A 57,671-nucleotide genomic window follows, 5' to 3' on the forward strand; every position below is an offset into this window, starting at 1 on the left:
CTGGCCGAGGCGACCCTCAACGGGGAACCTTTCGTTTCGAGCGACGGCATATTCTACCGCACCTCCATGACGCAAAACGCCGACATCGTATTCCGTTTCGAGGAGGAGACCCCGGCTCCCGACGACACGACCGTGGTCGAACCGGAATTCCATGCTTTATGGATAGCTTATGACCGTGACCTCGGCATCATACATGTCAACGACACGCTTCCCGCACCTTTTGCCGGGAATGTATCGAGCGATGAGACGGTCAAGATAAGTGTCCGTCCCAACGAAGGATACCAAGTAAAACAAGTCATCTGCAACGAAGAAGTCATCAGCGACCAAAACGACACGGCTTACTATGTGAGTCTGAAAGAAGACGCTTTGATACAAGTGCTCTTTGACGAGAGACAAGAAGGGTCCACAGAATATACGACGTTGACCATACAGGGTATAAACGGCGGAACGATGGAACAAGAAGTTGCCGTCGGCTCGACGCTGAATTTCAGAATCGTTCCCGACACGGGTTGGTCTTTGCACAGCGTGATGTTCAACGACGTCGACATGACCCAGCTCATCGACAGCAGCTACCTGTTCACAACCCCGGTACTGACAGAGCCGTCGACACTCTCGATCGTCTTCAAGGAACTCACATCGTTGCTCCAACAAAGCCATGCAAGTGCGGTGAAAGTTTACGGACAAAACGGACAAATCATCATAGAGAACATGCCCGCGAACGAAACCGCACGGATATATAACGAACTGGGTATCTTGATAAAAACCATCGATGGCAAAAGTCAACCCGATGCCCGCATCACAATCGAGCTGACCACCCAAGAAAGTTATATCGTCAAAATCGGCTCCGAGACATACAAATTACTGCTTTAATAGAAAAATAGTCTTTTCTTCAAACGGGTTGGCGGACTCTTCCGCTAACCCGTTTTTCATTTTAATGAAACAGAAATGTCATCGACTCGTCATCACCTTGAAATGCCAACCTTCGTTCTTTGCAGCAAAAATCATCACGATGAAAAAGCTACTGCTGGCCACCGCCATCGGACTGCTTCCGATATTGGCTCCGGCCCAAGAAACAGAGACCTATGACAAAGACGGCACAAGTGTTCCGGCACGGGTCTATTTCAAAGACGGGAAGCTGCATTTTGCGTCGAAGAACGAAAAGTTCCATCTTTGGTTCGACAACCGCATATACATCGATGGCTCTTACTACGCTCCCACGAGCGACATCACAGGTTTGTCGTCCAAGCCCAACAAAGACTTGGAAGAAGACGATGGCATCTTCCGTTTCAACAACGGCGTGAGTATTCGCCGGGCTCGCTTTGCCCTGAAAGCCGAACTGTATAACTGGTTTGCCGAGTTTGACCTCGACTTTGCCTACAACGAAGTCGAAATCAAGGACATGTTCCTGGGATACCGGTTCAACGACCACATCTCGATACAGGCAGGGCACTTCAAGGAACCCATGAGCATGGAACGTCTCACCAGTTCGAAATACCTCTCGTCGAACGAACGGCCCATGCCGGTAGAGATGTTTGCCGGAGGTCGACGCCTGGGTATCGCCGCCACGGCGTGGAACAAACACTGGTGGGTGAGCGGTGGTGTCTTCGGGCAACAGGTCGACATCATTCAGAAAGAGAAAAACCGTGGCAGCGACGGTTACGGATTTACCGGCCGCGTAGCGGTATCGCCCGTTGTCAATGACGTGCTGACACTGCACCTCGGCGGATATGCGACCTACCGTACCCCCGATGCCGCCGGCGAGGAAGACCGGTTCGTGGAGTTCCGCACCTTTCCCGAAAGCCGCACCGACCGTCGTCGCTTCGTCCGTGCAGAGATACCCAACGTAAACCACTACGCCACCTATGGCATCGAAGCAGCTGTCCGTTGGGACAAACTGCTCGTCTACGGAGAATATATCTTCACCGACCTCTCCCGATATAAACGAGGAACCGACGGCATGAAGCAACCGTTGAAAAACGCCACGTTCAACGGCTGGTATGCCACCGCTTCATACATGATACTGGGGAAACAACGCCGCTACTCTCCCGAAGATGCCGAATTCGGCCCGATGGAAGTGCGCCGCAAAGGGGGTAATCTTGAAATATCAGCCCGGGCCAGCCATGTCAATCTCAACGATTTCCATGATGCTTCATCGGTCATCACGGGAGGAAAAGCCTACGCCTACAATGCCACCCTCAACTGGTATCCCATACGCAACGTCCTGCTGGGACTGAACTATACGTTTGTCGACAACGACAAATACGCCGACGACAAAGGTCATATCACCCAAAACGGGTTGTCACTCAGCCAAGTGCGTCCAGAAGGCATAGATTTCAACATCATACAATTACGACTACTTGTATCTTTCTAAAAACCAAAAACTTATGAAGAAAAGACATCTCATCGGGATTCTCGCCGTCCTGACCGCCGTTTCAACCGCCTGCAAAGACGACAGTGAAACCGACCTCATAACCGGATCTTCCGATATAAAAGGTTTATATATCAACGAAGTATGTACCAGTGGCACCGATTGGATCGAGCTCTACAACGGCTCCGATTCGGAAATCAGCCTTGGCGGTTTTCTTTTGCAAGACAGCAAGGGAGCCGACGAAGAATACACGTTCCCGTCAGGAGCCAAAATAGGGTCCAAATCATACCTGGTCCTCTACAAGGAGAGCGACTTCTCCTTCGGGCTCAGCGGTAGCGGCGATGCCGTCACCCTCATCGACAACCAGGGACACATCATCGACAACATACTGGTACCCGCCTTGGACGACGGACAGACCTACGCCCGGGAAAGCGACGGCTCGTCCACCTGGGTGGTACTTTCCAGCGGGACGCCGGGACGCGACAACACCTCGGAGGGCGACGACAACACCCCCGGGACCAGTTCGCTCAAACTGTATATCAACGAAGTACTCTCCTCTCCTGCCGGCGACGACACCGACTTCATCGAGATTTACAACGGTGAGGAACAAGCCGTAAACATCGGCGGTTTCATACTGCAAGACGACAAAAAGGAGGCCGAGGAGTTCATCATTCCCGAAGGTACCGTCATTGCCGCCAAAGGGTTCGTCGTTTACAGCCAGGTATCGCCGGGCGAGGGCGACTCCTTCACGTTCGGCCTCAGTTCGGGTGGCGACAAGGTCATCTTCCTCGACAAGGAACGCAAACTCATCGACGAGGTAGAGACCCCCGACTTCAAAAGTGCCGGACAGGAAGGATTCTCCTATGGCCGCACCACCGACGGCGGCAACCAGTGGAGCATCATCGAGAGTCCTACCAAAGGAACGTCGAACGGAGCCTCGACGGGGAACGGACTCGCAGGCCAACTGCTCATCAACGAGGTCTACACGTTCAGCGACCAGTCGAGCATCGACGACCTCGACTTCATCGAGCTCTACAACGCCGGCAGCAACACCATCGACCTCTCGGGTCTGAAAATGTGGGAAAGCGGAGGCCAGGAAGAGGCTTGGACTTTCCCCGAAGGGAAAAAGATAGCCGCCGGTGAACGGCTCGTCATCGAATGCGACAAAGAGGAGTACTACAACGACCCGACCAACTATCCTTCCTGGGGACTGAGCAAAGGTCCCGATGAATACATCGTCCTGGCCGATGCCGACCTGAACATCATCGACGAGGTACACTGTCCCAGCCTGAAACAACACGAAAGCTACGGACGCCTGAGCGACGGCAGCGACCAGTGGGTCATCTTTGCCCAATATTCACGGGGAACCGCCAACGGCGGTGAGCAGCGCCAGCCGGTAACCAACACGCTGGGCCTCTGCATCAACGAAGTCTTCACCAACAACCAAGACGTGCAGACCCAACCGTGGAACGACACCAAAGACTTTATCGAGCTCTATAACAGCAGCGACAACGCCATCGACCTGAGCGGGTTCAGTCTGATGGACGATGCTCTCGACCCTGAGAAACAATATTTCTTCCCCGACGGGACAGTCATCGCCGCCAAAAGTTTCCTCACCCTCGACGTCGACAAGAAAAACACCAACGGCCCCGTGTTCGGCCTTGGCAAGGGGGGCGACTGGGTATTCCTCTACGACGCGTCGGGCCGGCTCATCGCCGAAATCGAGGCACCGGCTTTCGAAGACACCGAGGTTTACAGCGTAGGACGCCGCACCGATGGCGGCGACGAGATTGTCGTCTTTACCGAAGTTTCCAAGAACAACAGCAACAACGGTAAAGACATCAAATAACACGCACCATGAGAATATCCATTTTACATTATACTCTCCTGTTTTCCATTTTTCCACTCTTGATTTCCTGTCAAGAATCCAAGACCGTTGCGGGATTCCCCGCAACGGTTTCCGTCCCGTCGGAACGGGTAGATATAGAAGGATACCCCCCTATATACATCGGCGGGTACGGCTCGGACATGGCTTACAACCGGACAGACTCGAGCTTCTGGCTACTGACCGACCGCGGGCCCAATGTCGACGGAGCCACGGTCCACAGCAAGGTATTCCCACTGGCCGACTATACGCCGCACATCGGCGTGTTTAAATGGAAGGGCGACTCCTTGTGCCTCATTCGCAAAATCATGCTCCGTGAAAATGACAGTACATTCTTCTGCGGCCTGCCCCGCACCACCGGAGAGGGCATCACCGGAGAGAAAGCCTATGCGCCGGGCGGCAGCGAAATCATCACGGCCGAACGCAAAGGCATCGATACCGAAGGGCTTGCAGTGTCGCCCGACGGCACCTTTTGGGTGAGCGACGAGTACGGCCCCTATCTCCTGCACTTCAATGCCGACGGGATACTCATCGAGGAATATTCGCCGTTCAACGGAAAACTTCCTGCCCATTACGCCCTGCGGCAACCCAACCGCGGCATGGAGGGACTCTGCATCGGTAACGACGGAAAGACGCTCTATGGCATCATGCAGTCGCCTCTCGACGGCGGCTGTCCGGAGATATTCAGGACGAATATTCCCCTCCTGGTCATCGACACGGAAAACGGCACTTGCCGCGAATATGCCTACACACCCGACAGCCGGGAGTGCGGCGTAAGCGCCCTGGTATGCCTCGACGACACAACGCTGCTCGTTCTCGAACGCGACGGAAAATTCCCCGGCGATGGCGAAGTGTGCAAACGCATATACCGCATCACTCTGCCCGCAACCGACAGCTTGTGCCTGCTCTCCAAGACACTGGCTGCCGACCTGTTGCAGGTGTGTCCCGAATATGACCACGACAAGCCCGAAGGCATGGCCCTCATCAACGACTCGACACTCGGCGTTGTCAACGACGACGACTTCGGCATCGAGGCCACTGTCCCGGCCGGCTGCCGTTACCGGCAGAAACTGAAAAACAACGGTCGCACCGACCGCAACGAAATCTTCTTCTTCGGCTTTTAAGCACATCTATTTCATAAGACGGGAAACGGGTCCTATCCCCACGGGGAGACCCGTTTGATTTTTTTCACCATTTGGGGACAAAAACAACGCAGGGCACCTTCCCGAGGAAGGTGCCCTGCGCGTAAAGAGTAAGAAAAACTTACTTTCTGAGGCCCAGTTCTTTTACGATGGCACGGTAGCGCTCGATGTCGATTTTCTGGAGATAATCGAGCAGGCGGCGACGTTTACCTACCAGCATTTTCAGGGCTCTTTCGGTCGTATAATCTTTGTGATTTGACTTGAGGTGCTCAGTCAAATGAGAGATACGATAGGAAAATAATGCAATCTGGGACTCGGGAGAACCAGTATCAGTATTGTTCTTTCCGTACTTCTCAAAGATTTCCTTTTTTTTCTCTGACGTTAAATACATCTTTTTAACAGTTTTATATATGAATGAAATGTTTTGAGACCGCAAAGGTAGACAAATATTTCCGACCGACAAATGTTTTGGACGGTATTTTTCCTCATTTCTCCCCTGAAAATGAAAAAATTTACCTCTTTCGGCTTTGAAAAAGAGCAATTAACCGTCACGTCCATATCAATTATCGCATTTTTTATCGTACCTTTGCGCCGGAAAATTTTTTAAGGTATGCAAAAACAAAACATTCGGAATATCGCCATCATCGCCCACGTCGACCACGGAAAAACCACCCTCGTCGACAAGATGCTGATGGCCGGCCGCCTCTTCCGTGACAACCAGAACACGGGCGAGCTCATGCTCGACAACAACGACCTCGAACGGGAACGCGGCATAACGATTCTGTCGAAAAACGTATCGATACGGTACAAAGACTGCAAGATAAACATCATCGACACCCCGGGGCACGCCGACTTCGGTGGCGAGGTGGAACGCGTACTCAACATGGCCGACGGCTGCCTGCTGCTGGTCGACGCCTTCGAAGGTCCCATGCCCCAAACCCGCTTTGTGTTGCAAAAGGCCATTCAGATGGGGCTGAAACCCATCGTCGTCATCAACAAGGTCGACAAGCAGAACTGCCGTCCCGACGAGGTGCAGGAAATGGTATTCGAACTGATGTTCAACCTCAATGCCACCGAGGAACAACTCGACTTCCCCACCATCTACGGTTCGGCCAAACAAAACTGGATGTCGACCGACTGGCGCAAACCCACCGACAACATCTCGGTATTGCTCGATACCATCATCGAACACATTCCCGCCCCGGAATATATCGAAGGCCCCTCGCAAATGCTCATCACCTCGCTCGACTTCTCGTCGTATGTGGGCCGTATCGCCATAGGCCGCATACACCGCGGTGAATTGCGCGAAGGCCAAGACATCGTGTTGTGCAAGCGCGACGGCTCGACCGTGAAACAACGCATCAAGGAACTGCACATCTTCGAAGGCATGGGCCGCACCCGCGTCGAAAGCGCTGCTTCGGGTGAGATATGCGCCCTGGTAGGCATAGAGGGCTTCGAAATCGGCGATACCATTGCCGATGTCAATACCCCCGAAGCACTGCCCCGTATCGCCATCGACGAGCCCACCATGTCGATGACCTTCACCAACAACGATTCGCCCTTCTTCGGCCGCGACGGAAAGTATGTCACCTCGCGCCACATCGCCGAACGCCTCGAAAAAGAGTTGGAACGCAACCTCGCCCTGCGCGTCGAGAAAGCACCCGAAGACGGCGTGTGGACAGTCTATGGCCGCGGTGTGCTGCACCTCTCGATTCTCATCGAGACGATGCGCCGCGAAGGCTATGAACTGCAAGTGGGACAACCCCAGGTCATCGTCAAGGAAATCGACGGTGTAAAATGCGAACCCGTGGAACAGCTCACCATCAACGTTCCCGAAGAGTACGCCAGCAAAATGATCGACATGGTAACCCGCCGCAAAGGCGACCTGCTCTCGATGGACACGCAAGGCGACCGCATACACCTCGAATTCTCGATTCCCTCGCGCGGCATCATCGGCCTGCGCAACAACGTGCTCACCGCTTCGGCCGGCGAAGCCATCATGGCCCACCGATTCCTCGAATACCAGCCGTGGAAAGGCGACATCGAACGCCGCACCAACGGTTCGCTCATCGCCATGGAGGCCGGTACCGCATACGCCTATGCACTCGACAAGCTGCAAGACCGCGGCCGCTTCTTCATCTTCCCGCAGGAAGAGGTCTATGCGGGACAGGTCGTGGGCGAGAACGCCAAGGAGGGCGACATCGTGGTCAACGTCACCAAGTCAAAAAAGCTCACCAACATGCGTGCATCGGGTGCCGACGAAAAGGCGCGCATCATTCCGCCCATCGTGATGAGCCTCGAAGAGTCGCTCGAATACATCAAGGAAGACGAGTACCTCGAAGTGACCCCCCATCACCTGCGCATACGCAAAATCATTCTCGACGAACTCGAACGCAAACGTGCCAACCGATAATGGAAGGGAGGGCTCCTCAACGCCCTCCCTTCCAGAAACAATGAGCCGCAGGTCGAATGACCTGCGGCTCGTTTTCCTTATTGACCGGGAGGAGTGATTGCCACCCGACAAGCCCCCTCACTTCACCGTCGGAGCCTGCAACTTGAAACGAAGGCGCAGACGGCCGGGCTCATAGTCGTGGCTGATGATTTTGAAAACACCTATCTCCGACGTATTGGCCACATGCGCGCCGATGCAGGCACACACATCGTAGTCGCCCACCCGCACCAGACGCAACGTCTCGCTCACGTCGTCGGGCAACTTCGAGACATCGACCTCGGCGGGAACTTCGGCTCGCGCGACAAACTCCTCGGTAACCGGCAGGGCACTGGCTATGACCTCGTTGACTTTCGCCTCGACGGCGGCCAACTGCCCGGCCGTAGGCTCCTCGGGCAATTCATAGTCGCACTTGCTCTTCTTGCGCTCGATGTGTGCGTTGCGTGAACGCGGACAACCGAACATCTCGACCATCGTGCGGTTCAAGATATGCTCGGCCGTGTGCATGGGGGGATATTCCTGCTTGTTGTGTTCGTTGAGTTGGGGTTGTTCCATAACAATGACAAATTATTTTTTCCTCTGCAAATAGGCATTATTTTTAATTTCGATGGAGAGCGGCTCTATATCGCTCAAAACCTTTATTCCGCAATCGGGATAATCCTTCCCGGCAAAAAGCTTTATTCCTATCGGATAAGACAACCGTCCGATTTGCGGATCGACCGGAATCCAGCCGGCACCATTCACATAACATTCAGCCCAAGCATGGGCACCGCCAACGATCTGCGGTGGATAATAAACATACCCGGTAATAAAGCGACATGGAATAGACCTCGAACGCATCAAGGCAATAAACAGATTGGTATGCTCGCTACAAGTGCCTTTCCTGCGTCGGAGTATGGTCGCAATATCTTCCGTGATACTATTGCCCTTGTCTATTTCCACAGCCAGGGAATCATCGAAGGTCTCAATATAAGTCGATGCAAATTTCAAACCCTTGCTTATAATCGACCACACATTTTTTTCATTTCCAAACAACGTATCTGCAATCACTTGTAACTCGGGCAGGCGATAATCGATAAGAGTTGTCGGTTCCAAAAACGGCAACACGTCAGAAGGATAAGGCAAACTCGGATCAACGACGGCCTGCTTCACTATTTTAAGAAGAGACGTATCGGCCTTTACGGCTGAATTCCGTATCGTAACATGACAGATACTATCAACTTGCCGGAAAGATACGACCTCCTGCGGATAGGAATCGAGTGCGGCACGGTTAAAATACCGTAATTGCATTTTATAGATAATCTGCGCATATCCACCTGCGCTACCACATACCAATAAGAATATTACAAAGATTTTTTTCATTACAAAGATTTTATACCCATCTCGCCTTATTTATGCAATACTACGAAGCCTCATTCATTCTCTCCATTCCCACGACAGCCGCACGATGTCTTCCTCGACAAGTTCGCTGCCCATCTGCACCTCGATGATCTGCAAGTCGGTGACAGCCCGCACGGCGTGCTTCTGTCCCACCTTGATGTGTATGACATCGCCCCGGCCCACTTCGACGACACGACCGTCGAGCGCCAGCTGTCCCCGACCGTCGATAAAGGTCCACACCTCCTCGCGACGGTTGTGATACTGGTAGCTGATGTTGCAACCGGCCTTGATGCAGAGGAGCTTGGTCAGGGCTCGATAGCCGTCGGGCAATACGTTGTAGCCCATCACCTTGTAGGTACCCCAGCGCCGCTCCTCATACATGGGTCGCTTGGCAAAACGGGTGGCATAGGATTTGAGGCGGGTGCAAGAGTCCTTATCGCCCACCAGGATTCCGTCGGGACTGGCTGCCACGATGGCGTTTTTCATGCCGAGGCACACAATCGGTATCTCCAACTCATTCACCACATGGGTACCGTCGGAGCCTTCGCCCATGACGGCATTGCCGATGGTGCGGTCGGGCATTTCCTCGGTGAGGCTGTTCCAGGTTCCGAGGTCTTTCCAATTTCCGTTGAAAGGTACCACACCCACCGACGAGGTTTTCTCCACCACCTCGAAATCGAAACTGATTTTGGGCAGTTCGAGATAACGCAACCGCATCTCGTCGAAGGTGTCGGCCTTGACATAACGGGCAATGTAATCGTCGAGGAAACCCAGTTTGAAGGCAAAGACGCCCCCATTCCAAAGAGCCCCTTCGCGTATCAACTTCTCGGCATACTGAATCTCGGGCTTTTCGACGAAACGGACTACCGGATAAACGTCGGCATCGGCATGTGCCATGTCGGGAATGATATAACCGAATGTCGCCGAAGGTCTCTTCGGGCGGATTCCCATCAACATCACATCGGCGGCACCCCGCTCGGCGGCCGCGGCCATCTGCACGATGACGGCAAAATAACTTTCATCGGTATAGGGGTCGATGGGCATCACCACGACAACCTCGTCGCGACCGCATTGCTTGTCTTTGAGCAGATGGGTCGTCGCCAAAGCTATCGCGGGGAAGGTGTTGCGACGTTCGGGCTCGGTAACCACGTCGACAGCATTACCGAGCTGGGTGGTTATGGCATCTTTCTGCGACACGCTGGTAGCGACCGTGATGGGGGCGTCGAGCCCCGACTCCTTGATTTGCCGCACAATGCGTTGCAGCATCGACTCCCGCGTACCGTCGGGAGCTTCGAGCAATTTGAGGAACTGTTTGGAGCGGGCGTCGTTCGACAACGGCCAAAGGCGTTTTCCCGAGCCGCCCGATAATAATATGATTCTCATATCGATGGGTTAATACTTTGACAATACCAGTGATAAAGGCGCTTGACACCTTCTTCGATTTCTATCTTGTGGCACCACCCAAGGCTATGCAGGCGGGTCACGTCGCAGAGTTTGCGGGGCGTACCGTCGGGCTTGGTGGCGTCGAATTGCAACCGGCCCCGATAGCCGATTGTGGCGACAATGAGCCGGGCCAAGTCGCCGATGGAGATTTCTTTTCCCGTACCGATATTGATATGGCAGTTGCGCACCTCCTTCGAGGTTCCCGCCAAGTCCTTGAAATCGACCTGCTCCATCACGAAGACGCTGGCATCGGCCATCTCTTCGGACCACAGAAACTCTCTCAACGGACGGCCGGTTCCCCACAGGGTGACCGCCTCGGCCGCAATGCCGTAACGGAGAAGGGTGGCCACGATGGTCTCCTTGTCGGCCGCACCGGTCACCCCTTCGACGGGGCGACAATCCAAGTCGGCCCGCACACTCTTCCAGTCGCCCTCGTGCAGACTGTGCGCCAGGAATATCTTGCGCATCATGGCCGGTATGACATGGGAATTTTCGAGATGGAAGTTGTCGTTGGGGCCGTACAGGTTGGTCGGCATCACGGCCAGGTAATTGGTACCGTATTGCAGGTTGAAGCTCTCGCACATCTTCAAGCCGACGATTTTCGACAGGGCATACGGTTCATTGGTATATTCGAGCGGCCCCGTCAACAGATATTCTTCCTTGATGGGCTGCGGACAATCGCGGGGATAGATGCATGTCGAGCCCAAGACCAGCATTTTCTTCACCCCGTGGCGGAAAGCCTCGCCGATAACATTCTGCTGTATCTGCAAATTTTCGTATATAAAATCGGCGCGATAGGTGTTGTTGGCCATAATCCCGCCCACATGAGCGGCGGCCAAGATGACATAATCGGGGCGTTCTTCGTCGAAAAAGCGTTTCACGGCGACCCCGTCGAGCAAGTCGAGCTCGGCATGCGTGCGCCCCACCAAAGAGGTGTAGCCTTTGACCCGCAGGTTGTTCCAAATGGCCGAGCCTACCAGCCCCCGATGGCCGGCGACATAGATTTTCGCATTCTTTTCCATACTCACTGCCCGATTTGTGAACGAAGATAGAGTTTTTTCACAAATTTCATATCATGCTCCACCATAATTCTCACCAATTCGGGGAAAGTCGTCTTGCGCGGATTCCACCCCAACAGGGTCCTGGCCTTGGTGGGGTCACCCAACAACTGCTCCACCTCAGCGGGACGGAAGAAGCGCGGGTCGACCGCCACAAGCACACGCCCCGTAGCCTTGTCGATGCCCACTTCGTCGACGCCCTCGCCTTCCCAGCGGAGTTCGATGCCCACCTCCTTGAAGGCCAGTGCCGTAAATTCCCGCACGGTATGGTATTCGCCGGTAGCGATGACAAAGTCCTCGGGCGTGTCGTGTTGAAGCATCAGCCACATGCACTCGACATAATCCTTGGCATACCCCCAGTCGCGCAAGGCATTGAGGTTGCCCAGGTAGAGCTTGTCCTGATAGCCCTGCGCTATGCGGGCGGCGGCCAGGGTAATCTTGCGCGTGACGAAATTCTCGCCGCGCCGCTCCGATTCATGGTTGAAAAGGATACCGTTCACGGCAAACATGCCGTATGCCTCGCGGTAGTTCTTGGTAATCCAGAAACCGTATTGCTTGGCCACGCCATAGGGCGAACGGGGATAGAACGGGGTGGTCTCCCGCTGGGGGACTTCCTGCACCAACCCGAAGAGTTCCGAGGTCGATGCCTGATAGATGCGACACCGCTTTTCGAGGCCGAGAATGCGCACGGCTTCGAGCAAACGCAGGGTGCCCAAAGCATCGGCCTCGGCCGTATATTCGGGCACGTCGAACGAGACTTTGACGTGTGACTGTGCGGCAAGGTTATAAATTTCACCGGGCTGCACGGCCTGAATGATGCGCACCAGCGACGACGAGTCAGTCATGTCGCCATAATGCAGATTTATCAACCGCTTTTGGTGCATGTCGCGCACCCATTCATCGAGATAGAGATGCTCTATGCGTCCGGTATTGAACGACGACGAGCGGCGAAGGATTCCATGTACTTCATACCCTTTTTCCAAAAGAAACTCGGCCAAGAACGAACCGTCCTGACCGGTAATGCCTGTAATCAATGCTTTTTTCATCTGTATCGTTTTTTATCGGTTTCGATCCCCTCCGCGATTGACAAGAAGCCGACGGGTCAATTGCAAATATACGAAAAGAAGGGTGCAAAAAGTCATGTTGATTGAACGTTTTGCTCAATCGCCCCTCATTTTACAAATATACGAAAAGAAGAAACAGACTGTTTCTCAAACAAAAAATGGGAGCAGACATCTGCTCCCTTCCAATACCCTATAAACAAACATTCGAATTGAGGAATTACACTTCGAGCAACTTTTTGGCGTCGACATACTGGGCAATACCCACAGCCACCCGCTTGGCCTCTTTCATGGCCAACACGACGGTCTGCGGCGTGTGCACCACATCGCCGCCGGCGAATACCCCTTTGCGCGTAGTCATGCCATAGGGCCGCTCACGCGTGATGACATATCCCGACTCGTCGACATCGATACCCGTCGTCGTCGAGACGATGCGATTGGCCGGCCGCGAGCCGATGGCCAGCAAGATACGATTGAAGGCTAATGTTTTTTCTCCTTCGGGCGTATCGGCTTTCAGCCCGGTAATCCAGCCTGAATTGTTGTCACAAACAAACTCTTTGGTCGCCGTACACCACAAGAATTTCACGCCTTCGGCCACGGCATCTTCATATTCCGACCGCAACGCCGACATCTCCGCCTCGGTCTTATGGTAAATCACATACACCTCCTTGGCTCCCATGCGCAGGGCGGTGCGGGCAGCGTCCATACCCACATTGCCGCAACCTATCACGCCCACGACCTCGCCTTCGTGCACAGGCACTTCACGGCGGTCGATGTCGCCGAAATTGTAAAGGCTCACCATGCGCAGGAAGTACGACGACTGCACGATGCCCTTCAACTCACAGCCGGGCAGATTGAGCGACTTGGGCAAGGCGGTTCCCGAACCGATGAAGACGGCATCGTATTCCTGCTCGAAGATGCGGTCGACGTCGATGTCCTTGCCCACGACACAGTTGGTAATGAAGGTCACGCCGAGTGCCTCGATTTTCTTTATCTCCTTGCGCACCACCTCTTTGGGCAGGCGATATTCGGGAATGCCGAACATGAGCACGCCACCCGGCTCGGGCTGGCTCTCGAAGATGGTCACATTGAATCCCTGACGGGCCAAATCGCCGGCCACCGTCAGTCCCGCCGGACCCGAACCGATAATGGCCACCTTTCCGCGGGTCTTTTGCGGCAGACGTTCCCTGATAAGGCTCATCTCCACGTCGAAGTCGGCAATGAAACGTTCGAGCATGCCGATGCGTATGCCTTTTCCCTTGGGGTAGAGTATGCAATGCCCCTCGCACTGCTTCTCGTGCGGGCATACCCGCCCGCAAATGGCCGGCAGGTTGCTGCGCTCGTTGATGACCGCCATGGCATCACCCATGTTTCCCATCGACAACTGATGGATAAACGAGGGTATGTCGTTCTCGATGGGACACCCCTTGCGACAGGAAGGATTCTTGCAGTTCAAGCAACGCTTGGCCTCGTCGATGGCCTCCTTGATGGTGTATCCGCTCACTTCATAAAATTTCAGGCTCTTGTTTATTTCCATGCACTCTATCTTGTTTATAGCCTATTTTGACAATTAGACTTTGCAAATATCTATCTTATTTTGCAAAGCGCGTATTGCAAAATAAGAGTTTTTAGAAAATTTAATATTTCGACTGCCATCAATCGGGAAGAAATAGTGACTCCCCGACATAAAAAAGGTGCAAACCTTTTCGTAAAAGCATTTGCACCTCAACAGGGACTCGCCACGCTCCTTGTCTATCTGAAAAATCCGGTTTTCTCGATATACTCTTCAACTGGCCACAAACCCTTGCACTTTACCAACACGCGATGCGACTTATCGGTAAGGAAACAAGTGGGCATGGCTTGACAACCGTAAACGATTTTCACCGGAGTTGCATCGCCCATGAAATCGGAAACGTAAATATATTTCCCGCCATAACGTTCTTGGGTTTTCTTCAATTCTTTCAAAGACTCGTCAAGGCAATAAACCACAATAAAAAAGTCATCGCGGGAGGTCGCGGAACAGAGGCTGTCGAGATAAGCCCGCCCGGACGCTCCCATGCAACCCAACCCTTCATAAATGAACAGCAACCGCTTGTCGTCGAGCAACGACCGGTCTAACGGCGTACCATCGGACTGCATACAAGGGAACAACGGCAAGGTATCGCCCTCGACTATCTGATGGCTCGAAACGTGTGCCTGGATATTCTTTCCGTAAAAAGAGTCCCGCATATCGGGCGTAAGGGTATTCAGGATGTGCTGCAATGTATCCTTACAAACATCATCTCGAACCATATAAAGCCTTTGCAATCCACTCGGCACAGAAGCAAAACGACAAGCCAGCCGAGCATTCTCCCGGAGTGCCTTATCGTACACTTCTTGAAAAGCCGACCGCAAGCTGTCGTGTTTCTCTTCGGGAAGTTCTTTCCATAAACGACCAAACTCCGCTTCGCTTTGATAATAGGCATCCCATAAAATACTATCCTGTCGCAAATAATTGGCCTCGGTAATTTCGTCCTGCGCCCATGAACCGGGAAGACATACCCCCATCACAAGGAGGATAATAAAAAATCTTTTCATATCTCTCTTTTTATTTTATTAGACGTTTTTCCTCAAATAAGGTTACAATCCCGACAAATTATCTCGCTCCTGGGCCAAAAGGGAATAGACATTCAGGTCGTAATACCGGCCATCTCCGGCATACTCACCGGCCCTCTCCACGCCTTCGAGCCGAAAGCCCAACCGGCGGGGTATGGCATTGGAAGGGGCATTACCCACGGCACACTTTATCTGCACACGGTTCATCACCCTGACATCGAACGCCCACAAGCACAAGGCAGCGACACTGCGCGACATGATGCCACGGCCCCGCCACGGAGGCAACAGCCAATAGCCCACCTCGGTCTTGCGGTTTACCCGGTCGGTCGTGACAAATCCTATCAAACCGCAAAACACCCCGTCGGAGAGAATTTTGAACGTATAATTGCGCAGGTCGGTGGGGACGGCGCAAAGCCCCGAAAGGAACACCGCCTCGTCGGCCTCGGTATGGAGGTTGTCGACAAACGGCAGCCACCGGCGCAAATCGTCACGCCAGGCATCGATGGCACGAAACAGCAACCCGGCATCGGCCTCGGTCGCCTCGATGAGCGTCAATGTATCATCGACAGGAAGTATCAAAAGAGACCTTTCCATCAATCATTGCTTATTTTATAGGTTACCTTGAAGCCATGCTGCCGGAGCGACCTTTCTATATCACTCATTCGCTTCTTGTTGGCATTGGCGTCGGGATACAAGACTATATAGGGAGGCATATCCACCAACATCTCTTCATACTCGTTGCAATCGTAATGATGGCCCTCGCTCCTGTCGATTCCTTCGGGCACCCATATAAAGCCATCGGCCTGAATAATGATTTTGCTGTCCAAGTCGATAAGAAGAGTGGTCCCCTCACTGTCTTTCGTAACAACCGCCTCGGGATCGAGATAAGTGATGTTCTGCCGCCACATCTTGCTGCCGTCGGTAAGCGAATCGGCCGCACAGAATCCACGTTTTGAAGCATCAAAGGTCAAGGTGTATTTTCCCTCGACATCTTCGCCGAGTTCTATCTGCCCGTTGGGTGCCGAATAGGGAGCATAGCTTACGCTAGGATAGGTAAAATAGGTCTCTCCCGGACGGGAGACGGCCGAGAGGATATAGTCGGCCGAGGCCACGGGTGTTCCCGCATATCCGCCACCCACATAAACCATATCCATGCCTTTATCCCAGCGCGACTGTATAAATTCCTTGGGAGAGTCGGAGGTAAATGTCTGGAAACTCTGTGCCACGTCGGCCGATACATGCTTGCTTTTCGATGCCACCATAAAGTATTCGCCGCCACCATATTCCAGCAAGGTGAGGTTATATCCCTCATTCCAGGCTTCATCGGCACACCGGCTGAGCAACTCGCGCGTGGGGACAAAAAAATACTGCTGCTCGGTAATGCCTGTACCCTCGCTCACAATGAATACCCATTCGTCGCCATCGTAGGTGGCCTGCGTGATAAACTGACCTTTTTCCCAACAGTTCTGCACCGACTCGTACAGTTCGTTGCTCGCACAGGTTATATACGACTGCTCGGTGTAGCCGGTATTCTGCGAGACGACAAACATCCAGTGGGTGCGGTTCGACGCCACATGGGTAATGCGGTAACCGGCCCCGTACTTCTCGGCCAGCCACTCCTTGGGCCACTCCTTGCCGTAGTAATACGACTGCCCCGTGTAGCCGCTGTTGCGGCACATGGCGATAAACCAGCCCCGATGGGTATGCGCCGCCGAGACGATGCAATAACCCTTGTCCCAATACTCCTTGATCTTGTCTTGTTGCAAAGGTTGTCCGCTGCCGCTGAACGACCACGACGTGCCCTGGTAAGGCAGGTTGCCCTGCATGAGCATCAGTACCATATCCTGTGCATGGAGCGGAAGCAAGGCGGCTATTCCGAAAGCCACCGCAACGAAAAGATGTTTTTTCGGCATATCTTTCTCGATTTGTTTCGGGTAAAGATAGTATATCTTCCACAAGAAAGCGAGGGGGAAAAGAATTTTTTTCTTTTCCCCCTCGCTTCTGTAACACGGTCGATATTCTATCGCACGATGCGGGTTCCACCCGACAAGATGGCGTCGGCACGGGTGATGACCACCTCCTTCACGCCCGCCGAAATGGCTTCGAAGGCATTTTCGAGCTTGGGTATCATACCTCCCTGCACCACACCGTCGACCACAAGGGCATCGAACATCGGTCGGTCGATAGAGGGTATCACGCTTTCGTCGTCGTTCTCGTCGCGCAACACGCCCTTTTTCTCAAAACAATATACGAGCGTTACATCGAAGTAGGGAGCCAGAGCCTTGGCAGCCTCACCGGCAATGGTGTCGGCGTTGGTATTGAGCAGCTGGCCGTGACCGTCGTGCGTGAGCGGCGCCAGCACGGGGACAACCCCGTCGGCAATGAGTCGTGCCAGTTTATCGCCGTGTGCGGCCTTGACGTCGCCCACAAATCCGTAATCGACCTCCTTGACGGGACGTTTTTCCGAACGGAGAATGTCCAGGTCGGCACCGGTCATGCCGAGGGCATCGACGCCGAGGGCTTGCAGACCGGCGACGATGTTCTTATTGACCAATCCGCCGTAGACCATGGTCACGACGCGCAACATATCGGCATCGGTGATGCGGCGCCCGCCGACCATGCGGCTGGGTATGCCCAACTGCTCGGCCACCTTGGTCGCCGAACGGCCACCGCCATGCACCAACAGTTTATGTCCTTCGATGGCGGTGAAGTCGTGCAACAGGCGTTGCAGGGTATCGGGCTCTTCGACGATTTTCCCGCCCACTTTGACAAGTATGAGTTTTTCCATGATGTTTCTTCCTGTTTTTTATTGGTCGCCAAACTCCATGAGGTAGGCTTTGATGAAGTCGTCGATGCCGCCGTCCATCACGCCCTGCACGTCGGAGGTTTGGTGGTTGGTGCGGTGGTCTTTGACCCGACGGTCGTCGAACACATAACTGCGTATCTGCGAGCCCCACTCGATTTTCTTTTTGCCGGCCTCGACCTTGGCCTGCTCGGCCATACGGTGCTGCAACTCTTTGTCATAGAGAATCGAGCGCAACTGGCGCATGGCATTCTCGCGGTTCTTGGGCTGGTCGCGGGTCTCGGTATTTTCGATGAGGATTTCCTCCTCTTCGCCGGTATAGGGGTCTTTGAAATGGTAACGCAGACGCACGCCCGACTCGACCTTGTTTACATTCTGCCCGCCGGCACCGCCCGAACGGAAGGTATCCCACGAAATGTCGGCAGGGTTGACGTTGATTTCGATGCTGTCATCGACCAGCGGCGTAACGAATACCGAAGCAAACGAAGTCATGCGCTTGCCCTGTGCATTGTAGGGAGAGACGCGCACCAGACGGTGCACCCCGTTTTCGCTTTTGAGATAGCCGTAGGCGTAGTCGCCCTCAATCTGTATGGTAACCGACTTGATGCCGGCCTCATCGCCTTCGAGAATGTTGGCGATGGCCGTCTTGTAGCCGTGTGCCTCGCACCAGCGCAGATACATGCGCATGAGCATCTCGGCCCAGTCCTGGCTCTCGGTGCCGCCGGCACCGGAGTTGATTTTGAGCACGGCTCCCAGCTTGTCTTCTTCCTTGCGCAACATATTGCGCAATTCGAGGTCCTCGATAAGGGTCAGGGTGCGTTGGTAAATGTCGTCGAGCTCGGCCTCGGTGACGACCTCCTCCTTGACAAAGTCAAAGGCGAGTTTCAACTCCTCGACCGATTTTTCGACCTCACGGTATTTATCAATCCAAAAACGGATATCTTTTACTTTTTTCATCTGCGCCTCGGCCTTCTTCCGGTCGTCCCAAAAATCGGGCACATGGGTGCGCAGTTCCTCTTCTTCGACTTGAATTATTTTCGAGTCGATGTCAAAGATACCTCCTCAACGCCAACTTGCGTTCTTCTGTCTCTTTAAGTTGTTCTGTGGTAATCATAAAAATATGTCTTGTGTTTTTACATTCGTCACAAAGATAACAAATCAGGCATACATGGCCTCAATCTCGGCATGAAAAATGCGATATATGGCGGCACGGCGCAGTTTGAGCGTGTCGGTAATCTCTCCATTTTCCTTGCTGAACGCCCGGGGCAGAAGGGTAAAACGCTTGATTTGCTCGAAGCGGGCAAAATTGGCCTGCAACACGGCAATGCGTTCTTGAATCAGTTTCTGTATGCTTTGGTTCTTCACCAGTTCTTCGAGGTTACGATATTGTATCTGCTTTTGGGCGGCATACTCCTTGATGGCCTCAAAGGCCGGTATGATGATGGCCGTGACATACTTGCGGCAGTCGCCGATGACGGCCACCTGCTCGATATAACGATCCTCGCCCAGTTTGGCTTCGATGGCCTGGGGGGCGATGTACTTGCCGTTGGAGGTTTTAAAGAGGTCTTTGATGCGTTCGGTGAGAACGATGGCTCCATTCGCATCAAGACGTCCGGCATCGCCGGTGCGGAACCAACCGTCGGCCGTAAAGGCTTGTGCCGTAGCCTCGGGTTTCTTATAATAGCCTTTCATGACCGTAGGACCCTTGACGAGAATCTCATTGTCGGCTCCGATTTTCACCTGCACGTCGGACAGCGTGGTACCCACCGAACCGATATGATAACCGGTCAATTCGAAACACGACACCGTCGCCGTCGTCTCCGACAGGCCGTAACCGTAAAGGATGTTTATTCCGCAACTGTGCAGGAACTCATTGATGGTATCGGAAAGCGGGGCTCCGGCCGTGGGGAAGATATTGCCGTTCTCGATGCCGACCGCCTTTCTGAGTTTCGAGAAAACCATGCGGTCATAAAACGCATATTGGCAGGCCAGCCACAGGGGAACGCGTCGGTTGCGACGCACATAGTCGAGGTTGCGACGGCGCCCTACGACAAAAGCGCGGTCGATGAGCCGGCGCTTGATGCCCCGCACTTCGGCCATCTTCTCCTGTATGCCGGTATAGACTTTCTCCCAGAAACGGGGCACGCTGCACATGATAGTGGGCCGCACTTCCTTGATGACAGTCTGTATCTCTTTGGGATTGAGATTGATGGCCACACGAATGCCGGACGTGAGACAGAAGTAGGTCCAAGCCCGTTCAAAAACGTGCGTGAGCGGCAGGAAACAGAGCGAGAGGTCGGCATCGCTGCACATGGTAAGACGGTCGAGGTGCATGCGCATGGCCTCGGAGAAATTGCGGTGGGTGAGCATGACACCCTTCGATTCGCCCGTGGTACCCGAGGTGTAGATGATGCTGGCCAGGTCGTCGAGCGAAAAGCCTTCGGCACGACACGCCAATTCGGTCTCGGCTCCGGGATAAGCCATCGAAAGGAAATCGGAGAAATAAATCGACGTGGAATCATCGGCGGCACGCTGCACGGCCGGGTCGAAGATGATAATCTGTTTCAGGGTGGGGCAGGTCGACATGGCTTTCCATGCGTTATCATACTGATATTGCTCTCCCACAAAGAGATAACGCACCTCGGCATCGCGCACGATATATTCAAGTTGTTCGAGCGAACCGGTGGGATACAGGGGCACGACGACCGCCCGATTGGCATAGGCGGCAAAATCGACCACCAAACCTTCGGGCTTGTTGGGGGTGTAAGTAGCTATATTTTCCTGCGTGAAAACCCCCATAGCCACCATGGCCCGCGCAGCTTGCCGCACACGGTCATGAAATGCGGTCCAAGAGATGGAATGCCACACGCCTTCGGGGGTTCTATATCTTAATGCTTCTCTATTGCCATATCGGCGGGCCTGACGGGCCACCGTATAGAATAATGGATATTCTCTCATTCCTTTTATTACAAAATCAGCCGCAAAGGTAAGACAAAAAAGTGTATCTGCACCTCATTTTCGCCATTTTTGACATATAGAGATAGCAAAACAACCCATTCAGAATATTCCAAAGGCCCTTTGCCAAGGGGAAAAAGGGGGTTCCATGAAGGAACTTGTTTTTTCGACACAAAAGGATTTTTCTTTGAAATTATGCTTATTTTTGTAGAAGATAGAGGGCAGCTCGGCATACCCAAACTCGAAAACTTCGTTTCCCCGTTTGTTTCCGCTCCCGCCTTTCGCTATTTTTACAGAAAACAGGAGGCAGCTCGGCATAACCAGACTCGAAAACTTCGTTTCCCCCGTTTGTTTCTGCTCTCGCCTTTCACTATTTTTGCAAAAAAAGAAAAGATTGACATGATTGACCCGAACGAACTTTTTTATCCGGCCGTCGACCTGTTGTGCAAACTGATTGCCACTCCCTCACCGAGTCGCGAAGAGAGTGCCACAGCCGACCTCATCGCCGAGTATCTGCAAGAATATGGTTTCACCCCGCAACGCGCCGCCAACAACGTGTGGGCCATTGCCCCCGGCTTTGTACCGGGACGCCCCACCCTCCTGCTCAATTCCCACCACGACACCGTGAAACCGGTCGACGGCTGGCATGGCGAAGCATTCACCCCCCGGGAAGACGGCGACCGCCTCTACGGATTGGGGAGCAACGATGCCGGCGCGTCCCTCGTGTCGCTCTTACAGGCGTTTATCGTGCTGGCCTCCCGAAAGGAGCCCTACAACCTCATTTTCCTGGCGTCGGCCGAAGAAGAGGTCTCGGGAGCCAACGGGGTGGCACTGGCCTTGAAAGAGTTACCTCCCATCACCTTCGGCGTTGTCGGCGAGCCGACCGGCATGCGCCCGGCCATCGGAGAGAAGGGCCTCATGGTCCTCGACTGCACCGTGATGGGCAAGTCGGGTCATGCCGCCCGCAACGAAGGCATCAACGCCATCTACGAAGCGATGCCCATCATCGACCAATTCCGCAAATTCGCCTTTCCCAAAGTCTCCCGCATGCTGGGGCCGGTAAAGCTCTCGGTCACACAGATAAAAGCCGGCACGCAACACAACGTCATTCCCGACCGCTGCGAGTTTGTCGTCGACGTGCGCACCAACGAACTTTACAGCAACGAAGAGGCGTTTGAATTGCTGCGCGATGCCATACCCTGCACGATTGTGCCGCGCTCGTTCCGCCTCAACTCCTCCCGCATCGACCGGGAACACCCCTTCATGCAACGTGCCGCCATGCTGCAACTCGAACCGTTTGGCTCCCCCACGCTCTCCGACCAAGCCCAAATGCCCTTCACCACGGTAAAGATTGGCCCGGGAGCCTCGGAGCGTTCCCACACGGCCGGAGAATATATCGACAAAGAAGAGATACGCCAAGCCATTGCCCTATACCTGCGATTGCTCGACGGACTCTCCCTCTGATCCCATTCAGGAAAAAACAAGCCGCGTCGCGACCCCAACGGGTTGCGACGCGGCTTGTTGTGATGGTAAAGCCCGGCTATGTCAGAATCGGAAAGAGATATAGAGACGGAGGTCTTTGAGTTTATATTTGGTCTTTTCGGTCGAAGAGAATATCTCCTTCATCGCATCTCCCACATTGGTCACATCTTCGACACCTTCAATGGCCAAGTCATCGGGATCGAGAGAAAGCACATTCATCTTGGTGTTGCCGAAGCGATATTCAATACCCAATGAAATGGCTTTATAAGAAACCGCAGCACCCGTAACAAACAGGGAGGCATATCCATAGCCCATATCCCAGCTATCACCGGTTTTGGTCATGCTCATGGCAAAAGTCGGGGCATAGCGGAAGTACCCATTGACGCACAATGCGCTCACGGGATTTACCGTCACAGACGGGCCCAAATGCATTCCGTAATCGATGCGGTGCATATCCGACTCGACCTCATAAAACGTTCTCATACCGCTCCACTCGTCGGTCGATTCCTCCCAACTTTCAATGTCATATCGGGCATATGTGATATCCATCCATGTAAAATCGAGACCTATTTTCAACATATTGGCAATGGGTTTCTTATGCAGGTAAAATGTTTTTCCCCATGTAAGGAACGCAGCCAATTCGCTTTCCTCTTTCGACTTATAATCGACGGCATCGAGTTTTTCCCAGGCATAACCGATGTTGAAATACTTGCGGCGCCCCTTGAATTCCTTGGGCTCCTTGGGTGTCTCGGCTTTTTCTTCAACGACAGGCTGACTTTCTACCGTTGCGACAACAGGCTGAGCTTTCAATGTATCGGCCGGAACGACGTCCTGTGCCCGGAGCATTCCCGCCGTGCAACAAGCAGCGACCAATGCTAAAATCAGTTTTTTCATAAGTGAATAAAATTTTTAGATGACAACATACAAAAAGATAATTGTCCCGACTCTTGAAAATCGGTTTCTCGACAAATGTAATGATTTTTTCGGATTTGTTGTTCATTATCGCCATTTTCTTTGCGACAAAGCCATGGCGGTCGTTCCAACCGAGAAACATCCGGCAATTAACCCAGCCGCAAATGGAGGAACCGGCTTGCCCAGCAACGCCACAACCGGGAGGAGCGACGGCGTTTCCAGCGCAGAACCTTACGAGGCGTATCGGTGGCCCGGCGCAAACGGTTATAGGCGCCTCCATAATCGCCTTGCGGGACAGGATAGAGCGAGAGTTTTGAAAGGGTGTCGAGCGCCGCGCTTATCTGCTCCTCATCATAGGGCTTGCTGATAAGAATGCGTATCGTATCGACCGCAAGGTCACTAAGTTTACGGTCGAGGCCCTCTTCGAGCTGCGGGTCGCAGATGGCCTCGCGCATACGTTTCAAGCCGGTAATCACCATCAAACGGTCGTGCATGAGACGTGACTGATGGGCCGGATCGGGTATATTGCTCAATCCCGACTTGTTCTCGGCATAATAATAGTAAAGTTGCACGGGCAAGAATGTCACCTGCTCGGCTCTACCAAAAACCCGGGTCACGAAATCCTCGTCTTCGAGAACGCATTTTTCGAGAAACCGCACATTGAGCTTCAAAAGGAATGAACGATTGAAAAGATAACTCCACAGCACGCCGCAGAGCGGATAACGCGCCATGTAATCGGGACCCGAAATGTCGCGGCAGTAAGGCAAGACAAAGTTCTGAAAGGGTGTCTCCTGCCCGGCGGCATCGACCTTGACGCAATCGAAACCGATAATCTGGTGACTATACAACGGTATGAGGTTGTTGAGCAACTGGGCCAAAGAGGCCGAATGCACCAAATCGTCGACATCGACAAACATGATGTAACGGCCCTTGGCGTAGTTCAGTCCCAAGTTACGGGCCCCTCCGGGGCCGGCCTTGCGCCGATGGTAGACACGCATATTCTCGACCTTCGATGCCCACTCTTGGAGTTTTTCGAGCGAAGCATCGGTCGAGTTGTCATCGACGGCGATGATTTCGTATTTGTCGGCCGACACCCCCGAGGCCACAATGGCTTCGAGGCAACGGTCGATATAGGGCAATCCGTTATATACGGGTATGATGATACTGACTTCGAGCATGGGACAATCTTTAAAAAGGCGAAGATAGAGATTTTTTCGGTACTCCCCGAAAAATTCGGGCATCTTCTTTCCTCGTAAGATATGGTGCAGGGGTCAATGGCAACGCAAGAAGAGTTCCACGACACGGGAGGTGCCCCTTATTCCCCGACATGCCAACCGGTAACCTGCTGCAAAAAGAAGGCTGAGCCGGGGCGAAGCGAGATGTTGCATCGTCTCGGCAAAAAGCTGTGCGCCCCGCGGACTGCCTTCGCGTGTGCAAAGGGCGGCCAAAACCGTTTTTTTATAGACAAGGCAGTTCAACAGTCGGTTTTTGTCACGCCGGTTCGAGGCGTTCACGGTCTGCTCGGCGACATCGACGCTCGCCAGCAGGGCATCGACCTTGTCGGAGAAGCTGTTTCCCGTAATCGAATCGCCATGCGCATGCACAAGGACCAGCGGATTGGCTGCCCCGGCCTTCACCAGGCGGGAAGTATGCAACAAAAGACGAATGCCCAGTTCCCAATCGTTCCAGCACGAGAGTCGCACGTCCCAGCCGCCGACAGATTCGAGCAGCCGCCGACGCACGACATAGCGTTGTGTCGAGAGGTAGGTGTGGAAGATGTGTCCACACAGAAAATGCGCATTGATTTTTCGAGGCGAACGTTTTATGCGGGCAACGCCGCGCTCGTCGACGATTTCCACATCGGTGTAAACCAGGTCGGCTTCGGGATTTCCGGTGATGGTCGCCACATAATTCGCGACCAACTGCGGAGCCATCTCATCGTCGGAATCGAAAAACATCACCCACTCCGACATGACCTGCCTCAACCCCGCATTGCGGGCCGCCGGTGCTCCCGGGGTCGGTTCCCGGCACACCGTCACCCTGAAATCGGGAGCCGACTGCCGCATCTCGAAATCCCGCAACACGGCAGGAGTGGCATCGGTCGAGCCATTATCGACCAATACCACATGCAACGGGCGGTAGGTCTGCGCCACCACCGAAGCCAGTGTCCGCGGCAGGAGCCGTTCTCGGTTATATACCGGTATGACAATCGTTATTTCCATCATAATCGTAAACGCATTTCCTTCCCGGTTATTTTTCGGAGGAAAGATTATTTGTCGCTTGCAGCGTTCCTTTTCGAGCGGAAGATACGCATATATTCCGATTGAAAAAACTATATTTGCCAGGAATTAACCTTCGGCGATGAAACTCGAACTCCTCATATGCACCTTGGACGAACGGATTGCCCGCGTGCCCGACATCTTATTGCCCGCACGTCCCGACATTTCATATCTCGTCTCGATGCAATATACCGACCCGAAGTTTCTCGGCCATGTTCCCGACGTGCTGCGACAGCGACCCGACGTGAGAGTGATTTTTCTCGAAGGGAAAGGTCTGAGCCGCAACCGCAACCACTGCCTCGATGCCGCTACGGGCGACTTGGCGCTGATTGTCGACGACGACTGCCGGTACAGGGAGGAATATTTCGACCGCATCATCGCCACGTTCGAAGCCTATCCGCAAACCGACGTTGCCCTGTTCAGAATCAACACGCAGGGAGGTTCCCCCGTAAAAAGGTATGCCGACACCATCTGCCCGTATGGGGAAAGGCCAAAGGGTTTCTATCCCAACTCCATCGAAATAGTATTCCGACCCGAGCGTACCCGGCATATCCGATTCAACGAGCACTTCGGCCTCGGGAGTGATTTCCTCCGTTGCGGGGAAGAAGAGGTGTGGGTGCACGATGCGGTGAAAGCCGGCCTTTCGGTATGGCTTTTCCCCTACGACATCGTCGACTATCCCTACGAAAGCACCGGTCGTCGCACCTATACCGACAAGGGGGTGATGCGAGCCAAGGGAGCGGTCAATTACCACATCTACGGGGCCAGCGCCTGGCTGCGCATGCTCAAATTCGCCCTCGCGGGGGCTTGTCACCGCAAAGCCGGCTTCTTTACCCTCCTGTTCCAAAGTTGGAGCGGAATTGTCTATTACCTCAAACACTGTCGCGAAAGATGAAGATTCTCCTGCTGGGCGAAGCCAGCAACCTGCACTGGACCTTGGCCGAAGGGCTGCGCGCCCTGGGTCACGACGTCACCGTCGCTTCCAACGGCAGCCGCTGGATGGGCAATCGGCGCGACATCGACCTGCGACGCACCGGCTACGGGATTACCGGGTCGCTGCGCTACCTCTTCGACGTTTTGCGCTACCTGCCCCGCTTTCGCGGATACGATGTCGTGCAACTCAACAACCCGGTGTTTCTGCAACTGCGCCCCGAGAAGAACCGCCGGGCATTTGACTTCCTGCTCCGCCACAACCACAAGGTGTTTCTCGACGCCCTCGGCACCGACTATTTCTATGTGAAAGCCTGCCAAGAGGGGCGTTTCCGATATTCCGACTTTTATGTCGGCGACCATCTGCGCGACTACCCGGGCTGCCGGGAAACCATAGCGGCGTGGAACAGCGACCCGTTGAAAAGCCTCAACCGTTACATGGCCGACCGCTGCAACGGCATCGCCGCCTGTCTCTATGAATACTACGTCAGCTACGAAACCGATTATCGGGAAAAACTGGCCTACCTGCCCATTCCCATACACCTGCCCGCCACGGAATCGACCGATGCCCGATGGGAAGATGGCGGAAAGGTGCGTTTTTTCATCGGCATACAGCAAGACCGCAGCCCGCTGAAAGGCACCGACGTCTTCGACCGGATATTGCGCGAAATCGAACAGAAGTATCCCGATGCCTGCGAAGTGCGGCGGGTGGTGTCGGTTCCCCTGCCCGAGTACCTGCAACTCATGCGCTCGTCGCATGTCCTCATCGACCAACTCTACTCCTACACCCCGGCCACCAATGCCTTGCAGGCCATGGCGCAAGGGCTTTGTGTCGTGAGCGGTGCCGAACCCGAATACTACGACTTCATCGGCGAAAAACGGCTCCGCCCCATCTACAACGCCCTTCCCGATGAGCAACAGGTGTATCGACTTTTCGAGCAGATCATCACCGAGCATGACACCCTGCCACAACGGTGCGCCGAGAGCCGCGCCTTTGTCGAACGGCACCACGACCACATCGACGTGGCCCGCCGGTATGTCGACTTCTGGGAAAGAATGTAGTTCCCTACGCCATCGAAAGGAGAAAAGGGACAATCCGCTGCGGACTTACACCGCCAGACGGCGTTTCAACCGCCACAAGGCCAGAGACGTGGCGACAACAGCACAGACGACCGACAAGGAGAGGGAGAAGGTCGTCCCGATGCGGTAACCGGCCGAGACCGCCGAACAGCCGAGCACGCCCCAAAAGGCGACACCCCACCACGAGCGTCCCAACCGTATGCCATAGTGCCGACGGCACACGACCCACATCATCACGCCATAAATAAAAAAATTGAGCAAATAGGCAACGCCGGCTCCTTCGAGTCCCCACAGAGAGTAACAGCCGAGATTGAGGAGAAGCCCCGAGAAATCGGAAACCAGTTCGGTAACGAGATAGAGTTTCCCGTCGCCCTTGGCCAGCAGCACAAATCCCATGGCCCAGGAAATCGATTTGAACAAGACGCCCACCATGGCCCAAGAGAAAAAAGTCTCCATGCAAAGGAACTCGGCCGTGTAGAGCAACCGCACCACCCACTCCTGGAAGACAAGAAAGAGCGAAACGATAGGCACCAACAACAGAAGCGCCACTTCGATTTGCCGGGAAATCTGACGACCCAGTGTCGCATGGTCGTCGCTCACGGCCGCCAAGCGGGGATAATATTCGGTGGCCATCGCTGCCAAGACCAGCCCCACATAGCGCGTCACGATTGCATATCCCGCCTGGTAATACCCCAAATCGGCCGCTCCGGCCGTGCGCTGTATGAAACCGACAAACAGGTAATTGAACAACGTCGTGAGGAAACCGCTCACCGTCATATACACCCCCAACACAACCATGACACGCCCCTCCTTGCAAGTCTCGCGCCAAGAGATTTCGACTTTCCGGACGACGGTTTTGCGACTGTATATCCACACAAAGAAGAAAGTCACTCCCGACGACAGGACAAGCGAGGGCACAATCCCCTCGAATCGGAAGAAATAATAGAGCGGCAATGACACCAGCAAAGCCACGAGGTTGCCCATGACCCCGGCCTTGGAAAGCTGCCGCAGGCGCTGCGTGCCCTGCAATATGGCTTGGTCGCCGGCCGTCAGAGCGCTGAACAGGAGCGCACAGGAGAGCCACATATACCCCCAAATATGAGCCTCATCGCCAAAGGTGAAGCGGCTCAACAGCGGAGCCGTGGAGAGCATGACCACCGCCCCCAACAGGCCGGCCAGCCAACTCCAACGCCGCAACACCTTCGCCATGCGGGCCAAGGCGGCTTCGTCCCGGGTACGGGCTTGCGAGATGTTGCGCACGGCACTCTGCCGCAATCCCAGTCCCGTAAGGGCCGACAACATCTCGATAGTGGCATTGTAAAGACCGATGACCCCCACCCCGGCCGGACCCAGCCACAGGGCGATGCACTTATTGCGCACGATGGAACAGAGTATCGAAAGCACCTGCACGCCGCCCAGGAGACCGGTCGTCTTCACAATGCGACGATACATCGATGTCGATTCGCTCTGTTGCATCAGGCCATGCCGTTAGAAGGTGAGAAGATAGGTTTCATACACGACGCCACGGCCGCCAAACCCCTCTTTCTGGGCGATGAGACCTTCGTTGAGGAAATGGCCGTCGTCGCCATTGGAGGTTCCGAAATCGAAATAGCGGCGTGAGGCATACCGGTCGCGAAGGAGATAATCGAAAAGGAGGTCGAGCACGGCACACTCCTTGCCCCGCTCAGAGGCCGATATATATTGCACCCGCACGCAATCGCCACATTCATACACCACGGTACCGCCCTCGACCCGACCGTCGAGCGTAGCGGTAAAGAGACGGATATTCCCGGGGAAGAGAGCATGCAAACGGGTTATCTCGTCGAGCGTATGCACGGGATGTGCACCAAAACGGTGCGAGAGATTTTCTTTGAGGACTTCCCAAAAATCGGCCCACGCCTCACTCTCTCCCACCGAAACGCCGGCCGACAGGGCTTTGCGCACCCCCCGGCGACGCAACTCGGCAAAGCGGAGGGGTTCCGACAAATCGACCACCGAAGCGATGTTACAGGCGACCCGCGAAGCCCGTCGCAAGAAAAGGGCATAACGGTCTTCCTCGGCCGGATAGCGATGCAGATGGTGGGGCACACACTTGTAGAGCAAGCGGGTCATGCCCTCGGCCGGCAGCCGTTCGGCCATCAGGTCGAAGATGGAGATGACCCGCTCGGCCGTAGCTCCGGGTAAAAGGACGAGGCCGCCATAAGTGAGCCCCCGGTGCGAACAGAGCATGTCGTCTTGCCGATGCGCCGGGAGAAGGGCAATCGGTTTCCCTTTAAAAAAAAACAAGTACGAATAATCGGGAAAACGGTCGGCATGGTATTCGAGATAATCGCGCCGGAAAAGAAACGTCCCGTTGCGGGCCATCTCTACCGCCGCGTCCCACTCGGCCTTCCTGTCGGGCGTGTAACGGGTCATCGTGATGGGGTTCATTTTTTCAGCCACAGTTCGGGGTCTAATTTGGTTGTCTCTTTTCTTATCTGGAAGTGAAGCACCGTGCGGTTGTCCTCCTCGGGGTCGGAGTAAATGATTCCGAGTTCCTGACCGGTTTTCACGCGGTCGCCGGTTTTCACATATATGGTACTGAGGTTGGAATAAATCGTCAAGTATTCACCGTGGCGAACAATGATGGAGGTGTTATAGCCCGGCATGACAAAGATGCTCGTGACCACGCCATCGAAAACCGAGCGGGCTTTTGTGCCGGGCTGGGTCTGCATGTCGATGCCCTGATTGTTGATTTTCACATACTTCAAATCGGGGTGCTGCTGTGTGCCGAAATGGGCGATGATGCGGTAACGTCCCGACAGCGGAGTCGGCAGCTTGCCCCGATTCTGTGCAAAGTTGCGGGAGAGCTGCTCCTCGTCTTTCGACATCTGATAACCGGCCTGCGTCGAAGGTTTCGTTGCCGAATTTTTCTTTTTGGCCGCTGCGGCTTCGGCCGCCTTACGCGCCTCCTCTTCGATGACCTCCTGTATGCGGCGACCCAAGGCATCGGCCTGTTGCTGCTGTTTTTTGAGTTCCTGCTTCAACGTCCGCTCTTTCTTCCTGAGGCCGGCAACCAGGGTACGCTGCTCCCGTTGCTGACGAATGAGCTGTTGCGAAGCGGCCGTGCGCAACGCCAGCACCTCGCCTTGTGCCTTGCGCACCCGCAGCAACTCGGTGCGCCGCTGGTTGAGGTCATCGCGCTGCTTCACGATTTCCTTGGCTTCCTGCTTCCGCCAGGAGGAAAACTCTTGCAGATAGCGGAAACGGCGGTAGGCTTGGTCGAGCGATGAGGCCGAAAGGATAAACATCAACGCATCATAGCGGTTGTCGCGCCGCACGGTCATGGAACGCACGGCCTTGGCATAGCTCTCTTTCTTGGCCGCAAGCGAACGTTCAAGGTCGGCAATCTCGGCCGTCAGTTGCTTTTCCTGCTCCATGGTACGCGCCATCTCGGCATTGAGCACCTTGATGCTGTCGTTGATGTGCGCAATCTCGGTAGAGATAGCTTCGAGGCGGTGCAGGGCTTGAAGCTGGGTTTTCTGGGTCTTGTTTATCTGCTGATTGGTATTCTTGATATTTTGCAAGGCCGTTGTCTGCTGTTTTTTCAGGGACTGCACCTTCTTCGAGTTCTGCGCCGGGACAAGCCCCGCACAGAAAAAGGCCACCAAGAGCAGCAGCAGACGACTCGTCATCGCGATATTGTTTCTATCCATGTTTGCAAATCGGTTCTTTGGTATGATGACGGCACATGGGCCGATATGTTTTGGGGGGCATTCCAGCCATACTCCATATTCTCCAAGGTGAACGACACCTCACCCTCGAATACGGCCGAAAGCACCAGGGTCATTTCCCGGGGGGAGATGCGGTCCTGCGCGACACCATAGCCGGCATAACGTCCCGAAAGGGACGATGCGGCATGAGGCTTGCGCCACTGGAACGTGGTGAGGCAGGCACGGTTGTCGATGGTGAAGCGGTTGTCGCAAGCCGTCCCTGCCGCCTGAGCCGTGTAAGCATATCCGCCGGTACCGTCGGCGACGGTTTCAAAAAGCGAGAGGTCACCGGGCGTCATCGCACCGCCCGGCCATGCCGGACGAGCCAGGAAAAGCGACTGCACCGTCTCGAAAGAGAGGTCGAGAGGCGACCGTCGCGTCCACTCCCCAACCGCAACGACGGCATATTGCTTGTGATACCGGTCGATGAGATGTATCGTGTCGGGGGTGAGCACGAGGCGGGCTATTTCGACGCCCATGAGCGGCAGTATCGAGACCTGTATTGCACGGTCGCGCCGCCACCGTATTTGCACCCGGCTACGGGCGGCATTCCCATCGAACGAAATCAAGGCCGACGCCTTCATCTGGGCCGAAGTGTCGCCATCGCTGCGGGTGAGCAGTTCGTCGAGCAACAAGCCGGGCGACAGCTCCCTGGTCGGGGGAAGCATCTCTCCCGCCGATACGGCACGACGGCTACGGCACCCCGAGAGAGCCACCAGCGCCAGCAGCGATATGAGCAACACCCATCTATTCATGCTCGACATATTTTTTCCGGGCGATTTTCTGTCGCAATGTTTCGGAGTCGCCTCCGGCCTCGACGGCTTTTTGCCACCACTCCACCGCTTCGGCCTCATTTCCCATCACAGCCAGCACATCGCCATAATGCTCATACATCTCGGCACTGGCCTCGGAGGCAATATCGATGGCTTTTTTGAGATAAAGCCGCGCCAGCGAGTAACGTCCCAGCTTGAAATAGACCCAGGCATAAGTGTCGAGGTAGGTGGCATTGTCGGGGTTGGCCTTGATGACTTCGCCACTCATGCGCTCGGCCTTGTCGAGGTCGCGTCCCAACAACGCGAGGTAATAGCTGTAATTATTGAGCGTGGCATAGTTCTTGGGATTGTTTTCGAGCGCCCTGTCATAGTAGGCAAACGCCTCGTCGGCTTTTTCCTGTCGGAAAGCAATATCGCCGAAAAGGGTATAAAACTCAGAACGCATCAACGGGTCGGACCCGATTTCGGGGACGTTCAAGCCCTGATGCAACGTAGCCGCGGCTTCATCATAACGTTCGGCCACCAACTGGGAAGACGCGACAATGAGATAATAGCGTCCCACTTCGGGCGAAGCCTGTATGGCGCGACGGGCCGCCTCGATGAGGGCCTCGTTGTCGTTTTTCTCGACCAGTATCGAGAAAAGCCGCTGCCACAAATCCTCGTCGGGTGCAATATCGATGGCCACTTCGAGTTGTTCCTGGGCACGGTCATAATCACCGGCATGAATCAATATCTCGCTATACAGTTTGCGCAAATCGGCATCACGGGGATAAAGCTCGCACAAACGGGTCATGATCGAGTCGAGGCGGGATTTTTCGTCGGAAAGAATCTGCACGACATAAGGCAGCACCGACAGACGGGCATCGGCCGGAAGGTCGCTATGGAAAAGCACCGTATCGGCTTGTCCCAAATAGGCGTTCCAATCGTTCTGCGTGCGATAATAATTGAGCAGGGAGAGATGCAGGGTTTCGTTTTCGGGGTCGATGGCCCGGGCCTGCATGTAGGTGCGATAAGCGTCGTCATAGCGTTCGCCGTCGAGATAGAGGTCACCCAGCAGCAAGACATAAGAGACGTTACGGGGATTCTCGGCGATGAGACGTTCCATCTCCTTGTAACTCTGCTCGCGGGCTTGCATGAGATGATAGATGCGGGCTTTTTGCAAAATGGTGCTTTCACTGGCACCGAACTGCTCTTCAAAGCGGTTATAGGCGTCGAGGGCTTTCCCGGGCTCGCCTTGGAGCAGGCACACCTCGGCCCGCCGCATGAGAATGTCAAAATCGGAAGGGCGCAGCGCCAAATACATTCCATACAACGAATCGGCCCGGGAATAGTCGCGAATCTGCCGCGCGCACTCGGCCGCGGAAAGGATATACCAACGGTTCCCGGGGGCATAATCGACCGCTTTGAGCAGGCAGCGGTAGCCGGTGACGGCATCGCGCAGGGTGAAATAGTATCCGGCCACTTCGGAATAGGCGGCCGCCAAGGTCGAGTCGAGGGCTATGGCATGACGCAACAAATCGAATGCCTCGGCATGATGTCCCGACCCTTTGTGACGCATCGCCTCGAAATAGGCATACTGCGCCTTGGCCTTGTCGCCGGTCTCAGCGCCGGCCACACCCGCCGCGGCCTGCAACCCCGCAGGGACAAGGAGGGAGAGCCAAAGAACGAACTGCGTGATATGGTGTTTCATAAACATCGAGATGTAGTTTCGCCCTGGTTACACGCCCGTGTGTCCGAAACCGCCGGCACCACGTTCACTGTCGGCCAGCGTGTCGGTCTCGTTCCACACGACCCGACTGTGAGGCGCCACCACCATCTGGCAGATGCGCTCGCCATCGGCAATCGTAAAGTCCTGGTCGGAAAGGTTGATGAGTATCACCCCTATCTCCCCGCGATAATCGGCATCGATGGTACCGGGGGTATTCAGCAAGGTGATGCCCTTTTTCAGGGCCAGGCCGCTGCGGGGACGCATCTGCGCCTCATATCCGACCGGCAACTCGATATAGAGCCCGGTGGGCACAAGCACGCGTTGCAGGGGTTTGAGCACGATGGGTGCGTCGAGATTGGCACGAATGTCCATGCCGGCCGATTGCGGGGTTTCGTATGCAGGAAGAGGGTGTTTGGACCGATTGATGATTTTCACGATTGTCTCCATATTGCAAGGCTGTGATTTTATCGAAAATATTATCGGCGAAAATAACGAAATCTCACGAAAGTCGCCGCCTATTTTTTCATTTTTTACCGATAGAAAGCAACTTTCCCGCAAAATTAGGGCAATACGGCAACTTTTCGTATCTTTGCTCTTCATTCTCAAAGAGGAGAAATTTTATGGAAGAAAGAATCATGAGTTGGGAACGGCTGCTGTCGTCGAAACGATTCGGACTCGAACGTTACCACGACGCCCACCAGCACACACGCACCGATTTCCAGCGCGATTACGACCGGCTGGTCTTCTCATCGCCATTCCGCCGGTTGCAAAACAAGACGCAGGTGTTTCCGCTCCCGGGCAGCATATTCGTGCACAACCGTCTCACCCACAGCCTCGAAGTGTCGTGCGTGGGACGTTCGTTGGGCAACAACATCTCGGCCGCCCTGGCCGAGAAATACCGCGACGAAGCCTGGGTCGACAAGTTCCACGGCATCGGCGCCATCGTGGCCGCGGCCTGCCTGGCTCACGACTTGGGCAACCCACCGTTCGGCCACTCGGGCGAGAAAGCCATCGCCACCTACTTTTCCGAAGGCAACGGCCTGCAACTCAAAGAGCGGCTCGCGTTCAACGACGACCAGTGGAAAGACCTCACCCATTTCGAGGGAAACGCCAACGCCTTCCGACTGCTCACCCACCAGTTCAAAGGGCGCCGCGAAGGCGGGTTTGTCATGACCTACTCGACGCTGGCCTCCATCGTGAAATACCCCTATGAGTCGACGTTGGCCGGAGAAAAAGGAAAGTTGGGCTTTTTCACGTCGGAACGCAACGACTTTATCCGCATTGCCGACGAACTGGGCATGTTACGCATACCCGACAACGGAGTGCGCTACTGCCGCCACCCGCTGGTGTACCTGGTCGAGGCGGCCGACGACATCTGCTATCAAATCATGGACATCGAAGATGCCCACAAGTTGAAGATTCTCACGACCGATGTCGTGGAACAGCTCTTTCTCGACTTCTTCACCGGTGAACGCCGCCAGAGAATCGAAGAGACCCTGCACATCGTCTCCGACCTCAACGAACAGATCGCCTACCTGCGCTCGTGCGTCATCGGCAAGCTGGTCGACGAATGCTCGCGCGTTTTTGTCGAACTCGACGACGAGTTGCTGCGCGGAGAGCTCAAAGGCTGCCTCATCGAGCAGATAAGCGACACGCCCCGCAACGCCTACAAGGCTTGCTCTGACGTGGCCTACCGCTACATCTACAAAGCCTCCGACGTTCTCGACATCGAACTGGCCGGTAACCGCATCATCACCGTCCTGCTCGACAAGCTCATCGATGCCGTGCTCAACCCCGAAAAAGCCTATTCACAACTGCTGCTCAACAAAGTGCCCGGCCAGTATGAGATGCAGAGCGACGACACCTTCACCCGCATACAGGCTGTCATCGACTACATCTCGGGCATGACCGACGTCTATGCCCTCGACCTCTATCGCAAAATCAACGGCATGAGCCTGCCAGCCTTATAATCACTCATCGTGCTATGAACATACGAATCAGACTTTTCCTTTTCCTGATATTATTCACCTGCGGAATGGCGCCGGCCGCCGAATACCGGGTTGAAACCGTTCCCAACGTGCAAATAAGCGACGCCCGGCGGTTCGTCTCCAACCCCGACGGCATACTCGGGCCACAGGCCGAAAGCCTCATCAACACCCGTCTCGACTCGCTCCGCCGCCGCACCACGGCCGAGACGGCAGTCGTCGTAGTCGAATCGATTGGCGACCAAGACCTCGAATCGTTCTCCAACGAACTGTTCAGCCGCTGGGGCATCGGACAGAAAGAAAACGACAACGGCCTGCTGGTGCTCTTCGTCCTCGACCAACGCAAGATACGCTTCGAAGTGGGCTACGGCCTCGAAGGCATCTTGCCCGATGCCTTGTGCAAGCGCATACAAACGCAGGAGATGCTGCCGGCATTCCGCCAAGGAGACTACGACCTGGGTATGGTGCAGGGTATAACCCGCATCTGCGACATCATCGAAGCCCCCGACCACCAAGACGAGGTATATGCCGCCACAACTCGCGAAGAGGGCGACTGGTTTGTCCTCATCGAGATGTACCTCGGGCTGTCGCTGCTCTTCTCGGTCGTCATACTGCTCATGCTGCGCACGCCATTGCAGGAGAAAAAACCGCCTGTACGCTATCGGGCACTCGAAAACCAACTCCCCACACTAAAAATCATGGCGGTGATTTTCCCGCTCTTCAACCTGTTCACCTACCTGTTTATCCGACGAAGCATGCACCGATTGCGCAACGCCGAACGTAAATGCGAGAACTGCGGGCACCCCATGCACAAGCTCAACGAAGAGGAAGACAACCAGTTCCTCACCGCGAAGGAGAATGCCGAGGAAATCGTCCGCTCGGTCGACTACGACGTGTGGCTGTGCAACCACTGCGGTGCCACCGAGGTCTATGCCTTCCCCAACAAAGAGTCGCACTATGCCGAGTGCCCACGCTGCCACGCTCACACCTACGCCCTCGAAAGCGACCGCATCATCACACCGGCCACCCCCTTCCAAAGCGGGCTCGGAGAGAAACGCTATCGTTGCCGGCACTGCCACTTCGAAAATGTCGTTCCCTACACGCTCCCCATCATCATCACCCCCATCATCGGCGGAGGCGGCCGCGGTGGAGGATTCGGCGGCGGCCATTTCGGCGGAGGATTTGGTGGAGGCCTCTCCGGCGGAGGCGGTTCGACATCGAGCTGGTAAACCTTTAAAATTCCAAATCATTACTTTGAAAATTCTTTCCCGAAAGATTTAAAACAAAAACTTGGGAAGAAAGAAAATATTATCATAACTTCGTCCTCTCCAAAAAAAAAGATTTTTTCATCACACAACCATGACATCACATACAACCTCAGTAGGCGAAAAAATACGCCACTTCCGGGAAGAAGAAAAAATGTCCCAAGAAGAGCTGGCCCGCCAAGCGGGCATCAGCCAAGAACAACTGGCCCAAATCGAAGAAAACACCGACCTGCCGGCACTGTCGATTCTGTTGAAAATCGCGCGGGCATTAGGCACCCGGCTGGGTACGTTCCTCGACGACCAAGACGATTTGGGACCGGCCGTGTCGAACATCAACAGTGCCGACGTGAGTTTCTCGACCAACTCGACCCGCACCCCTTCGCACATGCACTACCACTCCTTGGCCCACAACAAGGCCAACCGGCACATGGAACCTTTCTCCATCGAAATATCCCCCATCGAGAAAGACGAGCATGAACTCTCGTCACACGAAGGCGAAGAGTTCATCATCGTGACCGAAGGCTGCGTCGAAATCACCTACGGCAACAAAAACTACGTCCTCAACGCCGGTGAAAGCATCTACTACGACTCCATCGTCCCGCACCACGTCCACGCACACGGCGGTCGTCCCGCCAAAATACTGGCCGTGGTATATGTACCGGCATAACCCCCAAAATCACCCTCATCATGCAATTGTTTGAAAAGACTTTGGGCGAATGGCTCGAATACTGGGCCGAAAGAACTCCCGACAAAGAATTTATCGTCTATTCCGACCGGAACCTGCGATTTACCTACCGGCAATTCAACAAGCGGGTCAATGAACTGGCCAAAGGACTGCTCTCCATCGGCGTGACCACCGGGTCGCATGTCGGCATCTGGGCCACCAACGTACCCGACTGGCTCACCTTCCTCTTTGCCTCGGCCAAGATAGGCGCCGTACTGGTCACGGTCAACACCAATTACAAGCAACACGAGTTGGAGTACCTCACCGACAATGCCGACCTGCACACGCTCTGCATTTCAAGCGGCACGTTCGACAGCGACTACATCGACATGACCTACACCATGCTGCCCGAGTTGCGCACCTCGCAACGCGGCAACCTGCGCAGCGAACGGTTCCCCTGTATCAAGAACGTCATCTACATCGGACAGGAAAAGCACCGCGGCATGTACAACACCGCCGAACTGCTCCTGCTGGGCCAGACCCAAAGCGACGAACGACTCGAAGCCTGCCGCAGCCGGTTCAACTGTTACGACGTGGTAAACATGCAATACACCTCGGGCACGACCGGGTTTCCCAAGGGCGTGATGCTCACCCACCACAACATCACCAACAACGGATACTGCATCGGCCAGTGCATGAAATTTACCGAAAACGACCGCGTGTGCCTGCCCGTGCCGCTCTTCCACTGCTTCGGCATCGTGTTGGGTATCATGGCCATCATTACCAACGGTGCCTGCGCGGTGATGCTCGAACGCTTCGACCCGCTCGTGGTCCTCGCCTCGGTACATAAGGAACGCTGCACGGCTCTCTACGGCGTGCCCACCATGTTCATCGCCGAGTTGAACCACCCGATGTTCAGCATGTTCGACCTCTCATCGCTGCGCACCGGCATCATGGCCGGCTCCCTCTGCCCCGAATGGCTCATGCGCGAAGTGATGGACAAGATGTACATGACCGAAATCACCAGCGTCTACGGCCTTACCGAGACCTCACCCGGCATGACACAGAGCAAGGTCGACGACCCGCTCGAAGTGCGCGCCACCACCGTCGGCAGCCCGTTACCCGAAATCGACGTGAAGGTGATCGACCCCGAAACCCTCGAAGAGTGCCCCGTTGGCGTGCAGGGCGAAATGTGCTGCAAAGGCTACAACATCATGAAAGGCTACTACAAAATGCCCGAAGCCACCGCCGAAATCATCGACAAGAACGGATACCTGCACTCGGGCGACCTCGGCATAAAGACCCCCGAAGGCAACTTCAAAATCACCGGTCGCATCAAAGACATGATAATCCGCGGCGGCGAAAACATCTACCCGCGCGAAATCGAAGAGTTCCTCTACCAGATGTCCCAAATCAAAGACGTGCAGGTTGCCGCCGTTCCCTCCCGCAAATATGGCGAAGAGGTGGGAGCCTTCATCATTCTCAAAGAGGGTGAAACGCTCGAAGAGGCCGACGTGAAAGATTTCTGTAAAGGGAAAATCTCCCGCCACAAGATTCCGAAATATGTATTCTTCATCAAGGAATTCCCGTTGACCGGCAGCGGAAAGATACAGAAATACAAGCTCAAAGACCTGGGTCTCGAACTGCTCCGCCAGCAAGGCATCACCCCGGTATAACAAGCAACCATTCTCCACACCCAAACGATGCGCGAGGCAATAACCTTCGGGGGTTATTGCCTCGCGTGAGACGCACATCGTCACGCCCCCAATTCCAAATACGGCACAACGACGGCTGGAAGACCGTCGTCGTCAACACCAAAATGGCACGCGGCGCCATGGCGCGCCATCTGCTGAAAGAGCGCATCGAGACGCCCGACACGCTTGAAGCCTTCGAGTGGGAAGGGTTCCGGTTCAACCCGCAACGCTCCGACAACCACAACCACATCTACATCTACATCTACACTCACGAATAACCCGACATGACAGAAAAAGAAAAAATGCTGGCCGGTGAAGTCTATTCACCCTTCGACCCCGAACTCACCGCCCTGCACCAAAATGCCCTGCGCATCGCCGAGCGATATAACCGGGAATCGTTTGCCGACTGCCTCACCCGCAACGACACCTTGCGGCAACTTCTCCCCAATACGCACCCTTCGCTCATCGTGCAACCGCCGTTCCTGTGTGACTTCGGCTTCCTCATCGAAGGGGGTGAAAACGGATTCATCAACTACAACTGCACCATACTCGACACTGCCCGGGTAAAGCTCGGCCGCAACATTCTCATCGGCCCCAACGTGCAGATATACTGTCCCATGCACCCGCTCGACTATCGCGAACGGGCCACGGGTGTCGAGCACGGCGAGCCGGTCACCATCGGCGACGACTGCTGGATAGGGGGCGGAACGGTGATATGCCCCGGCGTCACCATCGGCAACCGCTGCATCATCGGCGCCGGAAGCGTCGTCGTGAAAGACATTCCCGACGACTCGGTCGCCGTGGGCAATCCCGCCCGCGTGGTTCGCCGCACTCCGGTCGACGACAAAACGGCCTGACCGCAACGATATTCCGAAATATCTTCGTATCTTTGTATGGAAGAGCCGGCAGCCCGGCGCCGGAAAAGAGAAGAAACCCCGTTTCCACCCTTACCGTCGCTGACCCGCCGTTCGCCACATATTGTGTAAACAACCCTGGCATGAAAGAATTTATACTCACCGAAGAAGTCAACGAACGCGCCGTACTGGTGGGCCTGATTACCCCCACGCAGAACGAGGCCAAAGCCAACGAATACCTCGACGAACTGGCATTTCTCGCCGAGACCGCCGGTGCCGAACCGGTCAAGAAATTCCTGCAACGCATCGACCAGCCCAACTCGGTAACCTTCGTGGGCAGCGGAAAACTGGCCGAGATAAAGACCTTTGTCGACGAAAACGAAATAGGACTCGTCATCTGCGACGACGAGCTCTCACCCAAACAGCTGAAAAACATCGAACAGGCTTTGCAGGTGAAGATTCTCGACCGCACAAGCCTCATTCTCGACATCTTCGCCAAACGCGCCCAAACGGCTCACGCCAAGTCACAAGTGGAACTGGCCCAATACCAATACCTTCTGCCCCGGCTTACCCGACTGTGGACCCACCTCGAACGGCAACGGGGCGGTATCGGCATGCGCGGTCCCGGTGAAACGCAAATCGAGACCGACCGCCGTATCATTCTCGACAAAATCGCCCTGCTCAAACAGGAGTTGAAACACATCGACCGGCAGAAAAGCATTCAGCGCAAAAACCGCGGCAAGATGGTGCGCGTGGCTCTCGTGGGATATACCAACGTGGGAAAATCGACCTTGATGAACCTGTTGAGCAAATCGGAAGTCTTTGCCGAGAACAAACTCTTCGCCACGCTCGACACGACCGTGCGCAAAGTCATCATCGACAACCTGCCGTTCCTGCTCACCGACACGGTGGGATTCATTCGCAAACTGCCCACCCACCTGGTCGAGTCGTTCAAGTCGACCCTCGACGAGGTGCGTGAGGCCGACCTGCTCCTGCACATCGTCGACATCTCCCACCCCGCTTTTGAAGAACAAATCGAAATCGTGAACAAGACCCTTTACGAGGTATGCAACGCCACCGACAAACCGATGATTCTCGTCTTCAACAAAATCGATGCCTACAAACACATCGAAAAGGAACCCGACGACCTGTCACCCCGCACGCGGGAGAATATCCCCCTCGAAGAGCTGAAAGAGACATGGATGTCGCGCATGCACGAGAACTGCATCTTCATCTCGGCCCGCGAACGCAACAACATCGAAGAGTTGAAACAACTCCTCTATCAACGGGTAAAAGAGATACACGTCACCCGCTTCCCCTACAACGACTTTCTTTTTGAGAAATACGACTCTCTCGATGAGAGCGGAAACAGCGACAACTTTTAAACACGTTCAGTCATGGAAAAGCCCCGCTACACCCACGAAATCGAAATCAAGGTTCGCGACTACGAATGCGACATGCAAGGAATCGTCAACAACGCCAATTACCAGCACTACATGGAGCATGCCCGCCATGAGTTTCTCCTGAGTGCAGGAAAAGGATTTACCGACCTGCGCGAATTGGGTATCGAATGCGTCGTGCGCCGGGTCGAAATCGAATACCGCGTCTCCCTGCGCAGCAAGGACATCGCCGTGTGCCGCCTCTACATGCGGAGAGAAGGTCCCAAATATGTCTTCTATCAAGACATCTACCGCAAAAGCGACGACAAGCTCTGCACCCGGGGCAAGGTGGAGAGTGTCGCCACCGTCAACGGCCACGCGACCCGCGGCGACAAATTGGCCGAATTTTTCAAAGACTACCTGATATAATCGACCGTGCTACCCTCTCCCGGCCTACGATATGCCATCGCCCTTTCCCAGATGAAAGGCATGACCCGGCAAGCCGCCGAATGCCTGTTGCAAGCATGCGGCGACATCGTGCCGCTATTTGACGAGTCGCCCGAAAGATGGAGAGAGATACTGGACGCCAACGCTCCGCTGTTCGACGCAGAAGCCCGGCAGAAAGCCCTCGCGGCCGCCGACCGCGAGATGGAGTTTATCGAGAAGAAAAACATCACGCCGATTTTCCTGACCGACCCCGACTACCCCTCACGACTGCGGGAATGCCCCGACGCCCCGGTGATGCTCTATTTCATGGGCGAAGGCAACCCCAACCCGCAACGCGTACTGAGCATCGTCGGCACGCGCAAGGCGACACGCTACGGGCGGGATTTCTGTGCCGACCTGCTCACCGACCTGTCACGCGCCGTGCCCGGGCTCACCGTCGTCAGCGGCATGGCCTACGGCATCGACATCTGTGCCCATCGGGAAGCCTTGAAAAACGGGCTTTCGACCATCGGCGTACTGGCACACGGGTTGCACACGCTTTACCCCTCGGTACACCACGCGACGGCACAAGAAGCCCAATGCCACGGCGGACTGCTCACCGAATATACCTCACAACAGCCGATACTGAAAATCAATTTTGTGGCGCGCAACCGCATCGTGGCGGGCATGAGCGAAGCCACATTGGTCGTGGAGTCGGCCGAGAAAGGAGGCGCCCTCATCACCGCGCGGCTCGCCCGCGACTACAACCGGGAGGTATTTGCCCTGCCGGGCAACATCGGGCAGGAGAGTTCGGCCGGGTGCAACCGGCTCATACGCGACAACATTGCCGCCCTGGTGACCTCGGCCGAAGACCTCATCGAAGCCTTGGGCTGGGAAACAGCCGACAACCGGACAGAGAGCCGGCAACTCCCGTTGTTTCCCGACATGAGCGAAAAAGAAGCCCTGCTCCTGCAACTTCTGCACGAACAGGGCGAGATGCAAATCAACCTCCTCACCGTGGCATCGGGACTCCCGGCCGGCGAAGCGCTGTCGATATTGCTCGAAATGGAATTCAAAGGGTATGTACGCACCCTCCCGGGCGGTGTTTTCAGAGCCGTCAAATAGATTCCGCCGTCACAACGAAATTTCCTCTATTGTCTTATGTACCCTGAACAGGCGCGTAGCCAAGGGCTCGAAATGCGCCGCATCGTGCGAGACCAGCACCACCGTCGCCGTGCGGTTGGCTTCGTGCAACAGATGGCTCATCAACGGGACGAAATGCGGGTCGATGTAGGAAGTCGGTTCATCGAGGACGAGCACTTCGGGGCCGGTAATCAATGCCCGGCCAAACAAAGCCCGCTGCAACTGCCCGCCCGACAGTTCACCTATCGGAGCGGAAGCATAGGCTGAGAGCTCGACCCGCTGCAACATCTCATCGAGCCTGCGGCGTGCCTCCTTGCGCGACAACTTCTTGGCCAAAAGCCCCATCGCCACCACCTCCGAGACAGTAATCGGGAAACGGGAGTCGATGCGGCTCTTCTGCGGCAGGTAACCGATGTCGAGCGATGCGACGGGGTTTCCGTCCCGATAGAACGAGAGCTCCCCACGGGTGGGAGGCAGAAGCCCCAAGATGATGCGCAGCAAAGAGGTCTTTCCTCCGCCGTTCGGGCCAACAATCAAAGCAAAATCGCCTCGACCGATTTCGAGCGAGACATCATCAAGTGCGACATAATCGTCATATCTCAAACCGACCTGACTCAGGACAATCTGTTTGTTATCGGGTAAAAGCATCGGTAATACGCATTATTTCTTCGTTCCAGTCATAGGCCAGCGGATTGATAACCTCGGTGCGGCAACCGACCTCGCGGGCAAACGTGGCCGCCTGCCGCGGGTCGAACTCCTGCTGGATAAAGACCACCTCCACCCCGGCACTCCGAGCCGAATCGACCATAGCCCTCAAATATTGGGGCGAAGGTGATTTCCCGTCGGGTTCGAGCGCCAGTTGTCGCAAGCCGTACTCGGCGGCCCAATAAGAAAGCGTGGGGTGATACACGGCAAAGGCTTTTCCTTGCAACGGAAGGAGACGGGCGGCAAGCGTGGAGTCGAGTTGCGCCAATTCCCGGTCGAGGTGCCGATAACGTTCGGCATAAAAGGGTGCACCGGCCGAGTCGACTTCGACCAAGGCTTGATACATGGCTGTCACGATATGGCGGGCCAACCGGGGGGAACACCAGATGTGCGGGTCGGGAAAAGCCTCATCGGAAGCATGAGAGTGCCCCGCTTCGGCGTGATGATGATGTGACCCATAAATCAAAGGGAGCCCCTCGGAAAGGTTCACGACGCGAAGGTCGGGGTTGTTATCGGCCAGCCGGTCGAGCCAAGTGCGCTCGAAACCCAAATAGCCGCAACTGAAATAGAGACGGCAACGGGAAAGCTCGACCATCGCCGAAGGCGGCAAATCATAGGACTCGGGATTCCCGCCGTCGGGAACGGCACATACGACATCGACACGACCACCCGACAACTGCTCGGCCCACTTCTGCAACGGAGGTATCGTCACGGCCACCGACAAGCGGGAAGAGCGCGTGTCGGAGCAACCGCACCACGCGCCGCAAAAAAAGAGACCTGCAAGCAACACACCAAAGAGGGGCCTACGGCAAAAACGAGGGAACATTCTATTTCGGAAATCAATTTTAAACATAACGGCCCGCCTCAACGCGATAGACGTCGTGATGCAACCGGTCGCGCACCTCACAGAAAAATGAATCAGGGACGACATCGGATCCGGCCGAAGGAGCGGCAAAGAACATCAAATGCAGCGGTAACGGCCGTGCCCCTTCGGAATAAGGGGGCTGGACATACGGTCGCTCCGAAAGCACAAAGCCGCAACGGCGGTAAAAGCCTATGCGGCGACGCGACATCTCATCATGGGGCTTTTCCACTTCGAGCACAACCGGCGTGCCCGCCTCAGCGCACAAGCGTTGCAAGGCAGCCGCTCCATAACCTCCGCCACGCACAGCCGGGTCGACGGCAAAATGCTCGACATAGGCCAAGTCGGGCCACTGCCAACAAGAGATGAAACCCACCCGCCGGCCGTCGTCGCACAACAGCCGCAAGACAAATACAGAGTCTTCACGCAACATCGCGACAATCTGCTCAAATGGCCGACGTTCATCGGGCGGAAAAGAATCCAAGTATAGACTTTCGATATAAGAGAGCGACTCTTTATCGGAAGCGGTTACAATTTCCAAGTTCAACATAGACGTAGGATTAACGTGCGAAAAAGCCCGTCGACAAAAGGACATTCGCCAAGCGTTCCGGTTCGTCGAGGTGTCTTTTCCGTCGATTTGACGCAACAAAGATAATATTTTTATTCGTTTTTAATGCAATTTGTTTTTTTTCATTATCTTTGTCCTGCTAAACATACACATAAAACTATGGGACATCATCAACTGGATAATCTCGATTATAAAATTTTGAGACTTATCGCATCGAACGCGCGCATTCCGTTCTTGGAAGTGGCTCGTGAATGCAATGTATCGGGAGCAGCCATACACCAACGCGTGCAAAAACTGACCAATCTCGGCATCATCAAAGGGTCGGAATTTACCCTCGACTCCAACCGAATCGGCTTCGAGACGTGCGCCTACATCGGTGTGTACCTGCAATCTCCGGGTCAATTCAAAGAGGTCATCGATAAATTGCAACATATTCCCGAAGTCGTAGAATGCCACTATACCACCGGTCAATATGATATGTTCTTGAAAATATACGCCCGCAACAACAACCACCTGTTGCAAATTATCCACACCAAACTGCAACCGCTGGGGCTGGCGCGTACCGAATCGATTATCTCCTTCAAAGAAGCGTTCCGCCGCCAACTTCCCATCGAGAATCTTTCTTCCTACGAAAGAGCCGACAATTACAGCGAGCCTATCGAGGAATCGGACAAGACTCCCGATGAAGAACCGGTAAAAAAGAAAAGAGGCAGAAAAAGCAATGCCGACATGTAAGGACGCAACCCTCTCTCGACCCTCCAAAAAAATCTCCGGCCAAACAGTGCCGGAGATTTTTTTTGTTTTCCCCCGACGGCCTGTCGCCACCGCCCTTCGCCCCCGATAACAGGCAACCGCACCCGCACACCGGCAAGGGCAAATCACAACGGGCCCAACACACAACGCGCCTCGAAAATTCCCAAACGCCAGGGAAGGTGCCAAATTCCACAGTCGAAAAATCAAAACGTATTTTCTAATCCGGAGAAAAATATCTCATGGAGCAATACGAATCCGTAAATTTGCACTCCCAAAAAATCCGGAAATGACACCTCAGGCCAAAGGCACAATATGCGGCATCATAGCCGCCGTCAGCTACGGCACCAATCCGCTCGGAGCCCTCTACCTCTATCGTGTGGGGCTCAATACCGACTCGGTGCTCTTCTACCGCTATACACTGGCGGCACTCTTGCTCATGTTGCTCATGAAGGTTCAAAAAATATCGTTTGCCGTCAGCTGGCGGGAATTGTCGATTATCGGCGGACTGGGCATTCTCTTTGCGGCCTCGTCGATCACGCTGTTCAGCAGTTTCCACTACATGGACGCCGGCGTTGCCTCAACGCTGCTCTTTGTCTACCCCATCATGGTGGCACTCATCATGGCGCTATTTTTCCATGAAAAAATCACCCTGTCGACCACCCTCTCCATCATATTGGCTCTAAGCGGCATCGCCATGCTCTACCAGGGCGACGGCAACGAAGTGCTCAGTACCGTGGGCATCGTACTGGTCATGGCCTCGTCTCTCTCCTACGCCCTATACATCATCGTCGTCAACCGCTCGGGACTGCGCATGTCGTCGATAAAACTCACCTTCTATGTGCTGCTCTTCTGCATTCTCACCATCGTCTTGCACTCCCTGACCGGCGAGAGCCACCATTTGCAGCCGCTTACCACCCCCTATATGTGGTTCTTCGCCTGCCTGTTGGCCATTCTCCCCACGGTCGTCTCCCTGGTCACCATGTCGGTGGCCGTGCGCATCATCGGGTCGACCCCCACCGCCATACTGGGAGCCCTCGAACCGCTCACGGCAGTAGCCATCGGAGTGACCCTCTTCGATGAACCGTTCACGGCGCGACTGGCTTGGGGAATCCTGCTCATACTCTCGGGAGTAATCCTCATCATCATGGGCAAGTCGCTGGGAGTGCGACAGCTGCGCCTTCTTATCGGTCGGATACGGCAATTTCTCACATCGGCCTTCGGCCCGAAATAACCCCGCCATCACCCGACGGCACGGCGGAGAACCGCGACGGACATTCATGTGAAAAAGTAAGAAACAAACGTTGCACAATCTCAAACAAATAGCCCCGGCATTTCTCGGTTTCGGCTTTTATAATTACCTTTGTCTCGAAAACCAGACAAAACAATAACAAAAAAACAGACCCTATATGAGAGAAATCGTCGTCAGCGGAATCCGCTCGACCGGGAACCTGCACCTGGGCAACTATTACGGCGCACTGCGCAACTTTGTGAAAATGCAACACGAGAACGACTGCTTCTTCTTCATCGCCGACCTGCACTCCCTTACCACACACCCCGACCCCAAAATGTTGTCGGTAAACGTAAAAAGCATACTGGCCGAATACCTGGCTGCCGGGCTCGACCCCGAAGCCTGTTCGCTCTTCATACAAAGCGACGTTCCCGAAGTCTCGGAACTCTACCTGCTGCTCAACATGCATGCCTACATCGGCGAGCTCGAACGCACCGCCTCGTTCAAAGACAAGGTGCGCAAACAGCCCGAGAACGTAAACGCCGGCTTGCTCACCTACCCCACCCTCATGGCAGCCGACATCATCATACACAAGGCCACCAAGGTGCCTGTGGGCAAGGACCAGGAACAACACCTCGAAATGACGCGTCGTTTCGCCCGTCGCTTCAACACGATATACGGCGTGGAATATTTTCCCGAACCGACCAGCTACAACTTCGGCGAAGAGTCGGTCAAAATCCCGGGTCTTGACGGCAGCGGCAAGATGGGCAAGTCCGAGGGTAACTGCATCTACCTTATCGACGACGAGAAGACCTTGCGCAAAAAGGTGATGCGCGCCGTGACCGACGAAGGCCCCCAAACGCCCAACGCTCCCAAATCGGAACCGGTAGAAAACCTCTTTACCATCATGAAAATCGTCTCATCGCCCGACACGCTCGCCTATTTCGAGGAGAAATACAACAACTGCGAGATACGCTACGGCGACATGAAGAAACAACTGGCCGAGGACATTCTCAAAGTGACCACCCCCATCAGAGAACGCATTGCCGAAATCAAGAGCAACGATGCCTACCTGCGGAAGGTCATTGCGCAAGGCGCCGAAAAAGCCCGCGAAAGCGCCTCGAAAACCATCGCCGAGGTAAAAGAAATCATGGGAATCCACTACTTCTAAAATGTATGCCGTTCGGGCGGTCCCGGGACAAATGACCCGAGACCACCCGCGCTGTTTTCTCACACTTGCCACTACCGCCATGTCGCACGACCATCATCATCACCATCATGCGCCCGAGCACCTGAACAGGGCCTTTCTTTGGGGCATCGGGCTGAACATAGCCTTTGTCATTGCCGAAGCGGTTGCCGGATTTGTATTCGGCTCGCTGGGGTTGCTCTCCGATGCCGGTCACAACCTGAGCGACGTCATCAGCCTCGTGCTGGCACTTGTCGCCTTCCGCCTCGCACAAGTGAAACCCTCGCACCTCTACACCTACGGCTATAAAAAGAGTACCGTGCTGGTGTCACTGCTCAATGCCATCATCTTGCTGGTGGCCGTGGGATTCATCATCGCCGAATGTGTCGAGAAACTCCGCCACCCGCAACCGCTCGAAGGAAGTGCCATTGCCTGGATAGCCGGTATCGGGATTGTCGTCAACGGCCTCACGGCATGGCTGTTTTTCAAAGACCGTGCCCACGACCTCAACGTGAAAGGGGCATTCCTGCACATGGCTGCCGATACGCTGGTGAGCATCGGCGTACTCGTCTCGGGAGTCATCATCGCGCACACAGGGTGGTATATCATCGACCCCATCATAGGCCTGATAGTGGCCTTCATCATTCTGCTTTCGACATGGGATTTGCTGCACGACAGCATTAGGCTCTCGCTCGATGGAGTCCCCGCAGGCATCGACAGCGAAGAGATAGCCCGACTCCTGCTCAGCGACCCGCGTGTCGTCGAGGTGCACCACCTGCACATCTGGGCCATCAGCACGACACAAAACGCCCTGACGGCCCATATCGTCGTCGACTCGTTCGACGACACAGAATCACTGAAACACGACCTGAGACACCTCCTGCAAGAAAAAAACATACAACACGCCACATTCGAGCTCGAACGTCCCGGCGAGCATTGCCACGCCGACTGTTGCTAAAAACGGAACTTAATAAAGCAGGAAAGGGGCCAAACAACTTTGTTTGGTCCCTTTCCTCAATGAGGAATCATTTTACAACATCCTCTTCAAAAGATATTTAATATGATCAGTATGTATCTCTAATATATGGGAACATTTTCAAAATAGATTCGCGGGTCGGTCAAAGAGTCGGGATACAAATCATAAGGCCATATACCCAAAATCACAGTCAGTTTATCGGCAGAAGCATTGAAATTTTTGACAACCACCGTTCCCTGACATTTTACCCTCTCGGGGAATGTAGAGGTCAGTACATAATTCTGGTTTTGAGAGACTCCGTTAAATGTATAATTTGAAGTTACATAATTGGTGTAATCATCATCCGTAATAACGGTTCGATATCCGCCCATTATGAGAGAATTGCTATTTGTCGTATATATTCTGAAATCATTAATCGCGCCCAACGAAACATTTCTCAACGTATAAGTAAGTGTTACGGAAGAACCACTGCGCTTGCAACTCACAATCTCAGCTTCTATGCGACTATCCCCCGAAGACACACTTGCCGAGCTATAATCTTCTCTTGTTCCATCTTCTTCATCGTCCGGTTCAGCGGTTTCATCGCCCTCATTACCCGACGACGTATTTTTATAAGACACAAACACTTGCACCGATTGTGACCCACCGGCGGCCTCGACATTAAAAGAGGTATTGACATCTTTCGTGATTTTCGAACGGTCTATCATCACTTTCACCGTACTTGATTTACCTACACTTGTAGACCCCACAGAAGGAGAAACACTAAGCCAATCGACCGTAATGTTCGTTATCTGCCATGAAATGGGCGAATTTCCGATATTGTTTATCACCAAATCCCGCTCGTTATAAGTTGTACCAAACTGTAACGATTTCGTCGAAAGCGATACATCGGAAACAGATTTCTCGGACGTGAGTTGCATGTCACATATCACACTCTCTCCGGAAATGACCGATACTTGCCGGCTATTCTCGATATAGCCCGAAGCCGTTACCGACAGACGATATTGGCCCGGTTCAAGCTCGACAAACTCATAGCTACCATCGCGCCCCGTTACGGCAGTAATGTTCCCGGGTGATAGCATCACCTGCGCTCCACTAATTGCAGCTTTCGTATCGGCAGATGAAATTTTTCCATACACGCCTCCGAATACATTATATTCTTCTTCTTTATCACAGGCAGTTGTGATAAACAACACCGATAAAAAGAGGCTCAGCAGCCTCATTGTTTTTTTCATATTCAATAATTTAAAATGTTAAACTAAATTCCATCGCCAAGGTTTTTCCTTCATACAATGCGGGAGAGATATTATATGAACAATTCAAAGCATCGCGGCCTTTCGACTTGACAACCACGCGACGCGCACCCGGCGATACTATGGCGTCGACAAGATTGTAGACATACAATGCCCCAACAGCTCCGATGCACACGTTTCTTGCCGTGGAAAAGCGGTCGACACGTCTGATATAATCGCGTCGTTGTGCCACATCATGTGTTTCGTTCACCCTGCGTCGATAGTCAGCCCGCATATTCTCTGTGGCTACGATACCGCCAACCAAGAGTGCCGCTCCGCCCAGAATCATTCCGCCTTTGAGTTTCTGTCCCTTTGAGAATTGTCCCCAACCGGGAATGATAAGAGATTTCCACATTGCCCTTGCGCCGTAATTTGTGGTAAGCGACAGATTGTCAAACAACGGAGGGACATCCGATGCCGATACGGCATATAACCTCGACAGTACATAATTCCCTGCTCTATCCATCTCCCAAAACTCATCTACGACTTCTACATAAAGTTTTGAGACTTCACTCTGCAAATGAAGATTTGTCGTACTGTTATAGTCTACCTGCTCATGTAATTTACCATTTACCCATTCTTGTGATACGGACTGTTTGGATACTCCGTCGGACATAGCCAAAATGCCGTTTTTCAAGCCGGAATCGGACACCAATTCAAACAAGCATTTTTCACGAGCCTCATCTAGTGTCGGAGCGATAGCTGTATGTATCTCGTACTTGAATGTGGCGTTTGTAGGAGTCGGGAGCTTTTGGAACCATTTTGGGCGATATGGGTCGGACGAGACATTCTGAGAAACCAATATCTCCGACGATACCGAGAGTATCATCAAGAGCAATATGACTATTCTCATACGTTATTTAAGGTTGTTTTCTTTTTTGTACCGTTCAAGTCCCTCTGACATTTTCTGCATGAAACGCTCTCTATCATATTCCAATTCAATAACACCATCACGACTCAACTCATTTTTCAATTTGTCAGAAAACTCGTTCGTCGTATTTCTCATTTCTATGCAAACATAGACTTGCACGCTACCATCAGACAAATCATATATCGAGGTTTCTATTACCCTCGTGTTTGAAATTTCCTGGGCTACATATTGTGTCATTATGGACTCTCCAAGCGTTCCCGCCGTACTTTTTATATTTCGGGCAGCATTTTGGGCATAATCCTGGGCTGCTCCCTCTACTGCCACTTTAATCATGGAAGCCATGCGATTTCGTGCATCCCGCTCGGCTTCGGACAAAGCAACTTTTTCAACATAAGAAGTGGCCGTTCCGTAAGCCCGCAGATTTTCCGACTCGGCATTTGCCAAGGCTATGCACGGTTCTACGGTACGAAGTGTCCTCGATGGGCGCTGTTGTTGTTGCTGTTGCTGCCTTTTCCATTCTTGATACTCATAATCGTTATAGGCACTTTTTTGAGAACTTCCACACCCAATCATCGTTGGAGCGAGAAGCAGTAGAAATAAAATTTGATTTGCTTTCATTTGGACATATATTAAAAAATTATTTTTCATGATCGAGTCCTTTCAAATCAGGTTGAAAAACCTGTTCAATAAAACAACTGTCTTGCAAAGATATAAATAATATAGGGCCGTGCAAATAAATTTCAATCAAATTTTACAAAATAGTCAGATATGCAGAGTAAAAATAAAATCAAACAAAACAGAGACTCGACCAAAACGAACTTATAACCGCTGTAAAAACGTCTTTAATAAAGAAACCCGTTTCCAGCGGAGTGGAAACGGGTTTTTGTTTGAGTTATGAAATAGACCGATTACATGTCTGTGACATTCTTGCGGTTGGCAAATGCGCGGTCGAACTCTTCTTTCGAGCCGACGATGAGACGGTCGAAATCGCGTTGTCCGGTACCGGCGGGAATCAAGTGTCCGCAGATGACATTCTCCTTCATGCCTTCGAGCGTATCGACCTTGCCGTTGATGGCAGCCTCGTTGAGGACTTTGGTCGTCTCCTGGAATGAAGCAGCCGACATGAAGCTCGACGTCTGCAACGCGGCACGGGTGATACCTTGCAGTATCTGCTCCGATGTAGCCGGCACGGCATCACGCACTTCGACGAGACGGAGGTCGCGACGTTTGAGCATCGAGTTCTCGTCGCGCAACTTGCGGGCGGTAACGATTTGTCCGGGTTTCATGACTTGCGAATCACCGGCATCGAGGACGACTTTCTTGCCCCAGATGCGGTCGTTTTCGTCCATGAATTCGTGCTTGTCGACGATTTGCTGTTCGAGGAAGCGGGTATCACCCGGGTCGAGAATGGTGACCTTGCGCATCATCTGACGCACAATAACCTCGAAGTGCTTGTCGTTGATTTTCACACCTTGCAAGCGGTAAACGTCTTGTACCTCGTTGACGATGTATTCCTGTACGGCTGTCGGGCCCTTGATGGCCAAGATATCCGAGGGAGTGATGGCTCCGTCGGAGAGCGGCGTGCCGGCACGCACATAATCGTTTTCCTGCACAAGAATCTGCTTCGACAGCGGCACGAGATATTTCTTCACTTCGCCGGTCTTCGAAGTAACCGTAATTTCACGGTTACCGCGTTTTACCTTACCGAAGGTGACTTCACCGTCGATTTCAGAAACAACTGCGGGATTCGACGGGTTACGGGCTTCAAAGAGCTCGGTAACACGAGGCAGACCACCGGTAATATCGCCGGCTTTACCCACGGCACGAGGAATCTTCACAAAGACCTGACCACTCTTGATGTCCTGACCTTCGTCAATCATCAAGTGGGCACCCATAGGCAAGTTGTAGCTGCGAATCACTTCACCGCTCTCATCGAGAATTTGGGCAACAGGCACACGGGTACGGTCTTTCGACTCTATGATGATTTTCTCACGAAGACCGGTCTGCTCGTCCGATTCCACTTTATAGGTAACACCTTCGACTACATTATCGAAACGCACCTTACCGGTAGCTTCGGAAACGATAACGGCATTGAAAGGGTCCCATTCGCAGACGACATCGCCCTTTTTGAGCATATCGCCGCTATTGAAATAAAGCTTCGAACCGTAGGGTATATTGGTATTGGTAAGAACAATCTTGGTGTTGGGGTCGATGATACGCATCTCTGCCAGACGGCCGACAACAATCTGCACCTTCTTTCCTGTTTCATCTTCACTTTCTACGGTACGAAGTTCATCGATTTCGAGAATACCGTCATAACGTGAAGTAACATTGGAAACAGCGGCGATGTTCGATGCGATACCACCGACGTGGAAGGTTCGCAGGGTCAGCTGGGTACCGGGTTCACCAATGGACTGGGCGGCAATGACGCCCACGGCTTCGCCTTTCTGAACCATGCGGTTGGTAGCCAGGTTGCGGCCATAACATTTGGCGCAGACACCGTGTTTCGACTCGCAGGTGAGCACCGAACGGATTTCGACGCGCTCGATAGGCGACTCCTCGATTTTCTTGGCAATCTCTTCGGTGATTTCTTCGCCCGAGTGAACGAGGATTTCGCCCGTGAGGGGGTGTTGCACATCGTGCACCGAAACACGGCCGAGGATACGCTCCGAAAGCGAAGCGACAACCTCTTCGTTGTTTTTGAGTTCGGTGCATACGAGACCACGCAACGTGCCGCAGTCTTCTTCGTGGATAATCACATCGTGGGCCACATCGACGAGACGACGGGTGAGGTATCCGGCGTCGGCCGTCTTCAAGGCCGTATCGGCAAGACCTTTACGGGCACCGTGGGTAGAGATGAAGTATTCCAACACCGAAAGTCCCTCCTTGAAGTTTGCCAAAATAGGGTTCTCGATAATCTGACCGCCTTCGGCACCTGATTTCTGAGGCTTGGCCATCAGACCACGCATACCCGAGAGCTGACGAATCTGCTCCTTCGAACCACGGGCTCCCGAGTCGAGCATCATGAATACGGAGTTGAATCCCTGGTTGTCGGACGACAACTGTTTCATGAGAATGTCGGAGAGTTTCGAGTTGACGTGCGTCCAAGTATCGATAATCTGGTTGTAACGTTCGTTGTAGGTAATGAAGCCCATGTTGTAGTTGGCCATGATCTGCTCCACGTTGGCATATCCTTCGTTGACGAGCGCCTCTTTCTCGGCCGGGATAATCACATCGGCCAAGTTGAACGACAGACCGCCCTTGAAAGCCATCTTGTAACCGAGGTTCTTGATGTCGTCGAGGAATTGGGCGGCACGAATCACGCCACACACCTTGATGACGTTACCGATGATGGTACGCAACGACTTCTTGGTGAGAATCTCGTTGATGTAACCCACCTCTTTGGGCACGAACTCGTTGACGAGGATACGACCCACCGAGGTATCGCGCAACACTTCGATTTGATTGCCGTTCTCGTCGAGGTCCTGCACACGCACCTTCACAGGAGCATGCAAGGTAACGCGGCCTTCGTTGTATGCGATTTCGGCTTCTTCGGGGCCGTAGAAGATAAGTCCTTCGCCTTTCGAACCGGGACGCAACTTGGTAATGTAGTAGAGACCCAAAACCATGTCTTGCGAAGGCACGGTGATAGGCGCACCGTTGGCCGGGTTGAGGATATTGTGAGCTCCGAGCATCAACATCTGGGCTTCGAGAATGGCCTCGTTGCCGAGTGGCAAGTGCACGGCCATCTGGTCACCATCGAAGTCGGCGTTGAAGGCCGTACATGCGAGCGGGTGCAACTGAATGGCCTTACCCTCGATCATCTTGGGCTGGAATGCCTGGATACCGAGACGGTGCAAGGTCGGGGCACGGTTGAGGAGTACGGGGTGTCCTTTCATCACATACTCGAGGATATCCCATACGACGGGATCTTTGCGGTCGACGATTTTCTTCGCCGACTTTACCGTTTTCACGATACCGCGCTCGATGAGTTTGCGGATAACGAACGGTTTATAGAGCTCGGCTGCCATGTTCTTGGGCAGACCGCATTCATACATTTTGAGCTCGGGGCCGACGACGATAACCGAACGGGCGGAGTAGTCGACACGTTTACCGAGGAGGTTCTGACGGAAACGACCCTGTTTTCCTTTCAAACTGTCGGAAAGGGATTTCAAGGGACGGTTGGCGTCGGTCTTCACGGCACTCGATTTGCGCGAGTTGTCGAGCAGGGAGTCGACAGCCTCCTGCAACATACGTTTTTCGTTGCGGAGAATCACCTCGGGCGCCTTTATCTCCATCAAGCGTTTGAGACGGTTGTTGCGAATGATGACACGGCGGTAGAGGTCGTTGAGGTCCGAAGTGGCAAAACGTCCGCCATCGAGGGGCACGAGAGGACGCAACTCGGGAGGTATCACGGGAATGACTTTGAGAATCATCCACTCGGGACGGTTGCGATTGCGCGAAGCGCGGAACGACTCCACGACTTGCAGGCGTTTGAGAGCCTCGTTCTTGCGTTGTTGCGAACCGTCCTTGTTGGCGGTGTCGCGCAATTTATAAGAAAGCTCATCGAGGTCGAGACGCACCAGGAGATCATAGATAGCCTCGGCGCCCATCTTGGCGATGAACTTGTTGGGGTCGGTATCTTCGAGCAACTGGTTGTCCTTGGGAAGCGTGTCGAGCACATTGAGATACTCTTCTTCCGAAAGGAGGTCATAAGTGGCCAAGTCGTCTTTCACACCGGGTTGTATCACGATATAGCGTTCGTAATAGATAACGGCATCGAGCTTCTTCGAGGGAAGCCCCAGGAGATAACCGATTTTGTTGGGCAACGAACGGAAATACCAAATGTGTGCCACCGGCACGACAAGCTGTATGTGACCCATGCGCTCACGACGCACTTTCTTCTCGGTCACCTCGACACCGCAACGGTCGCACACGATGCCTTTATAACGGATACGTTTGTACTTTCCGCAATGGCACTCATAGTCTTTTACCGGGCCGAAAATACGCTCGCAGAAAAGACCGTCGCGCTCGGGCTTGTAGGTGCGATAGTTGATGGTTTCGGGTTTCAGCACTTCACCGCTGGATTGTTCGAGGATTTCCTCGGGAGAAGCCAGGCCTATCGTGATTTTTGAAAAGTTGCTCTTTACTTTATTGTCTTTTTTAAAAGCCATATATGTAAGTTATAACGCGTTAGCAGATAGTATATCGGCCTGCCGCCCGCAGGCGGCAGGGCCTTGTATTACTCCAAGGTGATGCTCAATCCGAGACCTCGCAACTCATGCAACAAAACGTTGAGTGATTCGGGGATACCCGGAGTAGGCATAGGCTCTCCTTTGACAATAGCCTCGTAGGCTTTGGAACGACCCACCACGTCATCGGACTTGATGGTGAGGATTTCTTGCAAGATGTAGGCGGCACCGAAGGCTTCGAGGGCCCAAACCTCCATCTCTCCGAAACGCTGTCCACCGAACTGGGCCTTACCACCGAGCGGCTGCTGGGTGATGAGCGAGTACGGACCGATGGAACGGGCGTGCATCTTGTCTTCGACCATGTGGCCGAGTTTCAACATGTAGATGACGCCGACCGTGGCAGGCTGGTCGAAACGCTCTCCGGTGTGACCGTCGTAGAGGTAGGTTTTTCCGTAACGGGGCAAGCCAGCCTTGTCGGTCCATGCGTTGAGGTCATCGAGCGAAGCGCCATCGAAGATGGGGGTGGCAAATTTCTCGCCGAGTTTCACGCCGGCCCAACCGAGAACGGTTTCG

Annotated in this window: 51 protein-coding genes (1 of these 51 running past the window's edge); 21 read left to right on the plus strand and 30 right to left on the minus strand. The window is 54.1% G+C overall.

Annotated features, from left to right (window positions below; genetic code table 11):
- The 4 genes from IAD09_00520 to IAD09_00535 form a co-directional block, all read left to right on the plus strand.
- Positions 1 to 870, plus strand: an 870-nt coding sequence (locus IAD09_00520) for a hypothetical protein (GenBank protein HIT80720.1), incomplete at its 5' end; no start/stop codon positions are given.
- A gap of 139 nt (positions 871 to 1,009) precedes the next feature.
- Positions 1,010 to 2,371: a porin gene (locus IAD09_00525; GenBank protein ID HIT80721.1), complete on the plus strand. Its 1,362-nt coding sequence runs from the start codon at positions 1,010 to 1,012 to the stop codon at positions 2,369 to 2,371.
- A gap of 13 nt (positions 2,372 to 2,384) precedes the next feature.
- Positions 2,385 to 4,217: a lamin tail domain-containing protein gene (locus IAD09_00530; GenBank protein ID HIT80722.1), complete on the plus strand. Its 1,833-nt coding sequence runs from the start codon at positions 2,385 to 2,387 to the stop codon at positions 4,215 to 4,217.
- Positions 4,218 to 4,396: 179 nt separating this feature from the next.
- Positions 4,397 to 5,377 carry an esterase-like activity of phytase family protein gene (locus tag IAD09_00535; protein ID HIT80723.1) on the plus strand — a complete coding sequence of 327 codons (981 nt, stop codon included), beginning with the start codon at positions 4,397 to 4,399 and terminating at the stop codon, positions 5,375 to 5,377.
- A gap of 139 nt (positions 5,378 to 5,516) precedes the next feature.
- Here IAD09_00535 and rpsO read toward each other — a convergent pair whose 3' ends face one another.
- Positions 5,517 to 5,786, minus strand: coding sequence for a 30S ribosomal protein S15 (gene rpsO, locus IAD09_00540; GenBank protein ID HIT80724.1), 270 nt, complete (start codon positions 5,784 to 5,786; stop codon positions 5,517 to 5,519).
- Positions 5,787 to 6,005: 219 nt separating this feature from the next.
- Here rpsO and typA point away from each other — a divergent pair, with 219 nt between their 5' ends.
- Complete coding sequence (gene typA, locus IAD09_00545; GenBank protein ID HIT80725.1) at positions 6,006 to 7,808, plus strand: translational GTPase TypA; 1,803 nt, start codon at positions 6,006 to 6,008, stop codon at positions 7,806 to 7,808.
- A 117-nt stretch (positions 7,809 to 7,925) separates the two neighbouring features.
- Here typA and IAD09_00550 read toward each other — a convergent pair whose 3' ends face one another.
- The 12 genes from IAD09_00550 to IAD09_00605 all read right to left on the minus strand — a co-directional run bounded on the left by IAD09_00550 (position 7,926) and on the right by IAD09_00605 (position 21,142).
- Positions 7,926 to 8,399, minus strand: coding sequence for a hypothetical protein (locus IAD09_00550; GenBank protein ID HIT80726.1), 474 nt, complete (start codon positions 8,397 to 8,399; stop codon positions 7,926 to 7,928).
- Between the two features lie 12 nt (positions 8,400 to 8,411).
- Positions 8,412 to 9,206, minus strand: a complete 795-nt coding sequence (locus IAD09_00555) for a transglutaminase domain-containing protein (protein HIT80727.1) — start codon at positions 9,204 to 9,206, stop codon at positions 8,412 to 8,414.
- Between the two features lie 54 nt (positions 9,207 to 9,260).
- Entirely contained in the window at positions 9,261 to 10,607 is a 1,347-nt protein-coding gene (locus IAD09_00560; protein HIT80728.1) for a cupin domain-containing protein, read from the minus strand.
- Positions 10,604 to 11,689, minus strand: a complete 1,086-nt coding sequence (locus tag IAD09_00565) for a GDP-L-fucose synthase (GenBank protein HIT80729.1) — start codon at positions 11,687 to 11,689, stop codon at positions 10,604 to 10,606. Before IAD09_00565 ends, IAD09_00560 begins: the two co-directional genes overlap by 4 nt.
- 2 nt (positions 11,690 to 11,691) lie before the next feature.
- Positions 11,692 to 12,771, minus strand: a complete 1,080-nt coding sequence (gmd, locus tag IAD09_00570; protein ID HIT80730.1) for a GDP-mannose 4,6-dehydratase — start codon at positions 12,769 to 12,771, stop codon at positions 11,692 to 11,694.
- Between the two features lie 235 nt (positions 12,772 to 13,006).
- Positions 13,007 to 14,323, minus strand: coding sequence for an NAD(P)-dependent oxidoreductase (locus tag IAD09_00575; GenBank protein HIT80731.1), 1,317 nt, complete (start codon positions 14,321 to 14,323; stop codon positions 13,007 to 13,009).
- 215 nt (positions 14,324 to 14,538) lie between these two features.
- Positions 14,539 to 15,363 (minus strand): hypothetical protein, encoded by an 825-nt coding sequence (locus IAD09_00580; protein HIT80732.1) that lies wholly within the window; start codon positions 15,361 to 15,363, stop codon positions 14,539 to 14,541.
- 42 nt (positions 15,364 to 15,405) lie between these two features.
- Positions 15,406 to 15,975 carry a GNAT family N-acetyltransferase gene (locus IAD09_00585; GenBank protein HIT80733.1) on the minus strand — a complete coding sequence of 190 codons (570 nt, stop codon included), beginning with the start codon at positions 15,973 to 15,975 and terminating at the stop codon, positions 15,406 to 15,408.
- Positions 15,975 to 17,294: a hypothetical protein gene (locus IAD09_00590; GenBank protein HIT80734.1), complete on the minus strand. Its 1,320-nt coding sequence runs from the start codon at positions 17,292 to 17,294 to the stop codon at positions 15,975 to 15,977. Before IAD09_00590 ends, IAD09_00585 begins: the two co-directional genes overlap by 1 nt.
- 107 nt (positions 17,295 to 17,401) lie before the next feature.
- The gene (gene argB / locus IAD09_00595) at positions 17,402 to 18,169 is read right to left on the minus strand and encodes an acetylglutamate kinase (GenBank protein HIT80735.1); all 768 of its coding nucleotides are present in this window, start codon (positions 18,167 to 18,169) and stop codon (positions 17,402 to 17,404) included.
- Between the two features lie 18 nt (positions 18,170 to 18,187).
- Positions 18,188 to 19,298 (minus strand): peptide chain release factor 2 gene (gene prfB, locus IAD09_00600; protein HIT80736.1). Its coding sequence is split into 2 segments (ribosomal slippage): positions 18,188 to 19,234 and positions 19,236 to 19,298, totalling 1,110 coding nucleotides; the frame shifts between segments, so codons are not numbered across the junction.
- 44 nt (positions 19,299 to 19,342) lie between these two features.
- Entirely contained in the window at positions 19,343 to 21,142 is a 1,800-nt protein-coding gene (locus tag IAD09_00605; protein ID HIT80737.1) for a long-chain fatty acid--CoA ligase, read from the minus strand.
- Between the two features lie 396 nt (positions 21,143 to 21,538).
- On the opposite strand from IAD09_00605, the gene IAD09_00610 reads away from it, so the two are divergent.
- Positions 21,539 to 22,603, plus strand: a complete 1,065-nt coding sequence (locus IAD09_00610) for a M20 family metallo-hydrolase (protein HIT80738.1) — start codon at positions 21,539 to 21,541, stop codon at positions 22,601 to 22,603.
- A gap of 81 nt (positions 22,604 to 22,684) precedes the next feature.
- Here IAD09_00610 and IAD09_00615 read toward each other — a convergent pair whose 3' ends face one another.
- From IAD09_00615 to IAD09_00625, 3 genes are all read right to left on the minus strand, one after another.
- The gene (locus tag IAD09_00615; GenBank protein ID HIT80739.1) at positions 22,685 to 23,515 is read right to left on the minus strand and encodes a hypothetical protein; all 831 of its coding nucleotides are present in this window, start codon (positions 23,513 to 23,515) and stop codon (positions 22,685 to 22,687) included.
- A 167-nt stretch (positions 23,516 to 23,682) separates the two neighbouring features.
- Positions 23,683 to 24,711, minus strand: coding sequence for a glycosyltransferase family 2 protein (locus IAD09_00620; protein HIT80740.1), 1,029 nt, complete (start codon positions 24,709 to 24,711; stop codon positions 23,683 to 23,685).
- A gap of 93 nt (positions 24,712 to 24,804) precedes the next feature.
- The gene (locus tag IAD09_00625) at positions 24,805 to 25,758 is read right to left on the minus strand and encodes a glycosyltransferase family 2 protein (GenBank protein ID HIT80741.1); all 954 of its coding nucleotides are present in this window, start codon (positions 25,756 to 25,758) and stop codon (positions 24,805 to 24,807) included.
- 136 nt (positions 25,759 to 25,894) lie between these two features.
- Here IAD09_00625 and IAD09_00630 point away from each other — a divergent pair, with 136 nt between their 5' ends.
- Both IAD09_00630 and IAD09_00635 read left to right on the plus strand, forming a co-directional pair.
- Positions 25,895 to 26,707 (plus strand): glycosyltransferase, encoded by an 813-nt coding sequence (locus IAD09_00630; protein HIT80742.1) that lies wholly within the window; start codon positions 25,895 to 25,897, stop codon positions 26,705 to 26,707.
- Positions 26,704 to 27,804 carry a glycosyltransferase family 1 protein gene (locus tag IAD09_00635; GenBank protein HIT80743.1) on the plus strand — a complete coding sequence of 367 codons (1,101 nt, stop codon included), beginning with the start codon at positions 26,704 to 26,706 and terminating at the stop codon, positions 27,802 to 27,804. The genes IAD09_00630 and IAD09_00635 overlap by 4 nt, the downstream gene beginning before the upstream one ends.
- A 45-nt stretch (positions 27,805 to 27,849) precedes the next feature.
- Here the strand turns inward: IAD09_00635 and IAD09_00640 are convergent, their stop codons facing one another.
- Genes IAD09_00640 through dut form a run of 6 tightly spaced genes read right to left on the minus strand, consistent with a single transcriptional unit; the run spans position 27,850 to position 34,502 of the window.
- On the minus strand, positions 27,850 to 29,298 hold the full coding sequence (locus IAD09_00640) for an O-antigen translocase (GenBank protein ID HIT80744.1): 1,449 nt from the start codon (positions 29,296 to 29,298) through the stop codon (positions 27,850 to 27,852).
- Between the two features lie 12 nt (positions 29,299 to 29,310).
- Positions 29,311 to 30,252, minus strand: coding sequence for a GNAT family N-acetyltransferase (locus IAD09_00645; protein HIT80745.1), 942 nt, complete (start codon positions 30,250 to 30,252; stop codon positions 29,311 to 29,313).
- Positions 30,249 to 31,496 carry a peptidoglycan DD-metalloendopeptidase family protein gene (locus tag IAD09_00650; GenBank protein HIT80746.1) on the minus strand — a complete coding sequence of 416 codons (1,248 nt, stop codon included), beginning with the start codon at positions 31,494 to 31,496 and terminating at the stop codon, positions 30,249 to 30,251. The genes IAD09_00645 and IAD09_00650 overlap by 4 nt, the downstream gene beginning before the upstream one ends.
- Positions 31,493 to 32,329, minus strand: coding sequence for a DUF4292 domain-containing protein (locus tag IAD09_00655; GenBank protein ID HIT80747.1), 837 nt, complete (start codon positions 32,327 to 32,329; stop codon positions 31,493 to 31,495). The genes IAD09_00650 and IAD09_00655 overlap by 4 nt, the downstream gene beginning before the upstream one ends.
- Positions 32,322 to 34,037, minus strand: coding sequence for a tetratricopeptide repeat protein (locus tag IAD09_00660; GenBank protein HIT80748.1), 1,716 nt, complete (start codon positions 34,035 to 34,037; stop codon positions 32,322 to 32,324). Before IAD09_00660 ends, IAD09_00655 begins: the two co-directional genes overlap by 8 nt.
- A 27-nt stretch (positions 34,038 to 34,064) precedes the next feature.
- Complete coding sequence (gene dut / locus IAD09_00665; GenBank protein HIT80749.1) at positions 34,065 to 34,502, minus strand: dUTP diphosphatase; 438 nt, start codon at positions 34,500 to 34,502, stop codon at positions 34,065 to 34,067.
- A gap of 188 nt (positions 34,503 to 34,690) precedes the next feature.
- Between dut and dgt the strand changes: the two genes are divergently transcribed.
- From dgt to dprA, 9 genes are all read left to right on the plus strand, one after another.
- Positions 34,691 to 36,025, plus strand: coding sequence for a dNTP triphosphohydrolase (gene dgt, locus IAD09_00670; GenBank protein HIT80750.1), 1,335 nt, complete (start codon positions 34,691 to 34,693; stop codon positions 36,023 to 36,025).
- 14 nt (positions 36,026 to 36,039) lie between these two features.
- Complete coding sequence (locus tag IAD09_00675) at positions 36,040 to 37,269, plus strand: TPM domain-containing protein (GenBank protein ID HIT80751.1); 1,230 nt, start codon at positions 36,040 to 36,042, stop codon at positions 37,267 to 37,269.
- Between the two features lie 130 nt (positions 37,270 to 37,399).
- The gene (locus IAD09_00680; protein HIT80752.1) at positions 37,400 to 37,972 is read left to right on the plus strand and encodes a helix-turn-helix transcriptional regulator; all 573 of its coding nucleotides are present in this window, start codon (positions 37,400 to 37,402) and stop codon (positions 37,970 to 37,972) included.
- Positions 37,973 to 37,992: 20 nt separating this feature from the next.
- The gene (locus IAD09_00685) at positions 37,993 to 39,645 is read left to right on the plus strand and encodes an AMP-binding protein (protein ID HIT80753.1); all 1,653 of its coding nucleotides are present in this window, start codon (positions 37,993 to 37,995) and stop codon (positions 39,643 to 39,645) included.
- Positions 39,531 to 39,941 carry a peroxide stress protein YaaA gene (yaaA, locus tag IAD09_00690; GenBank protein HIT80754.1) on the plus strand — a complete coding sequence of 137 codons (411 nt, stop codon included), beginning with the start codon at positions 39,531 to 39,533 and terminating at the stop codon, positions 39,939 to 39,941. The genes IAD09_00685 and yaaA overlap by 115 nt, the downstream gene beginning before the upstream one ends.
- A gap of 6 nt (positions 39,942 to 39,947) precedes the next feature.
- Positions 39,948 to 40,520, plus strand: coding sequence for a sugar O-acetyltransferase (locus IAD09_00695; protein ID HIT80755.1), 573 nt, complete (start codon positions 39,948 to 39,950; stop codon positions 40,518 to 40,520).
- 140 nt (positions 40,521 to 40,660) lie between these two features.
- Positions 40,661 to 41,902, plus strand: coding sequence for a GTPase HflX (gene hflX, locus IAD09_00700; protein ID HIT80756.1), 1,242 nt, complete (start codon positions 40,661 to 40,663; stop codon positions 41,900 to 41,902).
- 12 nt (positions 41,903 to 41,914) lie between these two features.
- Positions 41,915 to 42,325 carry an acyl-CoA thioesterase gene (locus IAD09_00705; GenBank protein HIT80757.1) on the plus strand — a complete coding sequence of 137 codons (411 nt, stop codon included), beginning with the start codon at positions 41,915 to 41,917 and terminating at the stop codon, positions 42,323 to 42,325.
- 6 nt (positions 42,326 to 42,331) lie between these two features.
- Entirely contained in the window at positions 42,332 to 43,447 is a 1,116-nt protein-coding gene (gene dprA / locus IAD09_00710) for a DNA-protecting protein DprA (GenBank protein ID HIT80758.1), read from the plus strand.
- A 9-nt stretch (positions 43,448 to 43,456) separates the two neighbouring features.
- Here dprA and IAD09_00715 read toward each other — a convergent pair whose 3' ends face one another.
- The 3 genes from IAD09_00715 to IAD09_00725 are packed head-to-tail and all read right to left on the minus strand — an operon-like array spanning position 43,457 to position 45,582.
- Positions 43,457 to 44,113, minus strand: a complete 657-nt coding sequence (locus IAD09_00715) for an ATP-binding cassette domain-containing protein (GenBank protein ID HIT80759.1) — start codon at positions 44,111 to 44,113, stop codon at positions 43,457 to 43,459.
- Positions 44,097 to 44,996 carry a zinc ABC transporter substrate-binding protein gene (locus IAD09_00720; protein HIT80760.1) on the minus strand — a complete coding sequence of 300 codons (900 nt, stop codon included), beginning with the start codon at positions 44,994 to 44,996 and terminating at the stop codon, positions 44,097 to 44,099. Before IAD09_00720 ends, IAD09_00715 begins: the two co-directional genes overlap by 17 nt.
- A 19-nt stretch (positions 44,997 to 45,015) precedes the next feature.
- Entirely contained in the window at positions 45,016 to 45,582 is a 567-nt protein-coding gene (locus IAD09_00725) for a GNAT family N-acetyltransferase (protein HIT80761.1), read from the minus strand.
- Between the two features lie 177 nt (positions 45,583 to 45,759).
- Between IAD09_00725 and IAD09_00730 the strand changes: the two genes are divergently transcribed.
- From IAD09_00730 to IAD09_00745, 4 genes are all read left to right on the plus strand, one after another.
- Complete coding sequence (locus IAD09_00730; GenBank protein HIT80762.1) at positions 45,760 to 46,335, plus strand: Lrp/AsnC ligand binding domain-containing protein; 576 nt, start codon at positions 45,760 to 45,762, stop codon at positions 46,333 to 46,335.
- 304 nt (positions 46,336 to 46,639) lie between these two features.
- On the plus strand, positions 46,640 to 47,584 hold the full coding sequence (locus IAD09_00735) for a DMT family transporter (protein HIT80763.1): 945 nt from the start codon (positions 46,640 to 46,642) through the stop codon (positions 47,582 to 47,584).
- 175 nt (positions 47,585 to 47,759) lie between these two features.
- Positions 47,760 to 48,752, plus strand: a complete 993-nt coding sequence (trpS, locus tag IAD09_00740) for a tryptophan--tRNA ligase (GenBank protein ID HIT80764.1) — start codon at positions 47,760 to 47,762, stop codon at positions 48,750 to 48,752.
- A 79-nt stretch (positions 48,753 to 48,831) separates the two neighbouring features.
- Positions 48,832 to 49,725, plus strand: a complete 894-nt coding sequence (locus IAD09_00745; protein HIT80765.1) for a cation transporter — start codon at positions 48,832 to 48,834, stop codon at positions 49,723 to 49,725.
- 119 nt (positions 49,726 to 49,844) lie between these two features.
- Here IAD09_00745 and IAD09_00750 read toward each other — a convergent pair whose 3' ends face one another.
- From IAD09_00750 to rpoB, 5 genes are all read right to left on the minus strand, one after another.
- The gene (locus IAD09_00750; protein HIT80766.1) at positions 49,845 to 50,978 is read right to left on the minus strand and encodes a carboxypeptidase regulatory-like domain-containing protein; all 1,134 of its coding nucleotides are present in this window, start codon (positions 50,976 to 50,978) and stop codon (positions 49,845 to 49,847) included.
- Between the two features lie 10 nt (positions 50,979 to 50,988).
- The gene (locus IAD09_00755; protein ID HIT80767.1) at positions 50,989 to 51,888 is read right to left on the minus strand and encodes a hypothetical protein; all 900 of its coding nucleotides are present in this window, start codon (positions 51,886 to 51,888) and stop codon (positions 50,989 to 50,991) included.
- A 3-nt stretch (positions 51,889 to 51,891) separates the two neighbouring features.
- Entirely contained in the window at positions 51,892 to 52,554 is a 663-nt protein-coding gene (locus tag IAD09_00760; GenBank protein ID HIT80768.1) for a hypothetical protein, read from the minus strand.
- Positions 52,555 to 52,814: 260 nt separating this feature from the next.
- Positions 52,815 to 57,080: a DNA-directed RNA polymerase subunit beta' gene (gene rpoC, locus IAD09_00765; GenBank protein ID HIT80769.1), complete on the minus strand. Its 4,266-nt coding sequence runs from the start codon at positions 57,078 to 57,080 to the stop codon at positions 52,815 to 52,817.
- Positions 57,081 to 57,148: 68 nt separating this feature from the next.
- Positions 57,149 to 57,671 carry the 3' end of a DNA-directed RNA polymerase subunit beta gene (gene rpoB, locus IAD09_00770; protein HIT80770.1) on the minus strand. It continues 3,290 nt past the right edge of the window, so 523 of the gene's 3,813 nt are visible here — the last part of the coding sequence; its start codon lies off the right edge, out of view; the stop codon is at positions 57,149 to 57,151.

It is taken from the genome of Candidatus Caccoplasma merdavium, from assembly GCA_018715595.1.
In the GTDB taxonomy this organism is placed as follows: Bacteria; Bacteroidota; Bacteroidia; order Bacteroidales; family UBA11471; genus Caccoplasma; species Caccoplasma merdavium.

Coding starts and splice junctions, on each gene's coding strand:
- IAD09_00525 (HIT80721.1), top strand. CDS start 1,010: ATGAAAAAGCTACTGCTGGCCACCGCCATCGGACTGCTTCCGATATTG.
- IAD09_00530 (HIT80722.1), top strand. CDS start 2,385: ATGAAGAAAAGACATCTCATCGGGATTCTCGCCGTCCTGACCGCCGTT.
- IAD09_00535 (HIT80723.1), top strand. CDS start 4,397: ATGGCTTACAACCGGACAGACTCGAGCTTCTGGCTACTGACCGACCGC.
- rpsO (HIT80724.1), bottom strand. CDS start 5,786: ATGTATTTAACGTCAGAGAAAAAAAAGGAAATCTTTGAGAAGTACGGA.
- typA (HIT80725.1), top strand. CDS start 6,006: ATGCAAAAACAAAACATTCGGAATATCGCCATCATCGCCCACGTCGAC.
- IAD09_00550 (HIT80726.1), bottom strand. CDS start 8,399: ATGGAACAACCCCAACTCAACGAACACAACAAGCAGGAATATCCCCCC.
- IAD09_00555 (HIT80727.1), bottom strand. CDS start 9,206: ATGAAAAAAATCTTTGTAATATTCTTATTGGTATGTGGTAGCGCAGGT.
- IAD09_00560 (HIT80728.1), bottom strand. CDS start 10,607: ATGAGAATCATATTATTATCGGGCGGCTCGGGAAAACGCCTTTGGCCG.
- IAD09_00565 (HIT80729.1), bottom strand. CDS start 11,689: ATGGAAAAGAATGCGAAAATCTATGTCGCCGGCCATCGGGGGCTGGTA.
- gmd (HIT80730.1), bottom strand. CDS start 12,771: ATGAAAAAAGCATTGATTACAGGCATTACCGGTCAGGACGGTTCGTTC.
- IAD09_00575 (HIT80731.1), bottom strand. CDS start 14,323: ATGGAAATAAACAAGAGCCTGAAATTTTATGAAGTGAGCGGATACACC.
- IAD09_00580 (HIT80732.1), bottom strand. CDS start 15,363: ATGAAAAGATTTTTTATTATCCTCCTTGTGATGGGGGTATGTCTTCCC.
- IAD09_00585 (HIT80733.1), bottom strand. CDS start 15,975: ATGGAAAGGTCTCTTTTGATACTTCCTGTCGATGATACATTGACGCTC.
- IAD09_00590 (HIT80734.1), bottom strand. CDS start 17,294: ATGCCGAAAAAACATCTTTTCGTTGCGGTGGCTTTCGGAATAGCCGCC.
- argB (HIT80735.1), bottom strand. CDS start 18,169: ATGGAAAAACTCATACTTGTCAAAGTGGGCGGGAAAATCGTCGAAGAG.
- IAD09_00605 (HIT80737.1), bottom strand. CDS start 21,142: ATGAGAGAATATCCATTATTCTATACGGTGGCCCGTCAGGCCCGCCGA.
- IAD09_00610 (HIT80738.1), top strand. CDS start 21,539: ATGATTGACCCGAACGAACTTTTTTATCCGGCCGTCGACCTGTTGTGC.
- IAD09_00615 (HIT80739.1), bottom strand. CDS start 23,515: ATGAAAAAACTGATTTTAGCATTGGTCGCTGCTTGTTGCACGGCGGGA.
- IAD09_00620 (HIT80740.1), bottom strand. CDS start 24,711: ATGCTCGAAGTCAGTATCATCATACCCGTATATAACGGATTGCCCTAT.
- IAD09_00625 (HIT80741.1), bottom strand. CDS start 25,758: ATGATGGAAATAACGATTGTCATACCGGTATATAACCGAGAACGGCTC.
- IAD09_00630 (HIT80742.1), top strand. CDS start 25,895: ATGAAACTCGAACTCCTCATATGCACCTTGGACGAACGGATTGCCCGC.
- IAD09_00635 (HIT80743.1), top strand. CDS start 26,704: ATGAAGATTCTCCTGCTGGGCGAAGCCAGCAACCTGCACTGGACCTTG.
- IAD09_00640 (HIT80744.1), bottom strand. CDS start 29,298: ATGCAACAGAGCGAATCGACATCGATGTATCGTCGCATTGTGAAGACG.
- IAD09_00645 (HIT80745.1), bottom strand. CDS start 30,252: ATGAACCCCATCACGATGACCCGTTACACGCCCGACAGGAAGGCCGAG.
- IAD09_00650 (HIT80746.1), bottom strand. CDS start 31,496: ATGACGAGTCGTCTGCTGCTGCTCTTGGTGGCCTTTTTCTGTGCGGGG.
- IAD09_00655 (HIT80747.1), bottom strand. CDS start 32,329: ATGAATAGATGGGTGTTGCTCATATCGCTGCTGGCGCTGGTGGCTCTC.
- IAD09_00660 (HIT80748.1), bottom strand. CDS start 34,037: ATGAAACACCATATCACGCAGTTCGTTCTTTGGCTCTCCCTCCTTGTC.
- dut (HIT80749.1), bottom strand. CDS start 34,502: ATGGAGACAATCGTGAAAATCATCAATCGGTCCAAACACCCTCTTCCT.
- dgt (HIT80750.1), top strand. CDS start 34,691: ATGAGTTGGGAACGGCTGCTGTCGTCGAAACGATTCGGACTCGAACGT.
- IAD09_00675 (HIT80751.1), top strand. CDS start 36,040: ATGAACATACGAATCAGACTTTTCCTTTTCCTGATATTATTCACCTGC.
- IAD09_00680 (HIT80752.1), top strand. CDS start 37,400: ATGACATCACATACAACCTCAGTAGGCGAAAAAATACGCCACTTCCGG.
- IAD09_00685 (HIT80753.1), top strand. CDS start 37,993: ATGCAATTGTTTGAAAAGACTTTGGGCGAATGGCTCGAATACTGGGCC.
- IAD09_00695 (HIT80755.1), top strand. CDS start 39,948: ATGACAGAAAAAGAAAAAATGCTGGCCGGTGAAGTCTATTCACCCTTC.
- hflX (HIT80756.1), top strand. CDS start 40,661: ATGAAAGAATTTATACTCACCGAAGAAGTCAACGAACGCGCCGTACTG.
- IAD09_00705 (HIT80757.1), top strand. CDS start 41,915: ATGGAAAAGCCCCGCTACACCCACGAAATCGAAATCAAGGTTCGCGAC.
- IAD09_00715 (HIT80759.1), bottom strand. CDS start 44,113: ATGCTTTTACCCGATAACAAACAGATTGTCCTGAGTCAGGTCGGTTTG.
- IAD09_00720 (HIT80760.1), bottom strand. CDS start 44,996: ATGTTCCCTCGTTTTTGCCGTAGGCCCCTCTTTGGTGTGTTGCTTGCA.
- IAD09_00725 (HIT80761.1), bottom strand. CDS start 45,582: ATGTTGAACTTGGAAATTGTAACCGCTTCCGATAAAGAGTCGCTCTCT.
- IAD09_00730 (HIT80762.1), top strand. CDS start 45,760: ATGGGACATCATCAACTGGATAATCTCGATTATAAAATTTTGAGACTT.
- IAD09_00735 (HIT80763.1), top strand. CDS start 46,640: ATGACACCTCAGGCCAAAGGCACAATATGCGGCATCATAGCCGCCGTC.
- trpS (HIT80764.1), top strand. CDS start 47,760: ATGAGAGAAATCGTCGTCAGCGGAATCCGCTCGACCGGGAACCTGCAC.
- IAD09_00745 (HIT80765.1), top strand. CDS start 48,832: ATGTCGCACGACCATCATCATCACCATCATGCGCCCGAGCACCTGAAC.
- IAD09_00750 (HIT80766.1), bottom strand. CDS start 50,978: ATGAAAAAAACAATGAGGCTGCTGAGCCTCTTTTTATCGGTGTTGTTT.
- IAD09_00755 (HIT80767.1), bottom strand. CDS start 51,888: ATGAGAATAGTCATATTGCTCTTGATGATACTCTCGGTATCGTCGGAG.
- IAD09_00760 (HIT80768.1), bottom strand. CDS start 52,554: ATGAAAAATAATTTTTTAATATATGTCCAAATGAAAGCAAATCAAATT.
- rpoC (HIT80769.1), bottom strand. CDS start 57,080: ATGGCTTTTAAAAAAGACAATAAAGTAAAGAGCAACTTTTCAAAAATC.